A 52,415-nucleotide genomic window follows, 5' to 3' on the forward strand; every position below is an offset into this window, starting at 1 on the left:
CAGTTGGCGCCGGAGCGATGCCAGGCAAGCGTCGATCGTCCGTTCACCGGCCGACCGGACTGCGACGATGAAGGAATCTCGATCTGCGGACGGCCCCATGGGCAGCGGTATTCCTTCGTTTGGCATGCCTTCGAGTTCGCTCATCGCCAGACTCGGCGATGGAACCTCGCAAGATCGTAGCCGGCCCAGCTCTTCAGAACGAAAGCTCGTCGAACTTGTACCAACCGGAACCTTGCGCGTACGGGTGAATGCAGGGCAGGGTTACAGAAACCCGAGTCGGCGATGGACGCTCATAATGCCGCCTCACCTAATAGGTTGGTCTCTTGGCTCACGAGGGGCACCGGCACCGAGTTCCCCATTCCCTTCCTTTGACTCCCCCCTCCCCCCGGCATACCCTTCGCCCATGAAGATCCTGGTAGTCGGCAACGGAGGGCGGGAGCACGCCCTCCTCTGGAAGCTCTCGCGTGATGAGCCTTCGTCCGAGCTTTTCGCCACACGCCCGAATCCGGGAATGGCGAAGCTCGCGCGAGCGGTGGATCTCGCTCCAGCCGACATCGAGGGCCTCGCCTCATGGGCTGAAGGAAACGGAATCGGCCTCACCGTCGTGGGCCCCGAGGTTCCCCTCGCGAACGGCGTCGTAGATGTCTTCCGGAAACGATCGCTTCCGGTCTTCGGGCCCTCCGCCGCCGCCGCGCGCATCGAGTCCTCCAAGGCCTTTGCCAAGGAGCTCATGGCTCGGGCCAGCGTTCCGACCGCGGAGTATCGGACATTTACTCGGTGGACCGAGGCGGAGCCCTACGTTCGGAAGACTGGGGGACCGCTGGTAGTGAAAGCTTCGGGGCTCGCGGCCGGCAAGGGAGCCTTGGTCTGCCACTCCACGGACGATGCGTTGGACGCGGCCCGCGAGATGCTCGAAGAGAAGGCCTTCGGCGAGGCGGGGTCCGAGATCGTCGTCGAGGAATACATGGAAGGGGAAGAGCTCTCCGTTTTCGGGATCACGGACGGCCGGCACGTCACCCTCCTCCTCCCTTCACAGGATCACAAGCGGATCGGTGAAGGGGACACCGGCCCGAACACCGGTGGGATGGGTGCCTATGCACCGGTTCCTCTCATCGGACCCGAAGTCCTTGCCCAGATCGAAGAATCCATCTTTCACCCGGTCCTCGATGCGCTCGAGCGAGGGGCCATGCCCTTCCGTGGCCTGCTTTATGCTGGGCTCATGCGCACCGCCACGGGGCCTCGCGTCATCGAGTTCAACTGCCGTTTCGGCGATCCCGAGACACAGGCAGTCCTCCCTCTCATGCAGAGCTCCCTTCTCGACCTGATGGTCGCGGTCGCACGCGGCGGAAGCATTGCCGGCGCCACCTCCGAGTGGAAGGAGGGCGCCGCCCTGAACACGGTGCTTGCGTCCGGCGGCTATCCCGGACAGTACCAGAAGGGAAAGGAGATCTCTATCCCTGAGGATCTGGAGGTGTCGGAGGGTACCCTCCTCTTCCACGCGGGAACAGCGGAGGACAACGGGCGCCTTCTCACGGCCGGCGGGCGGGTATTCTCGGTCGTGGGCGTCGGCGGGGACCTCCAGGAGGCCCGAACCCGCAGCCTCGAAGGTGCCGAGCGGATCAGCTTCGAGGGGAAGACCTTTCGGCGAGACATCGGCTGGAGGGCCTTTTCTTCGGGCGCAGGCGCTTAGGCGTCTTCGGCCCCGCCCCCGGCGATCGGAGCCTCGGAAGCCCCCCCATGCCCGAACTCCCGGAAGCGGAAACCATCGCGCGCGGGCTGCGGGCCCCTCTCCGCGACCGGATCGTGTCGCGCATCAGAGTCGTGCATCCGGACCTTCTCGAGGACTCGCCGGGTCGCTTCCGCAGGGAACTGGAGGGACGAACGCTCGGCCCGATCGGCCGCCGCGGAAAGAACCTCGTGATCGGGGCTCGCAGGGGAACGGACGACCTTCACCGCGTGGTCGTGAACCTGGGGATGTCGGGGCAGCTCCTCCATCGGGAGAAGGACTCGTCGGCGCCGCCGCCGAGCCACCCAGGGGTGTGGTTCCACTTGGACGACGGATGCCAGCTGGTCTATCACGACCCGCGCCGATTCGGCCGCGTTCGCCTCCTCGACGGAGAGCACTATCATCGGTGGTCGCGGTCGCTCGGACCCGAGCCGCTCGGCGCCGCCTTTACTCCCGCACGCCTTCACAAGGATCTCGCTCGGTCCGCCGCGCCCCTTCGCTCCTGGCTTCTCGACCAAAGAAAGGTCGCCGGAGTCGGAAACATCTACGCGAATGAAGCGCTCTTTCTGGCGCGGCTCCATCCAGAAACCCGCGGACTTGACGTACCTGGACGCCGTGTGGCGGTCCTTCATTCCGCGATCCAGGACGTCCTGCGCGACGCGATTCGGGCGAGGGGGACGACCCTCCGCGACTACCGCACGGCCGAGGGATGGAAAGGGAGCTACGCGGCGCGACTTCGGGTATACGGCCGCGAAGGTCTTCCCTGTCACGACTGCGGAAGTGTGATCGTTCGCTCGGTGTTCGGCGGGCGCTCGGCCTTCCACTGTCCTCGTTGTCAGCGGCTCCCGGGAGGCACACCCGAAAGAAGCGGAAATGGCACGCCACCCGGGAACCGCGTGCCGCTGCCTAGTCGATGGGGATGTCGGTGAGATATTGCTGCCAGAGGTGCCCTGGAGTGCTTTCCACCTTCTCGATCACCTCTCGCATGGCGTCGAGCGCCTTCGCGTTGCCTCGGTCGTACACGTCGCCCTGGAGCAGTTGCAGGACCTGAAGTCGATACTCCTTCTTGTCGATGAACCAGGTGAACAGGTGGAGGAGCTTGTAGTAGAGACGGATGAACTCATACCATACCTCGACTCCGGCCCGCAGCTTGGTTTCGTATTCGAGGAATGCCGAGGCACTCAGGTCGCCCTTCTCCAGCGCTGCCGCTATCGCCTCTGACGCGAACTTGGCGCTGTAGGCGGCGACGCTGACACCCGAGGAGAAGATGGGGTCGACGAAGCGCGCCGCGTCCCCGACTAGGAGCCAGCCGTTGCCGGCGAATGACGACATCGAGTAGCTGTAGTCGCCCTCAGCCTTGAGGTCGTTGATCCTGCGGGCCACGGCCATGGCCTCTTGGAGATCGGGGTTGCTGGCGACCATCTCCTCGAAATGTTCCTCGGAACGGCCCCGAGATTTCTTGAAGACCGACTTCTCAGTCACCACACCCATCGAGGTGACGGTGTCGGTGATCGGGATCTGCCAGGCCCACCCTCGCTCGACAGGAAGGAAGTATATGTGGATGAAATCGGCCGTGGGACCGCTACCCCGACTCACGTCCTCGTACCATGCGTGCAGGGCGAACTGATCGAAGATGGGGTCGTTCTTCTTCAGCCGCAGCTGGCTTCCCAGGACAGTGCTCCGCCCGCTGGCGTCGACGACGATCTTGGCGGGGAGCGTCACCTCCTCCCCTTCGATGGAGACAGTGACCCCCGATGCAAATCCGTCTTCGAACTGCACTCCCTTGACCTGCGCGCCTTGAAGGACCCTCGACCCTAGTTCGCTGGCGTGGCGCAGGAGGAGCAGGTCGAACCTGCTGCGATCGACATGGTAGGTGTAGTCCTGATCGATCCCTGGTTGAGGAAACTCCTTGAACCAAATGGCGTATTCGCCTTTCGTAGTCGTCGGATGCCATGACGCCCCGTATTTCCTGGGAAACTTCTCCCGCTCCATCGTCTCGAGGAACCCGATCTCCTTGAACACCCTCGTGGTGGCGGTGACCATCGATTCGCCAACGTGGGCCCGAGGATGCATCTGTTTGTCGATGATCAAGTTGTCGATGCCGGCCATGGACAGGTACGAGCCGATGAAGGCTCCAGCCGGCCCACCACCAATGATGATTACGTCGGTCATCACGACTCCTCGGATACCCCTAACCCAGTTTGACCTTGCGCAGCATGGTACTCGCCGCGAGAAGCTCCCCAAGAGAGAGCGCGCTGATTCGCCCACGTGACCGCTCGTGCAGATAGAGCTTGATCAAGTCCTCCTTCGGCATGACGTCGGCACCTCCGCCGATCGCTTCCTCGTTCGGGCCGAGCCCAGACCAGTCCTGTGAATCCAATGACCTTGAGAGAAGGGAATCTTAGGCTCCTCGGGTCAGGGAGGCCAAGATAGGGCGGGGTTTCCGAGAGGTCCAACAACTTCCTGAACGGGGCTGGGCGGATGGGCGACGGTCGCCGTGCCCGTTTCCGGGCGTCTTGTCTCAACCCTCTCCGCCGGACCTCCAGGGCATTGCTGCACTCATTCATGCGGCGGTAAGTTCTCGGCCGCCGGCGTGCGGCCCGATCCCCGGTCGCTCCGTCGGTCAGGGAGGGGGTGCGTGACTTGGGCGCTCCCGCCGAAAGTTTGCGGGCGGTACGCTATTGGTACCGCGCATCAAGCATTGCACGCGAGCCTCACCCGAATCGTAACCTTCGTCGTGAGGGCGCCACTGATCGCGGGCATGGGTCTTGCCCAAAGCCATCCTGGTCAAACGTCTCATCCCGGAGAATTCTTACTTGGACTTCGATTTCGACGTAGCCATCGTCGGCGGCGGCCCTGCCGGCTCCACGACCGCGACCTACCTCGCACAGGCCGGAATCGATTGTGTCGTCCTCGAACGCGAGACCTTCCCCAGACCGCATGTCGGCGAGTCCTTGGTTCCTTCCACGACTAGAATCCTTCGGGAGATTGGATTCCTCGAGCAGATGGAGGCCAATGGCTTTCCGCGAAAATACGGTGCCGCGTGGACCACACCGCACGGACTGCGCGCATACGACCACGATTGGGAAGGCATCGCGCCATCGGACCAGGTGGATGTCCGATTCGATGAGGTTACACAGGAGGGCGTCGGCCAAAGCTATACTTACCATGTGGATCGAGGAAAATTCGACCACCTCTTACTTCAGCATGCCGCCAACGCAGGAGCCGAAGTGGGCGAAGGGGAGGCGGTTACGGCAATCGAATTTCTCGATGAGGGCGTCCGCGTTCGCTCGAATACTGGTCGTGGCCCGAAGCAGGTGACCGCCCGGATGGTGGTTGACGCCTCGGGCCGCCGCACCCTCTTGGGGAACCAGCTTCGGCTTCGAGTGCAGGATCCCGTATTTGACCAATACGCCCTCCACACCTGGTTCGAAGGGTACGATCGGGGAGGCGGCGAGAAAGCGGACTACATCTGGATCCACTTCCTCCCCGTCAGTAATTCGTGGATCTGGCAGATTCCGATCACCGACGCGATCACGAGCTTTGGTGTCGTCACTCAAAAGAGAAACTTCAAAGCGGCCAAAGACTCTCTCGACGAATTCTTCTGGAAATGTGTCGAGCAGCGTCCGGATCTACATGAGAAGCTTCGCGCATCTCACCAGCTCCGTCCCTTCAAGCCCGAAGGAGACTACAGCTATGCGATGAAGCGGATTGCCGGCGATCGCTTCGTGTTGGTCGGGGACGCGGCGCGGTTCGTCGATCCAATCTTTTCGAGCGGCGTAAGCATCGCCCTGAACAGCGCGCGAATGGCCAGCAGGGATATCCAGCGTGCCTTCCACGAGGGGAACTTCTCGGAAGGCGCATTCGAGACCTTCTCCGAAACCATGCGGAACGGCTGCAAGCACTGGTACGAGTTCATTCGGCTTTATTATCGGCTCAACGTCCTCTTCACCTACTTCGTCAGCCATCCAACTTACCGACTGGATGTACTCAGGCTCCTACAGGGCGATGTCTTTGGGCGGGAGGAACCACCGGTTCTGGCGAAGATGCGGGAGATCGCCGCGGAGGTAGAGCAGAACGAGCGGCATGTTTGGCATGACCTGCTGGGCGATCTGACGTCACATGCATTCGAGCCTCAGTTCTAGCGGGAACCGGACTGGACGCTCATGAAAGCGCCGGACCCGAGAATAGGAGATTGGAATCGCGATGCCCGCGGCTGCGATTGAAGAGTTCCTGAGGTCCCGACTCGGATCGAAGGGCCGGGAGATGGTCATCGAGCCCGATCAGTCCCTCTTCGAGCTCGGAGTGCTCGACTCCCTGGCCTTCTTCCAGTTGATCCAATTCGTCGAGGAGCAGTTCCACTTTTCGATCGAACCTTCCGAGGTCGTTCCGGAGAACTTCGAGACCCTCGAACGCATTACCGGATTCGTTCGCCGGAAGCGCGAGACCGGCTCATAGGGGCCGGGGCCGCGAGGGCAGTCACGGCTTCGCGCACTTCCGAAGATGCTTTACGGAGAAGCACATATGAGTTCGCTGGGCTGGAAGTTATGGCACGCGTCGCCGGCAACTCTGGTGGAAGGCATGCGCAGCCGCCTGAGGAAGGCGCCGCAGAACGTTGAGGCGACCCAGTGGTTCACAATCAACGCCGGTCCGGCTGCTGGCGCAGCGATATGCCTGAACACGCCTCTGGGTTCCGCGACGGAGGCCATCGTTGATGGCACGTACGACGGGTTCATGTACGATCGACTCCAGAAGCGATGTTCTATCGAGGGCGCAGTTGTATGGGACCTTGGCGCCCACATGGGCTATCACAGCCTCTGCTTTGCGGCCCTGGGAGCGCGAGCCGTGCTGGCTTTCGAGCCGAATCCGTCCAACTCGGCAAGGCTGATGGAAAACCTGAACGCCAACCCGAGCTTGGCCCGCACTGTGAATCACCTTCCGGTGGCCGTCGCGAATGTTGACGGCGAGTTGTCGATCGTTGAAAGTGGGGAGCTCCGGGGAGAGAGTAGTTGCAGTCACTTGGAAGCCGGGTTGGCCCCCCTAAATGAGGCGGCGTATGCCGGATTCGCCCGACGGATGGTCGAAACCGTCCGCGTCGACACCCTCATCGAAGAGAGGAAGCAGCCGATGCCGGATGTGGTCAAGATCGACGTGGAGGGAGCCGAAGGCATGGTACTGCGGGGAGGCGCGCGCTTCTTCGCGCACCATGCCCCGGTGCTTTTCATCGAAGTCCACCACATCGTCCTCATGATGGAGATCCAGAAATTGCTCGGCGGCTGGGGATACTCGACGGAAGTCATGGAGGAAGCTCGATCGACGCCGTCCCGGTGTCTTATTGTGGCAGTCCGTGACTGACCGAGTGGGGATCGAGTCCCCCGTCAGCCCGCGCCAAGCCCTCTCCCCCTAGTTTGGACGGGTTCCAGAAGGTCCCCCTAGCAGGCTGCTGAAAAAGTCCTGATATGACGGTGCCGGATCGAGGGTGTGGAAGGTAGATTTGGAGGTCCTTCCTCGTGCCCTTCCTCGTGGAGCGATTCGGATGCGCGGCAAGCCGGATTACCAGTCGCAGATCTACTACGCGATCGACATCGAGTCCTGGATACCGACGGATCACCCGCTGCGTGCCGTGAAGGCGCGGGCGGACGAGGTGCTGGGCTCGATGCGGCGGGATTTCGACAAGGCGTACGCACGGATGGGCCGGCCCTCGATCCCGCCGGAGATGCTGCTCAAGGCGCTCCTTCTGCAGGCGCTCTACTCGATCCGGTCGGAGCGGCAGCTGGTCGAACAGGTCCAGATGAACCTGCTCTACCGGTGGTTCATCGATCTGTCGCTGGACGGGACCGTATGGAACGCGACGACGTTCACGAAGAACCGGGAGCGCTTCGAGTCGCACGGACTGCTTCGAACCTTCTTCGACCGGGTCGTCGAGTGGGGGTATGCGAAGAACTGGGCCTCGGAGGACCACTTCACGGTAGACGGGACGCTGATCGAGAGCTACGCCTCGATGAAGAGCCTGCGACCCATCGGGTCCGGGGCGGAGCGGGTGAGCGACGACTCGGAGGATGACGATCCGGGGAACCCGACGGTCGACTTTCGCGGGGAGCGGCGCAGGAACGCGACGCACCGTTCGCTGACCGACCCCGAGGCGCGGCTGGCCCGCAAGGGGTCGGGACGGGAGGCGAGGCTGTCGCACTCGGCGCACGTCCTGATGGAGAACCGGTCCGGGCTCGTCGTGGACGTGAGCGTGAGCGAAGCGAACGGAAGGGCCGAACGCGTCGAGGCGCTCCGGATGGTGAAACGGAGTCGCCGTCGTCACGGGCTTCGGATGAAATCGCTCGCGGCCGACAAGGGATACGCGGCAGGCGCCTTCCTTCACGAGTTGGAGAGCGAGGAAGGCGTCGTTCCACTCATCCCGGTCCCGCAGGGACCCATCCGTGGAACGGGGCCGGAGGCCGAGGCTCGCCGCCGTGCCCGACGACGTCAGGGGACGCAGCGCTACCGGGTCGCGCAGCGGATCCGAAAGCGCGTCGAGGAAGTGATCGGTTGGAAGAAGTCCATCGGCGGGCTCCGACGAAGTCGCCACGTTGATCGCTGGAAGATCGAGCAACAGGCGCTCATCGTGAACGCGGCGTACAACCTCCTCCGGATGGTCCGGCTCGAGGTGTGCGCCCAGGCCTCATAAGGCCCTGTGCAGAGGCCGAAAGCCCCCTGCACGGAACGTTCGGAGGCCTCGATCGGCGGCCATCGAGGGGTTACTACTCGGAGCAGTAAACATCTTTCGCACTGGGAGCTGGTGATGTAGATTGCCGTCTATGGAACGAGCCGATACTCGCCGATTGAGCCCGGTCGCGCAGGAGGAGCTGCGGCGACGGGCCGTGGCGGCGGTGCTGGGTGGCGCGACGCGCACCGAGGTGGAGAGCCTGCTCGGGATTCCTCGGCAGACGGTCGGACAGTGGGTCAAGGCGTACGAGCGAGGCGGGGAAGCGGCGCTGGCCTCGAAGCGCCGGGGGCGACGCGAGGGCGAGGGTGCGAAGCTCGAGCCGTGGCAGGCGGCGCAGGTGGCGAGGACGCTTCGGGATCGGCGTCCTGAGCAGTTGAAGCTGCCCTTCTATCTGTGGACGCGCGAGGCGGTCGCTGAGCTGATCCGACGACGCTACGGAGTGCGCGTGTCGCGCTGGACGGCCGGGCGGTACCTCAAGCGCTGGGGCTTCACCCCGCAGAAGCCAGTGCGACGGGCCTGGGAGCGTAACGGTGCGGCCGTGAAGCGGTGGCTCGATGAGGAATACCCAAAACTGTGACGGGAGGCTAAGGCCGAAGGGGCCGCGATCTTCTGGGGCGACGAGATGGGACTGCGCTCCGACCATGCCGCGGGTCGCTCCTACAGCCCGAAGGGGCGCACCCCGGTGGTCCCCGGAACAGGGCAGCGCTTCGGGTGCAGCATGATCTCGGCGATCACCAATCAGGGCGCACTCTCCTTCATGGTCTTTCGTGAGCGCTTCACGGTCGGCGTGTTCCTTCGGTTTCTACGCCGCCTCCTTCGCCAGCAGCAGGGGCGCAAGATCTACCTGATCGTGGATGGCCATCCCGTGCATCGCGCCAAGCTGGTTCACGCCTGGCTTCAGAGGCATGCCTCCGAGATCCGCCTTGTGAGACTCCCCAGCTACAGCCCGGAGCTGAATCCCGACGAGATGCTCAACCAGGACGTCAAGAACAACGCGCTCGGCCGCCAGCGACCCCGAGACCTTCCCGATCTCATGAAGCGGGTCCGTTCCTACCTGCACGGCCGCCAACGTCAACCGCACATTGTTCGGCGTTACTTCTTCGAGCATCACGTTCGCTATGCCGCCGCGTAAGATGTTTCATGCTCCCGGTAGTAATCGGCTCATTCATGCCCTTCCCGATCCACCGAAGTGGTTCACGCGTCTATCGCTGACTGGTTTTTCAGCGGCCTGTTAGGAGCTTCGCAGCATGGACTTCTCATGGACCGACGAACAGCTCGCCCTCCGCCAGGAGGCGGTCGCGTTCGCGGAGTCACAGCTCAACGAGCCGGTGTGGGAACGACCTGGAAGCGATGAATCCCTGCGCAGCAGGTGGGAAAAGTGCGCTGCATTCGGAGTCCAAGGCTTGTCGCTTCCGAACCAGTACGGAGGGATGGAGCTGGACGCCCTCACCACCGCTCTGATCATGGAGGGGCTCGGCTATGGCTGTTCCGACAATGGACTGCTCTTCGCGATCAACGCTCAGATGTGGAGCGTCCAGATGCCGATCCTCACCTTCGGTACGCCCGAGCAGAAGTCCGAATGGCTTCCGCGATTCGCTCGCGGGGAGTCGATTGGCGCCCACGGCATGACCGAGCCGGGTTCCGGATCCGACGCGTTTAGCCTGACTACTCGAGCGCAGCGGCGTCAAGGAGGGTACCTCCTCAACGGGGCCAAGACCTTCGTGACGAACGCTCCGGTCGCCGATGTGGCCCTGGTTTTCGCAAAGGTGGATTCTGGCGCGGGAATGGCGGGGATCACGGCCTTCCTCGTGCCCACCGACGTGGAAGGGCTGACGGTAGGCCGGCCCATCGAGAAGATGGGACTCAACACGGCGCGCATGGGAGAGCTTGCCTTCGACGACTGCTTCGTCCCCGAGCGCCATCGCTTGGGCCCTGAGGGAAACGGGGCGGCGATCTTCCACAGCTCGATGGAATGGGAAAGGGCATGCCTGCTCGCATGTCAGGTCGGAAGGATGGAAAGACAGCTCGAGACCTGTATCTCCTATGCGCGCGACCGGGAGCAGTTCGGCCAGGCCATTGGGAAATTTCAATCGGTGTCGAACCGGATCGCAGACATGAAAGTTCGATTGGAGGCATCACGGCTCATGGTGTATCGGGTGGCCTGGATGAAGACGATGAATCGGTCCGCCGCCCTCGAATCAGCGATGGTGAAGCTCTTCCTCAGTGAGGCGTTCCTCCGCTCGAGTGAAGACGCGATTCGAATCCATGGTGGATACGGGTACACGACAGAGGGGGAAGTCGAGCAGGATGCGCGTGACGCATTCGGAGGAATCCTTTATTCCGGAACTTCAGATCTCCAGCGGGTGGTCATCAGCCGGCTCCTCGGGTTGTGAGGTGGAGGTGAGGCCTCGAACTCAACTCACTCGCTTTCGAAGGAGGAGTGGAGCATGACCCTCCTCCTTCAGGATCTCCTGGCTCGGAGCGCGGAGAAGTGGCCCGCCAAGGAGGTCGCTCGACTCTCGGATGAGACGCTTTCCTACGGTCGGCTCGATACACTGAGCACCTTACTCGCAGGGTCTCTTCGAGACGCAGGCTTACGCCGGGGAGATCGGGTGGGCGTGTGTCTCGGGAAGTCGTTGGGTTCTCTGGTATCCGTCTTCGCGGTCCTGAGAGCCGGCGGAGTTTGTGTTCCCTTCGACCCCAATGCACCGGTCGGACGCCACGCCCACATCGTACGGGACTGTGGCATCCGGATTCTCATCACCGAGGCTTCTCAGCTCCGGCATCTCTTGATTCCGGCTGTCAACGCACTTCCAGTGGAGTGCGTGCTGTTGACGGACGAACTCGATTTAGACCCGAATCTTCCCGCGTGGGACGTGCAGGTGATACCCTGGTCCGAGATCCTTCGATCGAATTCAGGAAAGTCGCGCGCGGCGCGCCCGCTCCCCTCGGATCCGGCGTACATCCTTTACACGTCCGGTTCGACGGGAATGCCAAAGGGGGTCACCCTCTCCCACCTGGCAATTTTTTCGTTCGTCGAATGGGCGGTATCCACCTTTCGATTGGGTTCGGAGGACCGGGTCACCAATCACGCGCCGCTTCACTTCGACCTGTCGACCTTCGACCTCTTCGCGACGGTTATGGCGGGTGGCACCGTCCTCCCGATTCCGGCGTCCTTCTCCAACTACCCTGTCCGTTTTGCCGAACTTCTGGAGGCCGAACGCATCACCGCCACCTATCTCGTGCCGTCGATGCTCAGGCTCCTCGTGAATTACGGCGACCTGGAGAGCTACGACCTGTCCTCCTTGCGACTGGTGCTCTTCGCGGGCGAAGTTCTCCCGATCAAGTACCTGCGAGCGTTGATCGATCGGCTGCCGAATGCGGAGTTCTTCAACCTCTACGGGCCGACGGAGACCAACGTCTGTACCTACCATCGAGTGACGCCCGCCGATGTCGCTCCTGAGGTGACCAAGCCTGTTCCCATCGGCCGGGCGTGCGAGAGCGTCGAGGTGTTCGCCGTGGGGGAAGATCACCGGATCGTGACGGCCCCAGGTCAGGAAGGGGAACTCTGGGTGCGTGGAGCGAACCTGGCCAGTGGGTATTGGGGGGATCGCGAGCGGACGTCGTCCAGGTTCATCCAAAACCCATTTCAGCCCACTTTCCTTGACACTGTGTATCGCACCGGGGACGTTGTGGCGCTCGCATCGGACGGTGTCAGTTGGGAGTTCGTGGGCCGGAAGGATCAGATGGTCAAGAGCCGGGGATACCGTATCGAACTCGGGGAAGTGGAATCCGTCCTGCTGCAGCATGAACTGGTAGTAGAGGCCGCTGTCGTGGCGGTGCCGGACGAACTGTTGGGCAACCGTCTCGCGGCCTTCGTGGTCGGTCGCTTCGAGAGTGCCGATCCGACAGGGGATCTCATGGCGCACTGTGGGAGGTTCTTGCCGCCGTACATGCTTCCCGAGACGTTGAGGCTCCTCGACGGGCTCCCCAAGACCTCCACCGGAAAGTTGGATCGAGTGGCTCTGAGTGAAGGAGCCGCGTTGGGGATCGTACCGCCGTGGAACCGGACTGGACGCTCATGAAAGCGCCGGACCCGAGAATAGGAGATTGGAATCGCGATGCCCGCGGCTGCGATTGAAGAGTTCCTGAGGTCCCGACTCGGATCGAAGGGCCGGGAGATGGTCATCGAGCCCGATCAGTCCCTCTTCGAGCTCGGAGTGCTCGACTCCCTGGCCTTCTTCCAGTTGATCCAATTCGTCGAGGAGCAGTTCCACTTTTCGATCGAACCTTCCCAGGTCGTTCCGGAGAACTTCGAGACCCTCGAACGCATTACCGGATTCGTCCGCCAGAAGCGCGGGACGGGCTCATAAACGCCGGGGCCGCGAGATGTCACGCGCACCGGAATGAACCCGAGATTCGCCCTTGCCGAAAGTAGAGATCGACGTGGTCCCGGTGGGAGAGTTGGTCACCTACGCCCAGACCGCTCTTCGACTGGCCCGCGGGGGCGGTCGCCTTCCGATTCCACCGCACCTCGCTGCGGCGCAATCACACAATCCATACGCCGATCCGGAGGATCCCGGACTTCTCGTGGCCCGCATCGGAGATCAGTGTGTGGGTCACATCGGGCTCATACCGGGCCGGGTCCAAATCGATGGCCGGAACTGGAAGGTGTATTGGGGTTCCGCGCTCTTCGTGGATGAAGCCCACCGCAAGTCCGGCGTCGGAACGTTCCTGATCAGCCGCCTGCTCTCTCTCGACATCGATTTCGTTGGCGCCGAGATGAGCCGCACGGCGGAGAGGATGTGGCGGCTGATCGGCCTGACGAAGGTGCTCGGCCCCCGGACGGTCTATTCCGTGCAACTCGATCGAGTGAGGAGCGCGGTTGGCGTCCGAGCATCCCTTCCGCAGTGGATGGAACCGGTCGGGGCCGTGATCGGCAAGGCGATGGAGGTATGTTACCCGTTTCTGAGGCGCCTGCTTTACCTCGCCCTGCTCCGTCCTTTCCGCCGATCACTTCGCGGCGTGACGGTCTCTCCGGTGGATCAGCTTCCGCCCGAGTTCGACGATATTGGAACCCCGAATGACAGTGAGAAGGACGATCATCCCGTGGAATTCCAACGAGGACTGGAGTGGATCAACTGGAAACTTGCCCATCCGTGGATCCTGCCCGAGGACCAGGTGTCGCCGGAATTGAGCGAGGTCTCCGACCAATACTATTTCGATCTGTCGAGGCCGCTCTTCGCTCTGCACGCCTTCACGTTCCGTGAGCAGGCCACCGGAACTTCCCGTGGGTACTTGTTGATTTCGGTCTCCGCTTCTCGAAGACATCGCCATACGCAGTTGAAGGTATTGGATGCCAGTCGGGACCTCAACGCGGAGCTCGCGCTCGCCATGGCCTTCCGCGTGGGATGGACCTACCAGGCCGACCTACTCGTCTTCTCCGAAAAACTTGGGCGGAGACTGGCGGAAACATGGATTGGACGCCGGCTTCTTCGCCGAGAGGTTCACGAGTACGCTTGCCGCCCGAGGAAGGGGAGCCAGTTCGAGCAAAATCTGCATCGTGTTACGGTCGACATCTGCGACGGCGACTACTCGTTCACCTGATTTTCACAAGGGGAAGGGTGTGGGAAGACTTACCGAAGCCGTTCTAGAGTCCGTCCCGCTCGCGCTCTACCAGAGGATCTTTCGTCGTCCCTGTATCGGCATCAATTACCACATGGTGTCCGACGGCTCGCTTTCCCATGTCGAACACGTTCTCAAATACAAGACGGCGGCCATGTTCGATGAGGATGTGGCCTACCTCCGAGAGAATTTCGAACTAATATCCTATCGAGATGTCGTTGCGAGATCGGGGGCGGCGGAGCGCCCTCGTCCACGAACGCCGATTACTCTCACCTTCGATGACGGATACTCGCAGTGTTACTCCGTGGCGCGGCCCATCCTTCTTCGCCACGGGGCACCCTGCACCTTCTTCATCATCACCGATTCCGTGGACAATGAATTTCTTCCGTACGCCAACAAGGCCTCCCTTTGCATCGCACGGGTCCGTGAGCTTCTCGACACAGGGGGAGAGGACCCCCTAAGCGTCGTGTCCCAGACCGTCGGCACGGATTTCGATACGGTAGAGGATTTCGCGCGCTGGATGCGCCCTCTCTATACATCCGACACCCCGAACATCGATCGGATCTGTGATGTCCTGAAGATCGACTCAGACGCTTTTCTGAATGACCATCGTCCGTTCATGACGAGTGCGGAGATCCGGCAACTGGTTGCGGACGGTTTCACGGTCGGCGCGCATACGCGAAGGCACCCCTACTTGAGCAACCTCGCGGACGAACGAACGATCGAAGACGAAATCGTTCAATCCTGTGAGTATGTCAGGGACCTCACCGGTCAGCCTTCCGTGCCATTCGCATTTCCCTTCTCTGCGGGCCAACTCGATCGAGCCTTTTTAGAGCGGATTCGAAGAGAAAACGACTGCGTCGGATACATGTTCGACATGCGGGGCCTGACGATCGACCGGCCCTTCATTGTCAATCGAATCGGGGGAGACTCCCTCGACGCCGTGTCGGTGGAAGAGTCGAACCTCCCCCACTTGATGCGTCGGGCGTACAAGGGGTACTTGCGACGGACCATCTGGCGCCAGAATCGATAAGGCACAGATGTGATGACCAACCTCCTTGCAGAATCCTTGCGTCCGCGCACCGCAGGTGCATCGGATTGCCCTCACTCCAGCCGCTTCAGAGACTCTCCGGGTCCTCCAGAGCGCCAGCCGACGAGAGTCGCCCCCCGCTTTGACTTCACTCGGAGCGGCCGGTACGATTCGCCCCATGAGGATCCTGACCGTTAGAAATGGGGCGGGCACGACGCTCTGCGACCACCGCACGGCGCAGGGATGGGAGGGAGAATACGCGGTGAAACTCCAGGTAGACGGGCGCAAAGGGCTCCGTCGCCCGCGGTGTCGGACTCCAGTGGAACGCATCGTCTTCGGCGGTCGATCCGCATTTTTCTGCCCCGAGTGCCAGCCCTGGGAGGAGCGCTGTCGAACCCGATCCGGATCCTGATCGTGGACGACGGGATCGGGTTCGGAGGGGCGATCGTGTCCACGGCCAACCTGATCCGTGCACTCGACCGGACCCGCTTCGAGCCGATCTTCGTCAGCGCTACGAACCACGCCCTCCTGGCGAGTGCTCTCAAGGAAGCGGCACCCGGAACCCACGTGGCGATCGCCCGCCGTATTCTCCATCACTACCGCCTGAGTGCGATCGCTGAACGGATCCGGCGACTTCCTTTCGCCCCCTTCCGGAAGTTCGTGGAAACCCTCTTCTACGGCCTGAGGCATCTCGTGAACCTGCCGTACACGCTGCGGCTGGCTTACCTCGGACTTCGGTACCGCGCCGACCTCGTGCAGTTGAACCTCGGGCTTGGCCAGGACGAGGCCGCCGTGGCTGCAATCCTTCTCCGAAATCCCCGCGTCGTTTTCCTGCGGGGTTACTGGGGAATGGGACGGATCCAGATGCACGTGTTCGCGCCGGGCATCCGCAAGTTCGTCGCCGTTTCCCGGTACATCGCCGACCGGGTGATCGAGGGCGGAGTCGAACCGGAGCGCGTCACGGTCGCGACGTCCCCTGTCATCCTCGAAGAAGTGAGCGAGGCGTCGCTCCGTGAGGTGCGGGACCGGCACGACCTCGCCCCGGGGCTGCCCCTCTTCGGAATCTTCGGACGTGTCGTGCCCTGGAAAGGGCAGCTCGAGTCTCTCAGGGCGGCGGCGCTCGTCCTCGAGCTGGTCCCGACGGCGAAGGCGCTGGTCGTGGGTGACGCCTCCGACGGGGACCAGGCATACATGAGCCACCTCGTTGCATTCGTGCAGGAACGCGGACTGGAAGGTCGGATCATCTTCACCGGATACCGGGATGATGTGGCCACGTATTACACGCTCCTCGACGTGTCGGTACATGCCTCGATCGAGCCGGAGCCCTCCGGGCGCGTCATCTTCGAGGCAATGAGTTATGGAACTCCGGTCGTCGCGTCACACCTCGGGGGCCCGAAGGAGTTCGTAGAGGAAGGCGTGGACGGATTCATCGTGGACCCCACCGATGCCGCGCGCGTGGCCGAACGGGTTGTGACACTCCTCCGAGACAACGCGATGCGAGACAGAATGGGCGCCCACGGAAAGGAGAAGATGCGCCGCCTGTACGGACCGGAGCCTTACGCGCGGCAGGTCGAGGCCGTGTACGACGAGGTGGTGGGTGCCTCGCCCCCGGAGGAAGCGCGGAAACCGTGAGACCCCGGATCGCCGCCGCCGCCGCACTCTTGCTGATGCCCACCCTCGCCGGTGCGCAGGCCCCCGATGCGCCGGCTCCCGATGCCGCCTCTGCCAGCTTCCCCTCCCCCGACGGCCGCAACCTCCCCGTCGTCGAGCACACGCTCGACAATGGGATGCGTTTCCTCCTCCTTCCCCGTGAGGGAGCGCCCACAGTCTCCTTCGTGGTGCACGTCCCCGTCGGGAGCGTGAACGAGTCTCTCGGCAACACCGGGATCGCGCACTTCCTCGAGCACCTCCTCTTCAAGGGGACGACGACGGTCGGCACGCGTGACCTCAACGCGGAGCTCGCCCTCTTCGAGCGGATGGACGCGGCGCACGATTCCCTCGTTCGAGCACGCGGTGAGATCCCGGCGCCGGACACCGCGGCAGCCTCCCGGCTCGAATCCCGGATCCGCGCGCTCGAGGATTCTGCCCGCGCCTACACCGTATCGAACGAGTTCGACGAAATCCTTTCGCGGGCCGGCGCCCGCGGGCTCAACGCGACCACGAGCTACGAGGCCACGCAGTACTTCGTGAACCTCCCGGCCAACCGAACCAAGCTCTGGTTCGTTCTCGAGGCCGACCGGATGCGAAATCCAGTCTTTCGCGAGTTCTACGCGGAACGCCAGGTGATCGCCGAGGAACGGCTGACGCGGACGGAAAACTCGCCGGCCGGGCTCCTCTACGAAGCGCATATCGGTGCCGCCTTTCGCGTCCACCCCTACGGCGTGCCCCCCATCGGGCACATGGACGACATCTTGAACGTCTCGCGAGGTCAGGTCGAAGAATATTATCGGCGGTATTACGGGCCGAATAACACGGTCGTCGCGATCGTGGGGGACTTCGACGCGGATTCGGCGATGGTCTGGGCGGACCAGTACTTCGGCCCCTTGGAACCGGGCGATCCTCCGATTCCCGTCCTCGTGCGCGAGCCGGAGCAGAGGGGAGAGCGTCGAGTGGAAGTCCTCTACGACGCGGAGCCGCAGATCCGGATCGCCTGGAAGATTCCCGACGCATTCCATCCGGACGCGCCCGCGCTCACGATGCTTGTGAACGTCCTCGTCGCCGGGCGGGACGCGCGCCTCTACCGGCGCCTCGTGCGGGACGATCGGATTGCCACCTCCGTCACGGCCGGGACCGGGCCCGCCGCGCGTTATCCGGGAATCTTCACGATCTCGGCCGTGCCCCGGGCGCCCCACACCGTCGAGGAGATCGAGGCCGTGATCTACGAGGAGCTCGAACGCCTGCGAGCGGAACCCCCGACTGAAGAGGAGGTCGAGCGGGTCCGGACGCGCCTCGAGGCCGACCAGGTTCGGCGCCTCGTCTCGAGTCAGGGATTGGCCTTCCAGCTGGCCGGATCGGAAGCGACCTGGGGAGATTGGCGGGAGACCTTCGTACTCCAGGAGCGGCTCGGCGAGGTCACGCCGGAGGACCTCGCGGGCGTTCTGGAGCGGTACTTGCGCCCCGAGACCCGCACGGTGGGGATCCTTCGACGAGCAGACGAGGACCCGGCGCCATGACGCTCCTCCTCCTCCTCGGGCTCGTGGGAGCCCCTCTCCCTCAGGCCGCGCCGGGACTCCCCGGCGGGGGTACCCCCGCCGGCGGCGCTCCCGCCGCACGGCCCGACACCCTCCCCCCCCCGGTCGGACGGGAGGCGGTGGAAGCCCTGATCTACCCGCCCCTCGTCTTCGATCCCCCGGAGGCCGACGAGCACGAGGTCCTCGGAGTCCCGGTTTATTACCTCCACGACCCGGCCCTCCCCCTCGTGGACTTCTTCGTCCAGCTCCGGGGCGGCCCGGGGCATTTCCCGCGCGCGGTGTTCGCACCCATTTCCGCCCTCCCTTCCCTCCTTCGCCTCGGCGGAACGCGGACGCTTCCCCCCGATTCCGTGGACTTGAAGATCGATCTCCTCGCCCTCCAGGTCTCGTTCTCGAGCGGGGGCGGGGGCTCCCTCGTGGGGCTCAACGCGCTCACCGACACCTTCGACGAAGGGATCGCGCTCCTCCGGGAGATGCTCCTCGCGCCGGGGCTCGACTCCGCCGCGCTCGAGGTGTGGCGAGGCCAGCAGCTCGAGGGGATCCGTCGGCGCGAAGACGACCCCCAGGGACTCGCCTATTCCGAGTTCAATCGACTCATGTTCGGGGACCATCCCACGGGGTGGGTGGCCACGGAGGAGGACTTCTCCGCCGACCGCCTCTCGAGGGAAAGCCTCCTCGCGGCGCACGAGACGCTGATCTGCCGGAACCGGATCATCCTGGGTCTCGCGGGAGACCTAAGCTGGGAAGACGCGGAGCTCCGGATTCTGGAGTTTCTGGAGCCGTGGCCGGAGTGCGCGGAAGAGCTCTCCGAACCGCCGGTGGCCGAGCTCCGCGACGAGCCGGGGGTTTTTCTCATCCGGAAGGAAGTGGAGCAGAGCACGGTGATCATGGCCCAGCCGGGAGGGCTCCTTCTCGACGACTCGCCGGAGTATTTCGCCTCTCGCATCGCGGATTTCATTCTCGGCTCCGGTGGATTCACCTCGCGGATGATGACGCGCGTGCGCACCGAGCAGGGGCTCGCCTACGGAGCCTCTTCCCTCTGGGGCGCGTCCCGCCGGAGCCAGGGGCTCCTCGGCGCGCTCACCTTCACCCGCCCCGAGCGCACGATCGAAGCGGCACGTCTCCTCCGGGACGTCATGGATGAGTTCAGGGGGACGCCACCGGAATCGGACGAGGTCGAGTCCGCGCTCGAGGAGATCGCGAACGGCTACGTCTTCGCCTTCGAGTCCGCAGCGCAGATCGTGGCGCGCCGCATGGGATACCGCGCCCAGGAGCTCCCGGACGGCTGGTTGGAGCGGTACCTGGAAGGGCTCCAGGAGGTGACGCCCTCGGCGATCGCCGAGGTGACGGGGCGTTACCTCGACCCCTCCCGGATGACCATCCTCATCCTGGGCGACCCCACGCGGTTCGATCCGGGACTCGAGGAGCTCGGTCCCGTGTACGAGCTCTCGCCGGACGGGAGCGTGACCCCCTGGGACGCGGGTTTCTAACCCCGCCGCCTTCCCACGTGGATCGCGGCGATCCCCCCCGTAAGGTACTCCCACTCGGGCGTCTCGAAGCCGGCGGCGGCGAGCTTTCTGGCGAGCGCTTCGGGCCCGGGGAATTCGCGGACCGACTCCGGAAGGTACTCGTACGCCCAGGGGTGCCCCGAGACGAGCTTCCCGAGAAAGGGAAGAATTCGTCGGAAGTAAAGTAGGTAGAGGGGCCGGAGGAGAGGATTCGGCGGCGTCGTGAACTCGAGCACCACGAGCCGTGCCCCCCGGCGGAGAACCCGGCCCAGCTCGCGAAATCCGGCGTCCACATCCGAGAGGTTTCGGACCCCGAAAGCCACCATCGCGCCATCGAAAGTCCCGTCCGGGAAGGGGAGCCCCAGGGTATCTGAGCATACGGGTAACACCCTGCTATTATTCAGCTTATCAACTCCCACCTTGAGCATTGGATGAGCGAAGTCGGACGCGATGACCGTGCCCTGAAAGCCGCCGCGGCCCGCGAGCTCCAGGCTCAGATCGAGGGTGCCCGCGCATGCGTCGAGGACTCGGGCTCGTGTCGGCGTCCCCCCGAGGACGAGCCGGTCCACCGCCTTCCGGCGCCACCTCTTGTCCACATTGAGGGAGAGGACGTGGTTCAGGAGATCGTAGCGACCCGCGATGGAGGAGAAGATGGCCCGGACCTGCCGGTCGCGATCTTCCCCCTCGCGGGGGCGCGCTTCGGATTCCGTCACGACATTTCCCGAGCCGGGTTAGCTTGAATCCACCAGAGAGGGTTGAAACCTGTACTGTGGCTTCACCGTAGGGAAGGCTCGCCGGGGCACCGCATGACCACAGGCAACTCGGGAGGCCGAGCGCCGTTGAAGGCCAACGAGCTGGACGACCGCGCGCTCGTCGCGGAGGCGTGCGCCGGGCGGGACCGCGCCTTCGAGGAGCTCCTCCACAGGTACGAGCGCCCCGTTTTCTCCCTGGTGGTCCGCATGGTCCGGGATCATGCCCTGGCCGAAGACCTCGCGCAGGAAGTCTTCATCAAGGCCTTCCAGGCGATTCGCAGCTACGATCCGGCCTACAAGTTCTCGAGCTGGATCTTCAAGATCGCGAACAACCTCACGATCGATCACCTCCGGCGCCGGCGCATCGAGACCGTGTCCATCCACGGATCCCCGCACGCGACCACCGTGGAGGACGAGATGGGGTCGCAGATCGTGCTCGAGTCCCAGGACGAAAACCCGGAGGAGTTCGTGGAGAGCCGCGAGCTGGGCGCACGGATCGAGGGGGCGATCGCGCGTCTTCGTCCGGAATACCGGACGGCGGTTCTCCTCCGTCACGTCGAAGGTTACAGCTACGAAGAGGTGGCGGACATCATGGAGGTGCCGCTCGGAACCGCAAAAACCTATATCCACCGAGGGCGGACCGAGCTTCGGACACACCTCGCAGAGGTGGCGACGTGAGGCCATTGAAACCGGTCTCCACCGGGGGCCGTAGGGATGGATGTCAAGAAACTCGGAGGTCTGTGTGAACGACAGGCTGGAACATATCGAAAGCGAAGTCCTCCAGGCCTACCTCGAAGGTGAGGTGCCGGAGGATCGAAGCGCGGAGGTGGACTCCCACCTCGCCGTGTGCGCGCGCTGTGCGGAAGAGCTCGATGGGTGGCGGGTCCTTTTCCGCGACCTCGGCACACTTCCGGCTCTCGGTCCGTCTTCGGCCTTCAGCGACCGGGTTATGGCTCGCCTCCGGCCCGCCGCCGTCGCGCCGGCCCCACGGCCACTCCGCGAGCGGATCCTCTCCCTTCTCCGGGGCGCCGGAAAAAAAGGCGCCCGCCACCCCGCCCCGCGCGCTCTTCAGGATTTCGCCGACGGAGTGCTCGCCGGACCGGAGCTCGCCGCCGCGACGGTTCACCTCGCCGCGTGCGCGGAGTGTGAGAAAGAGGTCGAGGCTTGGCACGGTCTCGTCGCGGCCCTGGCGGCGCTCCCGGTCCTCCGTCCTTCGGAGGGATTCGCCGCACGCGTCATGGGGAACGTCAGGGCGCGGCGGGCGACCGCCGCGCCGCCTGCGCCGCGGCCGACGGAGCGCCTCCTCGCCGCGGCCCGGTGGCTCGTGCCGACGACGCGGAAGGGGTGGATCGCCGCGTCGAGCGTCGTGGCCGCACCGGTCGCCGGCTTCCTCGCTCTCATGGGGATCGTCGCCGTCCACCCCCTCCTCACGCTCGGAGACCTCTTCGCCTTCTTCGGGTGGCAGGGCTCCGCGCTTGCGCGCAACGGGTTCGGTTGGATCGTGCAGGAGATCGTGGGTAGCGGATTGGTCCTTCAGGCCTATGAGGCACTTCAGGTTCTGGTCGCCGCTCCCGGAATGCTCGCGGGCGCCGCGGCGCTGACCTGGCTCGCGACCGTGACCGCCGGATGGGTCATGTACAGAAACGTTTTGGCTCCCTTTCTCCCGTCGAGGCACCGTGTTCGGACAGGCTGAGTCCCGAATCCTTCCACTCCTCCTCCTGGCCGCGACCGGATTTTCATTCGGCGCCACGCCCGGGGTTGCGCAGGAACGGCAGATCCTCGCGAATCAGGTGAGCGTCGCCGGAAACGCGGCGACCCTTCGACTCGAGTTTTCCGGAGGGGATGCGCTCTCCATCGAGCTGCGGGCGGGGAGACTTTATCTCGACGGGGCCGAGGCGGGGCAGTTCACACCCGCCGGCGCGCTCGAGTCCTCCTGGCGGGCGCTCCTTGGGCAGGCGATCGCGGCCGACGCCGCGGTCCTTCCGGGGCTCCTCCGCGGGTGGGCGCCTCCCCCCGGACTCGCCGCGGAATCGCTCGCGACGGCGAACGCCCTCACTGCGCGGATCGCACAGGCCCTCGAGGGAACCGCCGTGCAGGCGCTGCCGAATGGCGCGGTCCGGATTCATGTGGACGAGACGGTCACGATCCCGATGGGGGAAACGGTCGCGGGGTCTCTCCTTCTCGTGGAGAGCGATCTCGACCTCGACGGAAGGGTGGCCGGAGACGTGGTGCTCATCGGGGGCTCCCTCGACCTTGGGCCGGACGCCGTCGTCGAGGGAAACGTGCGGTGGTCGAGCGCCGACGTCGGCGGCAATCGGGGCGCGGTCCTGGGGCTGATCCAGGAAGTTCCCGGGCTCACCCCACCGGCCGGCTTCGAATCCACCGCGCAGGCCGCCGCGGACGAGGTACGGATCGAAGAGCGGATTCGGCGGCAGGTCGAGGCGGAGGTGCGCGAGAGTGTAGCCGTGGCCGAGGCGCGTCGGCAGAACCGACGCCCCGCATCCGCCCTCTCCCGCATCGGGAGCGGGATTGGCGGCGTCCTTCAGACGGGCGTCACCTTCGGGATCCTCCTCGCGGCCGGCCTCGGCGTGCTCTACTTCTTCCCACGGCGCCTCGAGGTCATCGCACGGACGGCGCGCGAGACCTCTTTGCGCTCGGCGATGGTGGGGCTCGCGGGCCTCGTTCTCGCGCTACCCACCTTCGTCGTCGGAATTGTTCTTCTCGCGATCTCGATCATTGGAATCCCGGTCATTCTCCTGTGGGTTCCGGTTTTCCCGATCGCCCTCGCCGGCGCGATGATCGTCGGATACCTGGCGGTGGCACGGAACCTGGGCGGATGGATCTTCGGAAGCGAGGATCGGTCGCTCGCGGGATTCAGCGGAACGAGCGCGGCCGCGAACATCGGCATCGGACTCGCGGCACTCCTCGCCTTCTTCGCCGTGGCGCACGTCTTCGAGATGGGCGGACCCTGGTTCTCCGTATTCAATGTCCTCCTCCACTCCGTCGGCTTCATCTTTTCGGCGCTCGCCATGTGCATCGGGCTGGGAGCGATCATCCTGTCCAAGGGTGGCCAGAGCTCGAGCTACGCGGGAGCGGCCTGGAAGCTCGACATGGACGATGGCGTCACGTCCACCGGAGGGCCGTGAAGTTGCGTAGCCCGGACCACGTCTCGATGGTGCCTACGGCGTCCCGGGCCGGCGCGTTCGCCCTCCTCGGCGCCATCGCCGGCACTTTTCTCGGGACTCCGGCGTCCGCGCAGGAATGGACATCGGCGCAGTTCTCCCGCCAGATCTCGAGCGAAGAGAGCGCGGAGGTCACGATTCGCTACAGCGCGGGACGGATCGCTCTCTCCGCGGGGAGCGCGAATCAGCTCTACGCGTTGCGCCTCCGGTACGACGCGAACTCGCAAGAACCGGTTCACGAATTCGAGAACGGGCGGCTCGAGCTGGGGGTCGAAGGAATCGGACGAACGGGCTTCTTCCGGTCGGGCGCCACCGATGGCGAGATGGAGCTCACTCTCACGAACCGAATCCCTCTCGACCTGACACTCGACCTCGGAGCCGTCCGCGCCGATCTGGACCTGGGAGGGCTCCGCCTCACCTCCCTTTCCATTCACACCGGTGCGTCGGACGGCGACCTGCGGGTATCTTCACCGAATTCGGAGGAGATGGAATCGGTCGAACTCAAGGTGGGTGCCGCCTCGTTTCGCGCACGCGACCTGGGCAACTTGAACGCCGCCGAGATCTCCCTGGAAGGCGGAGTCGGAGACTTTCGCCTCGACTTGAACGGGCTGCGGCGGGCGGAAACCCGCGTGGACGTCAAGATGGGATTGGGGAGCCTCGAGATCCGGATCCCGCGAGAGGCGGGAGTCCGGCTGGAGCGCGAATCCTTCCTCACCTCCCTCAACGCACCCGGACTGGATCGCCGAGACGGCGTTTATCTCTCTTCGAACTGGGATCAGGCCGCGATCCGCGTGGACATTTCGGTGAATGCGGCGCTCGGAAGCATCTCGATCGTCCGCTTCGACCCTTGAATCTTCCGGCTTCGGGAGACGTATTGTTGATTGGGGCCACGAAAGGACCCTCGCGACCCGGCGCTCCGGGTCCGCTACTGGAGAATTAAAATGATCGGAACGCTCCTGGCTTTCTTCGCGGTGGGGCTCGCGACGATCGTCGCGATCGGAATCGCGCTCGCCGCGATTGGACTCGTTTTCTCGGTCGCGTGGGGACTGGCGACCTTCATCCTCTTCAAGGTCGCGCCAATCGTCTTCATCGGCTGGGTCGTGCTGAAGCTCTTCGACCGGCGGAAGTCGCGAGGCGAGCTCTCCGCGGCGGACCGCGAGTGGCTGGAAAGCGGTCGGTAACCTTCCCTCAGCCGGTCATGCAGGTGCGACCCCGGGGCGGGATGTTCCGCCCCGGGGTCGTCTTATGCGCACCGGCGTCCCCACCCCCGCTTCCAGGAGCTCCGCCGCGGAGCTGTCGCGCGCGGCGACCTCGAGACACCCGTCGGAGTTGATGAGGGCGGCGAGCTCACGGGGCGCCACCTCGCCGTACGTCTTCGCAACGGGGATCGTCCTCCCCTTCACTTCTACTTCGTCGGCCTCGGCGAGCGTCCCCCCGGAGAGGTTCGTCAGGAGGTTTCCGAAGTGGTCGAGGGCGATCACGCGCCCGACGATCGCCTCTTCCTCCACTTGGACCTTGGGCTCCTCGATCCGGACCGGATCCTCGATCGGCGGTCCGAGCCGCGAGATCGGAATCCCTCGCGCGAGGTAGGCCGCGGCGGGAGCGAAGATATCCCTTCCGTGGAAGGTGTGGCCGGGCTCGGGGAGGATGTAATCGCGATTCACGATCTCCACGATCCTCGCCTGCTTGGCGGCGCCGAGGACATGGCTCAATACTCCGTTGTCCGGAGCGACGACGAGGCGGCGGTCCACCTCCGCCGCGAGGGCGCGCCGCTCCGTGCCGACGCCTGGGTCCACGACGACCAGGTGCACCGTCCCGCTCGGATACCGGTCCCAGTAGCGACCGAGCGCGAGGGAAGCGCTCGCCACGTCCCCCTGGGCGAGGTCGTGGCTCACATCGTCCACGATGACGCCGGGGTAGATCGAAGCCATGATCCCCTTCATCGCGCCGACGTATCCGTCGCGCCCGCCGAAGTCCGTGAGGAGAGTGATTCGCGCCATCGCGTTCAGGCGCTCGCGGTCCGGGGACGCCACGCCGTGGACTCCTCGAGGCGGTCGAGGATCGTGGCGTGGTCTTCGAGAGCGTCGAGTGTCAGATCTCCAACCTCCGCCAGCGAGATCCCGTGGAGGCGAAAGTCTTCGAGCGTCTCGGGAAAGTCGCGCGCGATCACGTGCAGCGGACGCGACGAAAGCTCCGCGCGCGAGGGACGGGGGAGAAAGGGCATCTTCACGGGAAGGTCGCTCTCAGCCCCCCTGGCCCGCCGGCGCGGCAACTTCCCTGAAGACCCGGCCGGCCAGCTCCAGGAGCGCCTTCCCCGCGGGAGAGCCGGGAGCGGAGAGGACCGTCGGCGTCCCCGCGTCTCCCGCGCGCCGCACGGCGGGGTCGAGGGGCACGGAGGCAAGGAAGGGTAGGCCCATCTCGCGGGCCAGCCGCTCGCCTCCGTCCGATCCGAAGACATCCACTTCTTGGTGGCAATGCGGACAGGCGAGGATCCCCATGTTTTCGACGATTCCCAGGACGCGTGTGTTCACCCGCTCGAACATCTTCACTCCTCGGCGCACATCCCCTACCGATACCGCTTGAGGCGTCGTCACCATGACGGCCCCGTCCAGATCTATCGTCTGCACGAGCGAGAGCTGGGCGTCCCCCGTTCCCGGCGGCATGTCCACGATCAAAAAGTCGAGCGGTCCCCATGAGACCTGCTCCAGAAACTGCTTCAGGATTCCGGAGATGAGCGGCCCCCGCATGATGGCGGGCTGCTCTTCCTCGAGAAGGAATCCAAGGCTCATGAGGCGAACCCCGTGGGCCTCGAGCGGTTCGATCATCTCCTTTCCCTTCTCTCCCATGACCTTGGGGCGCCGTGTCTCTCCGAACATCCGGGGAATGTTGGGTCCGTAAATGTCGGCGTCCAGGAGCCCCACGCGGAGCCCTTCCTTGGCGAGCGCCGCCGCGAGATTCGACGCGACCATGGACTTCCCGACGCCGCCCTTCCCGGAGGAGACGGCGACGATGTGGTCCACGTCGGAAAGGATTCCCGGCTTCGGCGTGGGCGCGGGAACCGACCCGGGCTTGAGACCGCCGTGACCGCGTGGCGGCGGACTCGCCGCGGCCGCGGGCGCCCCAGCGGTCCGCGGGAGTTGGAGATTCACCTTGACGCCGGAGACGCCCTCGACAGCTTCGACGGCGGCGCGCGCCTCTTTGACGAGCGAACCGGGGTCCTCCGTGCGGAGGAGGAAGGCGAAGCGGACCATTCCCCCATCGTCCACCACCAGGTCCTGAACGCGGCCGCCGCTGACCACGTCTTCACCGGTCGAGGGATGCCTCACCCGGCTCAACGCCTGAACCACCGAGTCCTTCAGGGTTTCCGCCGACATGGTCTTCGTTCGTAGCTCCGCTGTATGTCTCGCCCGATCCAGTCGGGTTCGGGGGCCGGCGCGTCTCCGCACGGCCCTGGAATTTCACGCCCCATACACGACGACGGCGCTTCCTCGGTCGAAGAAGCGCCGTCCCGCTCACCCCCGGGGCGGCCGCGCCGCCCCTGGCGAACGAATCAGATGGCGAGGACTTCCGTAATCTCCGGGACCGTGCTCCGAAGCCGCTTCTCGATTCCCTCCTTGAGGGTCAGCATCGAGATGGGGCAAGACTCGCATGCCCCCATGAGCCGGAGGTGGACGATGCCGTCGGTTTCGTCATAGCCGAGGAACTCGACGTCCCCTCCGTCCGCGTGGAGGGCGGGACGGATCTGATCCAGAACCTGCAGGATCTCGCGTTCCTTGGACATGGCTCACTCTCCTGAAAGAAGGCCGGTTCGGGGCCCCTTTGGGGTCCGATCCAGCTTCGGCGAAGCTACCTGGGCCGCGGCGAGCCGGTCAACCGGAGGCCCGCCCCGTTCGGGAGCGGACCCCGCCACGCGGGCCGATTTCCCGCGCGTAACGCCATGCCTACTGAGACCCCTCGCCTCCCCCCACGGTTCCGGTGGGTCGAACGAGGGTGCTCAGGGCGTGCAGGTCGCCGAGGATCGGGTCCCGGAAGAGGAGGCGGCGCCGGACGAGGCGATCGAGCCAGGAGCGGGCTTCTCCATCCGCCGCGATCTCGGCCACCTCGCGGGCGGGGACGCGGCGCCGCAGCTCGACGACCTCCCAGAGCGCCCGTTCCCCATCGGACCCGAAACCGATGAGCTCGAAGCGCGCGGGCGACGTCTCCGCGACGACGGCCAGCCGGTGGCGGTCCAGAACGGCCTCGATCGGCTCGCGGTGGCGACTCCGGACGCCGGCGAGGACAAAAAACACCTCCTGGTCGGCCTCCGGCTCGCGCAGGAGCAGCTTCGCCACGACCTCGTCCGCGCAGGAGTAGTCGAGAATGGAGACGGAAGAGAGGTCCACCAGGGAAAGCGTCGGGCGGGGGAGCTCGCCGAGTTGGCTTTCGATGGCCTGGCGCACGGCCCGCCCGGTCGGTCGCGTGACCAGATGCGAGTAGAGGCTGGCGACGCTCCGCCGGAGGATCGCCTGCACGTCCACGGAGCAGGCCGCGAGCCGGGGATCGGGGACGCCGGTCATGGCACTTCCGCCCGGGCCGGAAGAATGATGGTGATCTGCGCCCCCGGGAAAGGAGCGAGTCCGTCTTCGAGGGGAGGGAGATCCTCCCACTCGGGGACGTCGGCGATGCGGGCGGTACCGCTCCGGATCGCAATGACGCCATCCCAACGGCGGACCTGCTTCCGGATCTGCTGGATCCCCTGCCCGCGCCCCTGATCGGGGAAACGGGTGAGCCCGTGGATGAAGGCCGCCTCGAGGGCGGTCGCGTCTCCCCAACGATCGGCGAACCGCCCCGCGTGCTCCGCCGCGAGGGAGCCCCGAAAGCCCCGTCCCACGTCGCCGACCCCGATCACGAGGACCTGGCGTCCCAGGCGCTTCTTCCAGAGGTAGGTCTGCGCGCAGACCCACCCCGGGGCGTCCGCGTGCTCGAGGATGTTCTGGCACACTTCCGACAGGATGACCGAAAACTGGACAACTGCGGAAACCGGGTAAGAAAGGGTGCGCGAAAGGATCGTTCCGGCTCTCTCCTGGACGCGCTCGACGACCTCGTGCACGTCCTGGTTTTTGGTCACCTCGGTGATTTCGAGGAGGACGTCGGAAGATTTCCCGGTGCGCGAGGGAAGGGTCCATCCGCTCTCGAAAAGCTCGCGCGCCGCCTCCGCGAATCCCATGCGCGCGAGGTAGCTCGGCACGTCGCCGCCGTCGGGAAGCTGAAGGCCGGGGCGCGCTCCGCTTCGGTCGGCCGCGACCCGTCCGGCGCTCAGGAGACCGAGAATCCCCACCGGATCCACCCACCGTAGGTGCCGGGCGTCGAAGAGGACCTTTTCCGACCCCGCCGCATCCAAAGCCGCGATGAGCTGGTCCACGGTGTGGTAGTCCAGGGAAGGCGGAACTTCGAGGACTCTCATCGTCCCGCCTCTCCCACGTCCAACCGCCCCGCAAGGTAGGCACCGAGGCCACGAGCCCCGCGGTAGCGGAGGTTTCGCGCGGCAATCCGATTCGCGGTCCCCATCGCTTCTTCGAGAGAATCTCCCCCGAGGAGACGCGCGAAGAGGGTCGCGCCCCAGACGTCGCCGCACCCGGTCGGGTCCCCCGTCTCGAAGTCCTTCTCCCCTTCGATCTTCGCGCTTCGGGCCGGGCCGGGGACCGCGAGACTCCCCCGGGTCGCGGACCAGGTGAAGGGATCCGGTCGGAAGCCCGCCCCGGCGACGTAAGCGGCGCCCCTCGCCCCGAGCGTCACGGCCACCAGCTTGAGCTGGGGCCCCACGATCCCGGCGGCGAGGGCCCAGGGATCTCCCTGGGCGCGCCCGAGGAGCTCGAATTCGGTTTCGTTCATCTGCACCGCGTCCCAGCAGCGGAGCCACTCCGCCCATTGCGGAAGGGGACGTGGGATCCGATCACCTTGCCGCCCGATTCCGAGAAAAAGCGAATGGAGATCGGCATAGGTCGGTCCGCGAAATCGTTCCCGCAGCGTGACCGCCGTCTCGAGCTCCATCTCGAAGCCCGAGATGAAGTTTACATAAAGGGCGTCACATTGGGCCGCCCGAGGCCCGAGCTCGGTCCAAACCCAGGGGGGAACGCCCCCACTGAGACGCTCGGCCTCCCGAATCTGGCCCGAGTACCGGAGCTCGACCCGATTGTTGGGCTGGGGGACGACCTCCACTCCTGGCTCGGGGTGGACGCGGGGAATGGAGCGGAGGAAACGGAAGGCCTCCTCGGAGAGGTCGCGGCCGACCTTGAGGAGAGGGACGATCCGCCACTCCGCGGGAAGTGAAAGGGAGAGCGCCTCCAGAGCGTACCCGATTCCACCCCACTCCTCGATCGGCTCGTTCCGTCCGTCCCGCTGGTAGATCGTGTCCCACACGAGCGTCCCCACGACGCCGAGGAGACGTTCCGGAGCGGGCGCCGAGTCGGGGTCAGGCATCGAGAGAGAGTACCGCGAGGAAGGCCTCCTGCGGAATCTCGACGGAGCCCACCTGCTTCATTCTCCGCTTTCCTTCCTTCTGCTTCTCCAGAAGCTTCCGCTTCCGGGTGATGTCCCCACCATAACACTTCGCGGTGACGTCCTTTCGCACGGGACGGATGTTCTCCCGGGCCACGACCCGGGTCCCGATCGTGGCCTGGAGCGCCACCTGGTACTGCTGGCGCGGAATCAGCTCGCGCAGCTTCTTGACGAGCTCCCTCCCGTATTGTTCGGCCTTGTCACGGTGGATGATCACCGAAAAAGCGTCCACAGGATCACCGTTCACGAGGATGTCGAGGCGCACCAGCTCGTCCGGGCGGTACTCGAGGAACTCGTAGTCGAAGGCCGCATAACCGCGCGTCCCCCCCTTCAGCCGGTCGTAGAAGTCGAGGATGATCTCGGCGAGTGGGAGGTCGTAGTCCAATTCCACCCGCTCGCGGTCCAGATAGTGCATGCCTCGAAAAGTGCCGCGCCGTTCGTGGGCCAGCTTCTGGACGTTGCCGATGTATTCCGCGGGACAGAGGATGCGCGCGCGAACGATCGGCTCGGAGACGCTTTCGATGGCGCTCCGGTCGGGGAGCTTCGTCGGCGTCTCGACGTGGATCAGCTCCCCGTTCGTCAGCCGCACGTGGTACTCCACGTTCGGCACCGTCGTGATGAGCTGAACCCCGAACTCGCGATCGAGTCGTTCCTGGATGATCTCCATATGGAGGAGTCCGAGAAAGCCGCAGCGGAAGCCGAATCCGAGCGCGGCCGAGGTCTCCGGCTCGAAGTTGAGGGAGGCGTCGTTGAGCTTGAGGCGATCGAGGGCGTCGCGGAGCTCTTCGTAGTCGTCGGCGTCCGTGGGGTAGAGCCCGGCGAAAACCATGGGGCGCACTTCTTTGTAGCCGGGAAGGAGCTCGTCCGCGCGATGGCCGGCGTCCAGAATCGTGTCGCCGGGGCGGGTGTGCGACACCTCCTTGATGGCGGCGACGACGTAGCCTACGTCCCCGGGACCGAGCTCCGGGCGCGGGACGCGCTTGAGCTGTTGCACCCCGACCTCCGTCACCTGGTAGGTCTCGGAGTGAGAGCCGAAGGCGATCGTCATGCCGATGCGAAGGGTCCCGTCCACGACGCGGATCGCGGGGACGGCTCCAAGATACTGGTCGTAGTATGAATCGAAGATGAGGGCGCGAAGGGGTGCGTCCGGATCGCCTCGAGGTGGCGGGACCCGCTCTACGACCGCCTCGAGGATCGCCTCGATTCCCTTCCCCTCCTTCGCCGACGCGAGGAGGACGGACTCCGGATCCACCCCGAGGAGCTCGGCCACCTCGGCACGCCGGCGCTCCGGCTCGGCGCCCGGCAGGTCGATCTTGTTCAGGACCGGGATGATCTCGAGACCGGCGTCCAGCGCCAGGAAGAGGTTCGAGAGCGTCTGGGCCTGGATCCCCTGACTCGCGTCCACGACGAGGAGGGCGCCTTCACAGGCGGCGAGCGACCGAGAGACCTCGTAGGTGAAGTCCACATGCCCGGGAGTGTCTATCAGGTTGAGGTCGTATTCCTCCCCCCCCTTCCCCCGATAACGCATCCGCACCGCGTGGAGCTTGATGGTGATTCCCCGCTCCCGCTCGAGCTCGTTCGAATCGAGCACCTGGGCGCGCATGTCGCGCGAGTCGAGCGTTCCCGTGGCTTCGAGGAGCCGATCCGCGAGGGTGGATTTCCCGTGGTCGATGTGCGCGACGATGCAAAAGTTGCGGATGTTCGAAGTGCGCACGGATCGGAAGGCGATGAGGAGCCGGACGGAACGACCCGCAAGCTAACCCAGGCGCGCCTTAACGGGGAGGCGAATCCGGCGATCCCCTGGAGCGGCGCTCCAGAGTGGGGCGCCCCTGAGGCGTTTCGGGTCCGGTTCCGAGAGGATCTCCGGCGGCCGGAGACGCGCCCGGCAGGACGCTCGAAGGGGGCGAGAAGACGCCGAGAGGCGGCTGTGGCCCGGCGGAGGTCGTCCCGCGGGGGATGAGAAGGGCCGCAGCCGCGTCCGTGGGTCCGGTGCGCGCGTGAACGAGCGGCGCCCCCGACTCCCCGGGCACTCGCGCCTTGAAGGCGAACTGCGATTGTCCCGGATTCGGGGGGAGCGGATAAAGCGCGCGGCTCCCCTGGTAACGCGTGGCCGCGTAGAAATAGGGGTCGTTATAGATGATGACCCGGTAAGAAAGGCAGGCCTGTTGGTACGGGTTCCACCGCTCGAAGGGTTCGGCCGTGTGGCAGTTGTAACAGAGGAAGCGGGGGTAGGAGTACGCCTGCCCGACGTGGTAAGCCGCGAGGTCCACCGCCATGCTTCCCCGCGTGCGATCCGGTGCGAGCGCGGTCGTGACCCCGTCGAGAATCACGTACGGGTCCTCCCGGACGGGCGCTCCGACCCTTGCGAGGGTCGCCCATTCCTCCGTCCTCGCCGGGATGTCCACGCCGGCGAAATCGAGCGGGCTTTCGGAGGCGAGCGCGAAGAAATACCCGACCCCGGGAGCCTCCGCGACCTCCCAGTCGGTAGAATTCTGGAAGAGGAGCCGGTAGTCCTGGCCGGCCCTCACTTTGAGAGGCTCGTCCAGCCCGGCCGGGAAGAGGAGCCTGAGGACCCCATCCGTGTTCAGATGGAAGAGGGCGACGAAGGCATCCCGGGATGCCCGGTAGTAGACCCGAACCCGGTCCCCGCCCTGGAGGACCGGATCGGCCCCTCGATCCAGCCAGATCCGCGTCTCCATGGCGTCGCGCGCGCGCGCATCGGCGGGGCGCTGCACCATGCCTTCGGCCGGGCTCCCCAGAAGGAGGGCGGCCGTGACCGCGAAGGTGGCCGATCCGATCCGCATTACGTCGCCTGAATCCGTGTGAGACCGCTCCGAGTGCGCCGCGGGGACGTCCCGGGCGGGTGCGTCCGGGATACAGCTAGTCGGAATGCGGCCAAAACGTTCCATCCCTCCCGGCTCTCTGATAACTTTCGGGCACTGATGAATATCCCCTCCGTCGCCTCCGGCCGCGGTCGTCGCGGCGACCTGCTTTCCGCGGAAGAGCTGGCCGCCCTGGGCGGACTCGAGGTGCTGGTCGAGGCCGTCGTCGAAGGTTTCTTCATGGGGCTCCATCGCTCCCCGCACCGGGGCTTTTCCGCCGAATTCGCCGAGCTCCGCGGCTACCGCCCCGGGGACGACCTCCGTCACATTGACTGGCGCATGTACGCACGCTCGGACCGTTTCTACGTCAAGCAGTTCGAGGAGGAAACGAACCTACGCGCATACCTTCTCGTCGACGTCAGCACGTCCATGGGATGGAGCTCACGACCGGGCACCCTCCCCACCAAGCTCTGGTACGGCCGCACGCTCGCGGCCGCGCTCTCACTCCTCCTCATCCGCCAGGGGGACCGGGCCGGGCTCGCCCTCTTCGACGATCGGATCCGCGGTTGGCTTCCCGCGCGCGGAGGTAGACGCCAGTGGATCGAGCTCCTGCGGCGGCTCGAGGGCCTCGAGGCCTCGGGAAAGACGGACGCTTCGACGGCGCTCCGGGAAGTCGCGGTCCGGCTGCGCAGGCGCGGGCTGGTGGTCCTCATCTCGGACCTCCTGGTGGACCCGGAGCAGACCCTCACTGCCCTCCGCTACCTTCGCCACCATGACCACCAGGTGCTCGTCTTCCACCTCTTCGATCCCGGGGAACGAGAGCTTTCGGGGACCGGGGACGCTCGCTTCCGCGACCCGGAAAGCGGGGAGGACCTGGTCGTGGACGTGTCGGACGTGCGGCGCGAATACCGAGAGGCGGTGAATGGAGCGATCGAGGAGTGGCGGCGGCGGCTCCGAACTTCGGCCATCGAATACCAGGTGCTCGATACGTCCGGGCCGCTCGGGCCCGCCCTCCGCGCTTTTCTGAGAAAGCGCGAGGGACTCGGTTGACCGGACCATGACCCTCCTCGCGCCGCTCTTTCTCCTCGGGCTCGCCGCGCTCGCGGTGCCCATCCTCATTCACCTCCTCCGCCGCCGGGAGAGTCGCACACTCGACTTCCCCGCGCTCCGGTACCTCACCCGGACGACCAAGGAGCAGGCACGCATCATCCGACTCCGCCAGCTCCTCCTTCTCGCCCTCCGGATCGCGGCGCTCGCGCTGATCGTCCTCGCGGCGGCGCGCCTCGTCCTGCCTCTGGGCGGGAGGGACGACCCCCCCGCCGGGCTCGCCCTCGTCGTGGACAACGGGCTCAGTTCCGGAGCGGTCCTGGGTACGAGCCGGGTCCTCGACTCCCTCGTGGCACGCGCCCAGGAGGCGCTGGACCGGACCGGGGAGAGGGATCTGGTCTGGATCGTGGCGGCCGGAGAACCCTGGAGCGCCTCCCTCCCCCTCACGCCGGAGCAGGCGCGAATCCAACTGGCCGGCTTGACCCCCACGCACGTGACGGCGGACCTCGGTGCGGCGCTCGCGCGGGCCGCCGCCCTGATGGAGGCCGGGGCTCCGGAGCTTCGGGAGATCGTCCTCGTCTCCGACCTTCGCGCGGGGTCGCTCGATTCGGTCGAGGAGACGGGCGGGGTCCGCGGGCAAGCGGTCAGGATCGCGCCTCCTCCGGCAGGCCCGGCGGCGAACCGCGGAGTTGCGGAGCTCCTCGTCTCGGGCGGCCTCACACCCCGTGCGGGGGAGCCCGCCGAGCTCCTCGTCCGGGTTTCCGGGCCCGATCTGGATGGGACACTCGTCCGCGCGTATCTCGGGGAGCTCCTCGTGGCGACCGCGCGGACGGGCCCGGACGGCCTGGCGATCCTCCCCCTCCCGGTCCTCGAGGCGGGATGGGTTCGCGGGCGGGTCGAAATAGACCCCGACGACCTGCGGGGAGACGACGCCGCCTTTTTCGCCTTTCGCGCGGTTCCGTCTCCAATCGTCACGGCAGTGGGGACCCTCTCGCCCTTCCTCGAAGACGCCCTCGCCGTTCTGGAAGAGGCGGAGCGGATCCGGATGGGCGCCGGGGCGGGAACGGAGCTCTTCATCGCCGGGCCGGGGGGGACGGTCCCCCCTCCCTCGGAAGCCCCCGTCCTCCTCGTTCCTCCGGACGATCCCGCCCTCCTTCCCTCGCTCAACCTCCTCCTCGCCGCCCTCGCGCCGGGGTGGAGGGTCGAAGCGCGGGAGATGGGCGCCCACGGAGAGCGTGCGGTCACGGGCGGATCCTATCGCGCCCTCCTACCGCCTCTTCCGCCGGTCCACCTCGCCCACGAGATCGTCGCGCCCGACGAGGGGAACGCCGGAGAGCCGCTCCTCACCTTGTCCGACGGGACCCCCTGGCTCCTCCGGATCCCCGGGACAGGGCGGCCGATCCTCGTCCTCGCCTCGCCCCTGACCCTGGAGGCATCGGGACTTCCGGCTTCCTCCGCGATGGTCCCCCTCCTCGACTTCCTCACGACTTCGGCGGGCGACACCCCCGAACTCGCCGGGGTCCCGTCCGGCAAGGCGGTCACGGCACCAGACGGCGCCTCCGCGGTCCGCACGCCGGACGGAACGGTGCGGGCCCACCCCGGCGGCCCCCTCTTCGCGGAGACCGGGGCCGCGGGGATCTATGAGTTCATGACGACCGGCGACCGGGGGCCGACTTTCTTCGCCGTCAACGCGGTGACCCCGGGCGCAGGCCCATCTCTCGACCGGGAGGCGGCGGGCCGCCGCCTCGCCGTCGCTTGGGCAGGGACTTCGGGCGCCGAAGCGTGGCCGGACGCAGTCCTTTCCGGACGCCGAGGGCTCGAAGTCTGGCGGCCCCTCGCGCTGATTCTCCTCCTCGTCCTCGTCGCCGAGGGATGGCTCGCCGCTTACGGCGGACACGGCGCCAAAGAGCGGGCGCCGGCGGGAGCGCGGCCATGAGCAAGACTCGATGACACGCCGAACCCACGCCGTCCTCGACGCCCTCGAGTCCCTTCCCCTGGTCCGCGTACTAAACGCAAAACTCCCCCGGGGAGGAGAGCGGGTCACGATCGGCGGGAACGCGGGCTCCGCCGGCTCCGCGCTCGCCGCGGCGCTCCACGAATCCAATCCGGGTCGGATCTTCGTGCTCGTGGCGCCGGATCCCGACCACGCGGCGAGGATCGAAGCCGACCTCGAATCGCTTCTCGGAGAGGGCGCACCGCATCTCTTCCCCCAGACCGAGACGCGGTTCTACGCGGAAGAGGAGGCGGACCCAAGGATCGACGGCCTTCGGGTGGAGGCGGTCGAGGCGCTCCTCGGGGGATCGGGACGACTCTTCGTCACGACGCCGCGAGCGATTCAGGAGCGGATGGCGATGCCGGACCGAGTGGCGCGGCTTCGCCTGGCCCTCGCCGTCGGCGAAGAAATCGGCTTCGCCCTCCTCGTCGAGGAGCTGGAGGCCATGGGGTATCGCCGGGTTCCCCTCGTCGAAGAGGTGGGACAGATCGCGGTGCGGGGCGGGCTCCTCGACATCTTTTCGCTCGGGCTCTCCGATCCGGTGCGGATCGAGTTCTGGGGCGACGAGATTACCTCGATTCGCCTCTTCGAGGTGACCGATCAGCGCTCCACCGGGACGCTCTCCTCGGTCAACCTCCTTCCGGCGTCTTTCCGCCCCGCCGCGGCGTCGGCGGGCCCTTCCGTGCGGCGCTCCCTCCTGGAGGTCCTTCCCACCGACGCGATCCTCGTCGGGTTCGAGGGGGCGCATTGGGAGGAGGACTTCGGGCGAAGCTGGCACCAGGCGAGTGGCATCAAGGCGGACCGCGAGGCGGGGGGAGAGAAGCTTCGTCCGGTGGACGACATCCTCCTTCCGCCGCAGGACGCGTCGGAGATCGTCCGCCGCCTTCCCGCGCTCCGCGTGACGCGCGAGGGCGGGCATCCGCTCTCTCTCGAGGCCACGCCGCCCCCGGCGATCGAACGGAAGATGGACCGGCTCGCCGCTTTCCTCGACGAAGAAGCCTCCCGCGAGGCGCGGACGCTCATCCTCTGCGACAACGAAGGTCAGGCCGACCGGCTCGAGGAGATCCTCTTCGACAGGGGACGAGGGCTGCACGCGGTCCAGGTCGGACTCGGAGCACTCGAAGGAGGGTTCCGGATTCCCTCTTCCCCGCCCCTGAACGTCCTCACGGATCACGAGATCTTCCGCCGGAGCCGGCGGGTTCGATCGGGGCGGCGATTTCAGGGGGCGGTCGCTCTCGAGAGCCTCGCCCAGCTCACTCCCGGCGACTACCTCGTGCATATGGATCACGGGATCGGGCGCTTTCGCGGACTCGAAAAGATCGAGGTGGGAGGGGAAAACCTCGAGGTCCTCGTCATCGAATACGCGGACGAGGAGATCCTCCGCGTCCCCGTATACCGCCTGGACCTCATCGAGCGGTGGGTCGGAGACACGGATCAGGGCGAGCCGCCCGCAGTCCACCGGATCGGCGGGAAACGCTGGAAGGCGCTCAAGCGGAAGACCGAAGCCGCGATCGAGCGGATGACGCGGGAGCTCCTGGACCTCTATGCCGAACGCGAGCTCGCCGAAGGGTTCGCTTTTTCTGTAGATGCCCGCTGGCAAACCGAAATGGAGGCCGCGTTCCTATATGAGGACACCCCCGACCAGGCGCGGGCGACGCGCGACGTGAAGAAGGACATGGAGTCTCTCCGCCCGATGGATCGCCTGATCTGTGGTGACGTCGGCTTCGGAAAAACGGAAGTCGCGGTGCGGGCGGCTTTCAAGGCGGTCCAGGACGGCAAGCAGGTCGCGGTCCTCGCACCCACGACGATCCTCGTGGAGCAGCACGCACGGACCTTTGGCGAGCGGCTCGCGGACTTTCCGGTGAAAGTCGCCTCGCTTTCGCGCTTCCGGTCCGCGGCGGAGCAAACCGAGATCCTTCTCGCCGTCGAACGCGGCGAGGTGGACATCTTGATCGGGACGCACCGGCTCCTCTCCGCGGACGTACGCTTCAAGGAGCTGGGCCTCCTGATCGTGGACGAAGAGCAGCGCTTCGGGGTGAAGCACAAGGAGCGGCTCAAACAGCTCCGGACGGCCGTAGACGTCCTCACGCTCACCGCCACGCCGATTCCGCGAACGCTACAGCTGTCACTCTCCGGAGTCCGGAACCTCTCCCTCATCCAGACCCCCCCTCGGGACCGGCTCGCCGTCTTCACCCAGGCGATTCCCTGGAGCGACGCGCTCCTCCATGACATCCTGGGCCAGGAGCTCGACCGGGGCGGCCAGGTCTTTTTCCTCCACAACCGCCTCGACACGATCGACACGATCGCCGAGCGGATCCGGAGGATGCTGCCTTCGGCACGGATCGGGGTCGCACATGGACAGATGGGCGCCTCTCCGCTCGACCATGTGATGCGAGAGTTCGTCGTCGGGGAGCTCGACATTCTGGTCTGCTCCTCGATCATCGAAAATGGTCTCGACGTCCCGAACGCGAACACGCTCATCGTGGACCGGGCCGACCGCTTCGGCCTCGCCCAGCTCTACCAGATTCGCGGGCGCGTCGGGAGGTCCGACCGTCGCGCATACTGTTATCTCATCGTCCCCGATCAGATGACGGAGGATGCCCACCAGCGAATCCAGGTCCTGGAGCGCCACACGGAGCTCGGGAGCGGATACCAGGTGGCGCTCCGCGATCTGGAGATCCGTGGGGCGGGAAACCTGCTCGGGGCGGACCAGTCGGGCTTCGCTCATGCGGTCGGGCTCGACACCTACCTCCGGATGCTAGAGGACTCGGTGCGCCGCCTGAAGAGGGGCGCTGGTGGGGAGCGGGAATTCCCCGAACCGGAGGTTTCCCTCCCCGGTTCGGCGTATATTCCGGACCCGTATGTTTCGGATTCCGGCCAAAAACTGCATCTTTACCGGCGGCTTTCGAAGCTGGAGGACCGAGCGGAGGCGGAGGGGCTGCGGGAGGAGATGGTGGACCGTTACGGTCCGCTCCCGGAGGAAGTCGAGCGCCTTCTCGACGCGCATCGGCTGCGAATCCTCGGGCGGGAACTCGGGATAGAGAGGATCTTCGTGAAGGAGCGGGAGGGTCGCATCACCTTCCGCGCGGCGGCAAATCCGCGGATGGCCGCTCTGGAGGGGCCTTTCCGGGACCGGCAGGTGCAGGTCGAGGTGAGACGGATGATCCCCCTCTCCCTCACCCTGAGACAGGCCGGAACCGAGCCGCTCACCCGGACGCTGATCCGGGCGCTGGACGCACTCGTGGTGGACCGAGCACGGGCCGCCTGAACCCTGAAGAATGAGGCATTTCAAATGCGTGGGATGAACGCGATCCGTAAGACTGCCCTCCTCGCCATTCTCGCCGCCGCCGGGTGCGACGCGGGACTCGGGGGCGACGCAATCGCGCGGGCTGGAGACTTCCGCCTCCAAGTGGAGCCGGTCGCGCAGCTCCTCGCGCCCGCGGAGGGAATCCCGGTGGATTCAAGCGTGGTTCAGGCCGTGGCGGACTTCTGGATCGATTACACCCTCCTCGCGTGGATGCTCAACGAAGAGGGGGAGATGGACGCCGTGGATCTTTCCACGCTGATCGACCAGCAGCGATCCCGCATGGTCGTGGGGCGCCTGCGCGATACGGTCATTCAGGTGGACACCTCGATCACGGACGAAGAGCTCCGGGAGATCTTCGAGGAGACCCGCCCCGCGGATCAGGTCCGTGCCCGCCACGTCCTCCTCGGCTTCCCGGAAAACGCCACGCCCGCCCAGCAGGACTCGGTGCGAAACCTGGCGGGCCAGATCCGCGACCGGGCGCGGGCGGGCGAGAACTTCGCGACGCTGGCGGGAGAGTATTCGCAGGATCCCGGGTCCGGGGCGAATGGGGGCGACCTCGGATTTTTCCCCCGGGGGGCGATGGTTCCCCCATTCGACTCGGCGGCCTTCGCGCTGGGGATCGGGCAAGTCAGCGACGTCGTCGAGACCGACTTCGGGCTTCACGTGATCCGAGTCGAGGAGAGGAACAGCCCCGCGTACGACGAGCTCGGTTACGATTTCCGCCAGCAGGTTCATTCCGAATTGATCACGGAGGCCGAGACCCTGTTCCTGGACCAGGTCATGGCGTCAGCGAACGTCCAGATCCAGGAGGGCGCGGTGGCCCGCGTCCGGGAGCTCACAGCGAATCCGACCGTCGAGTTAAGCACGCAGGAGGCGGGGCGTGCGCTGGTCGTGCATGAGGGCGGAACGTACACGGCCGCGGATTACCGCGACTTCGTCCTCGCTCAGCCGATGGAGCTCCGGATGCAGGTGGAAATGGCCCTCGACGAACACCTCGAGGGATTCCTGGACGACCTCGTGCGGGACCGGCTCCTCGTCGCGGACGCGGCGCGCCGCGGGATCCAGGTCAATGCCCTGGAGCTCGCCCAGATCGAACTCGAGATCAAGAACCAATACGCGAGTTTTGGGGAGGCCCTCGCGCTCGGTTCGATCGAGCCGCAGGGATCCGAATCGGTTCGGGATGCCGTGTCACGCGAAGTCTGGAGCCTTCTCGAGGGCGTGGTGGCGGGGACGCGGGAGCTCCTCCCGCTCGGCGCCCTCTCCGTCCCGCTCCGGAACCACTACACCGCCGAGATCTCGCCCGAGGGCGTGGCGGCGGCGACTGCCCGGGTCGGTGAGATGCGCAGCGCGCCGCCGGAGGTTGTGGTGCCGGACATCGTGCCTCCGCCGGCTCAGTCCAGCCCCGGGACGGAGGCCCCGCCGGCCGAAACGACGCCGGGAGCCGGGACACCCCCCGCCGAGCCGGCACCGGGTGCCGGGGGCGATGCGCCGGGCGGCCAGGATTGATCGAGCGGAACGGGACGAGGGGCGACGTTGAGGATGCCCGGGGAACCCGTTGCCGGAGGACGGTTACGAGGGCATAACATGCGATTCGCACTCTCGTTTCTGACAGCGCTCCTTGTGGGTGTGTCCGTCGCGTCGGCGCAGGAGCCGGCCACAGGGGTGTCCCCGGGTCCCGACGAGTTGTTCGTGGACCGGGTCGTTGCCGTGGTGGGCGACTCGGCCATCTTCTATTACGACCTCCTCGAGGAGCTGTACACGCTGCAGGCCCAGGGCGTCGTCCTCCCCGAGGACGCGGACGAGCGGCTTGCACTCGAACGCGAAGTCCTGGACGCCCTCGTCGTTCGAACCCTGATCCTGCGCGCCGCCCAGCAGGACACACTCGCCACCGTGTCGGAGGACCGCATCGAGGCGGAATTCCAGCTCGCCTGGGAGCAGGAGGTGCAGAGCTTCGGAGGAGAGGCTCAGCTGCAATCGGCGCTTGCCACCACGGGGCGAACCGTCGCGCAGCATCGCGACGCGAGACGACGCGAGATCCAGGAAGGGCTCCTTCAGCAGCGCTACGTCCAGCTGCGCCGTCAGGAGATTCGCGTTCCCCCGGTGGAAGAAGCGGAGATCCGTGCCTACATCGAAGAGGAGGCGGACCGAATCGGGACGCGTCCCGCGACGGTCGAGCTTCGGCAGGTCGTCCTCCTGCCGGAACCGTCGGACTCGGCGCGCGCCGCTGCCCGCGAAGAGGCGGAGCGGATTCTCGCGCTCGTGCGCGGCGGCGAGGAGTTCACGGATCTCGCGCGGCGGTTCTCGGACGATGCCGGCACCGCACAGCGGGGCGGTGAGATCGGCTGGGTGCGCCAGGGGGAACGAATCCCCGAGCTCGAAGAGGCGATGTTCCGGATGCAGCGGGGAGGGGTCAGCGACGTCGTCGAGACGATATTCGGCGCCCACCTCCTTCGCGTGGAACGCGTCCGGGGGCCGGAGCGCCTCGTTTACCACATCCTCGTGGCGGCGGACCTCACCGAAGAAGACCTGTCCCGGGCCCGGATGCGCGCCGGTGAGATCCGAGATTCAGTGGCCGCCGGCGCTTCGATCCTCGACTTCGAGGGACGGGGAGACGAGGTCGGGATTCCGAACCAGATCGCGTTGGCCCTCGATCAACTTTCCACCCTTCCCGCCCCCTACGCCCTCCCACTCCGCAGCTCCAGCGCCGGCGACGTGGTCGGCCCGCTCGAATTCACCTGGCAGGGTCAACCGGTCGTCGTCGTGGCGGAGGTGACCGCGGTGCGCGAGGCCGGTGCCTTCACTTTCGAAGAGCTCCGGGGCCAGGTGCGAGACATCATCTCCCAACAACGCTTTCAGGAGCGGCTCGTCGAGCGGCTCATGGCCGAGACGCACGTAGAAACCCGCTGGTGAGTGGCGGCGCGCCGGGGATTCGCGTCGTCGCGACCCTTGGGGATCCGAGAGGAATCGGACCCGAGGTGATCGTGAAGGCGGCGCGCACGCTCCGCCGCGAACGACCCGACGCGGAAATTTTCCTCCTGGGTGACGCCGGAAGCCTGGACGCGCTCGGCGACGAATTCGACGCCCAGGCGGTCGGGGACTTCGACGGATCCCTCGACTCCGCGGGGACCATCTCTCTCGAGGCGATCCGGGAGGGCGTCGAAAGGATCCGGCGTCGCCAGGGCACGGTCCTCGTCACCGGTCCCGTGCACAAGCCGGCGCTCCGCGCGGCCGGCTCGCACTTCCCCGGACAAACCGAACTCCTCCAGGAGCTGGCGGGCGCAAGACGCGCCGGGATGCTAATGCACGCGGACACCTCGCGTGCCGGCGCCCCCCTCCGCATCCTCCTGGCGACGACCCACCTCCCCCTTCGTGACGTTCCGGAGCGCCTCACGCCCGCGCTCCTCGAAGACCAGATCTTCCTCCTTCACGAGAGCCTCCGGGACCGATGGCGGATTCCCGCGCCCCGCCTCGTCCTCTGCGCGCTCAATCCACATGCCTCGGACGGCGGCCTCTTCGGCGACGAGGAGGCGCGAATCCTGACCCCCGCCGTGGAGGCGGCGCGCGCGCGGGGTGTGGAAGTGACCGGACCCCTCCCCGCCGACACCGCTTTTCTCACCCTCCTCGACCGCACCGCCGACGGGGTCGTGGTCCCTTATCACGACGTGGGGATGGCGGTCTTCAAGACACTCGCCTTCGGGCATGGGGTGAACGTGACCCTCGGCCTCCCCTTCGTCCGCACCTCGCCGGACCACGGGACCGCCTTCGACCTCGTGGGAACGGGCCGGGCCGATCCTTCTTCCGCACTGGAAGCGTTTCGCCTCGCGGCTCGATTGGCGCCGGCCTCCGCGGGGGACGCGGAGGGGCCACTCTTTTGACACCGCCCCACCGCCAGAAATATCTTCTGAAGAACCGGGCTTCCGGTACGTTCGGTCCACTCCCCCGGCACGCGCCCCGGACGTGATCAACCTCTCCCACGTCACGAAGGAGTATCCCCCCCGGGGCCGCGCGCTCGACGACGTTTCCTTCCACATTCGCAAGGGCGAGTTCGCCTTCGTGACCGGACACTCCGGATCGGGGAAGTCCACGACGCTCCGGCTCGTGCATATGTCGGAGCGTCCATCCTCGGGAGAAGTGCGGGTCTGCGGGTATTCGTCCGAGGTGACCCCCCCTTCGGATGTCTGGAAGGTGAGACGGAAGGTGGGATTCGTCTTCCAGGATTTCCGGCTCCTCCCCGGCCGCACCGCCGCCGAGAACGTCGCCTTCGCCCTCGAGGTCACGGGAACCGCCCGGAAAGCGCTGGTGCCGCGGGCCAACCGGCTCCTCGCCAAGGTAGGCCTCTCGGCGAAGTCCGGGGCCGTGGTAAACGAGCTCTCGGGGGGGGAACAACAGCGGGTGGCGATCGCGCGGGCGCTCGTCAGCGAACCCCTCGTCCTCCTGGCCGACGAGCCCACAGGCAACCTGGACGAACGCTCCGCGCGCGGCATCCTCGAGCTTTTCCGCGAGCTGAACGCGCAGGGGATGGCGGTTCTCATGGCGACCCATGACCTGGAGATCGTGCGCAACTACCCGAGTTATCGCACGCTGGAGCTGAACGAGGGGCGCCTCGTTTACGACTCCGCGGCGGCACCGGCGGAACCCGCATGAGGTATTCGATTCGGGAGGCCTTCACCGCGATTCGACGGGCCCCCCTCCTCACCTTCCTGTCGGCGGCGATGGTGGGGCTCGCTCTCCTGGTCGCCGGGCTCTTCTCGATCGTCTCCTTCAACCTGCACGAGGCGCTGAATCGCGTGGAGGAGCGCGTCGAGATCGTCGCCTTCGTGCGCGATGACGCGCGGCAGGCGGAGCTGATCGCCGCGCAGGAGGCCATTCTCGGGATGGCGGAAGTCCGCGCCGTGCGTTTTGTCTCTAAAGAGGAGGCGCTCCGCCTGGCCGAGGAGCAGCTTCCCGAGTTCCAGGACATCTTCATGGGGCTCGAGGGAAACCCGCTTCCGGCTTCGATCGAGGTGGAGCTCCATCCCGGGAATCGGGATCCCGAGTCCGTCGCCCGGGTCGCGGGAGTCACCTCGCTGTATCCATTCGTGGAAGACGTCGTCTACGGCCAGGACTGGGTGGACCGGCTCTTCGTCCTCCGCCGGGTCGGGACGGTCACGACGACGATCCTGGGAATCGCCTTCGGCGCCGTCGCCGCGCTGATCATCGCCACCGCCGTGCGCATCGCGATCTTTGCGCGCCGCGAGGAAATCCAGATCATGCGACTCGTGGGAGCGACGAACGGATTCATCCGCCGCCCGTTTCTCCTCGAAGGCTTCATCACCGGTCTCGTGGGGGGGATCATCGCGCTTCTCCTGACGTACTCAGCCTATATGGCCGGGTCGCGCATGATCTTCCCGTTGGAATGGATCCCGGCGCGGTGGGTCGCGCTCGGAGTCCTCGCGGGTGGATTTTTCGGAGTCGCGGCGAGCGCGCTCGCGATCCGGCGATACCTCCAGGAGGTGTGAGGTGACGCTTCGGAGAACCCGATCGCTTGCGGTCCTCTTCGGGATCGTCGTCGCCCTTCCCCTCGCCGGCCAGCAGCCGGAAGAGCTCCGCCGGGAGATCCAGGAGAGCCAGCGGCGCCTCGAGCAGATTCGCGAGGAGCGGGCTCAGCTCCAGAGGGAGATGGACGCGCTCCGGTCCCGCGTCCAGAACGTCGCCGGCGCACTCCAGAACATCGAGCGCCAGCTCAGCGCCTCGCGTTCGGTCCTGGCGGAAATCGACTTTCAGACCGAAGCGGCGACAGCTCAGACCTATCGGACCACCGGCGATCTCTTGCTGACGCGCGAGCAGCTCCGGGAGCGCGAGGCGATCCTCCAGCGGCGGCTTCGTGACATCTACAAGCGAGGTCCCCTCCACACCGCCCGCGTCCTTCTCGGTGCCGATTCCTTCTCGGAGCTCCTGAACCGGTACCGCTACCTCCAGGTCATCGCGGCGTACGACCGCACCCTCGTCTCGACCACGCAGGCGCTGGAGGAAGAGCTGTCGGCGCAGAACCTGGATCTCCAGGAGAATCTCCGGGAGCTGGGCCGACTTCGGGAATCGAGGCTCGGCGAGGTGGCCGAGCTTCGTCAGATCGAGAACGAGCACCAGCAAACGCTCCAACAATTTCGCTCCGAAGAACGGCAAGCCATGAGCCGGATGGACCAGCTCGAGGCCGACGAGGTGCGCATGTCGAGCCTCGTCACCGAGCTCGAGCGGCGGCGTCTCGAGGAGGAGAGGCGAAGGGCCGTGGCCGGGCTTCCGGCGGGCGCCGTGGCGACGCTCACCACGGCGGACATCGGAACGCTTCCCTGGCCCGTGGAAGGAGCTGTCGCCTACCCCTTCGGTGTGGAGCGCCGCCCGAATGGCACCTCGCTCCGCTGGAACGGAATCGGAATCCGCGCCCCGGTCGGCACACCGGTGCGGGCGGTGCGGGGTGGCATCGTCGCACTGGCCGGCCCCTTCGAAGGGTACGGCCCCTCCGTCATCCTGAGTCACGGCGGTGGTTATTATTCGCTGTACCTCTATCTGGAGGAGATCGGCGTCGTCGAGGGCCGCGCGGTGGAGATGGGGCAGGTCGTCGGCACGGTGGGCGGCCAGAGCACCCCCGAGGGCGCCCGGCTGGAGTTCCAGATCCGCGCGCCCACGGCGGGCGGAGTGCCCGAGGCGATGGACCCGCTCGCCTGGCTTCGCCCGCGCGCGGGCGGCGAATGAAGCCGCTACATCCCCTGGAAGGGCACGAGGATCAGCGGAACGCCGTCGCTCGGGCTTTTTTTTCGGGCCGGCTCCCGCCCGCGCTCCTTCTCCACGGCCCCACGGGAGTCGGCAAGCAGCGCTTCGCTCTCTGGATCGGCCAGCTGATCCTCTGTGCGAATCCGACGGACGACGGCCCGTGCGGGGCTTGCAAGGACTGCCGGATGGCGCTGGGACTCCAGCACCCCGACCTGCACTGGTACTTCCCCTTCAAGAAGCCGGCGTCGAAAGGATCGAAGGAGAGGGACGAGGAGGCGCTCGAAGAGACGCGGATCGAGATTCTGGAGGCGAGACGCGAGGAGCCGCTTCACCCCACCTACTCGAATGAGCTCCGCGGGATCTACTTCGGGACGATCCGTGCCCTCCGCAGGGAAGCGTCGCGGCGTCCCGCCTTGGCGTCGCGGCGCCTCTTCATCGTCGGGGACGCGGAGGAGCTCGTCGCACAGGAGTCCGCGCAGGAAGCCGCCAACTCCCTCCTCAAGACACTGGAAGAGCCCCCGCCGGACAGCTGGATCGTCCTCACCTCGTCCGAGCCGGGCCGCCTCCTTCCGACGATACGGTCTCGCTCGACCGCGATCCACCTTCCTCCCCTCCCCCGCGACCGGGTCCGCACGTTCCTCGAGCGGGAGAGCGGAGCCTCGAAGGACGAGGTGGAAAAGGCGGCTTTGCTCTCCGGGGGCGCCATCGGCCAGGCGCTCGGGTACCTCCCTCACGAAGGCGAGGACGGCCCGCTCGAGAAGATCCGCAAGGACGCCTTTCGCCTCCTCCGGACCGCGGTCGCCCCGAGCCCGGCCGACCGGTACGCGCGTGCGTTGGCGGAGACGCCCTGGGGGGCGCGGGGGCTTCGCGACCTCCTCACGGCTCTGGAGGGTTGGATCCGCGACCTGGCGGCCGTCTCGGCCCTCCACGAGGTCACTCTCCTGAACGAGGACAACCGCGCCTGGCTCGAGCTGACCGTGCAGGAAACCGGAATTCACCCGGCGCGTGCGGCCCGCTCGATCGCCCGGGTCGAACGCACCCGGCGAGAGGCCGATGGAAATGTGAATCCCCAGCTCCTAGTGAGCCGGCTCCTCAGGGGGCTCCACGACGATCTCGTCCCCGCTCCGAGATCCCTTTCCCGCGCCATTTCGGCGGAGGCCCGATGACACCAGACCACGCACCCTCCGATTCCGCGACCCCGGAGGATGAGCTGACGCACCTCGGGCCGGATGGACGGCCCCGGATGGTGGACGTGTCGGAAAAGGCGCATACGACGCGCACCGCGATCGCGGAGGGGTCCATCCGAATGTCCCCCGCGACGCTGGAGAAGCTCGTGCGTGCCGGGCCGAAGGGCGAACCTCTCCGCGTGGCCGAGCTGGCGGGGATCCAGGCCGCGAAGCGCACCGCGGAATTGATTCCTCTCTGCCACCTCCTCGCCGGGGTCTCGGCCTCGGTCGAGATGACTCCTGACCCGGCCCTCCCGGGAGTCCGGGCGCGCGCCACGGCCCGTGTCCAGGGAAACACCGGCGTGGAGATGGAGGCGCTGACCGCGGTCACCGTCGCCCTTCTCACTCTCTACGACATGGGGAAAGCGGTGGACCGGGGGATGACGCTCGGCGAGATCCGGCTCGTGGAAAAGGCGGGGGGACGGAGCGGGCTCTGGCGGGCCAACGATGCGGAGGGCGGCTCGAAGGTGTAGCAGGACCTTCTGGAATGCCCGTCCCACCTTCGGATGAGTGGCCTGCAGGAGGATTGAATTTCCAATCCCTCTTGGCCTTCCGATCCATTCAGGCACTGATGCTTGTTCCCAAGCAGCTTGCCTGAATCATCGCATCCTCGCTCGCGAGATATCGTTTTTCGCATGGTGACCGAAGCCTCGATCCCCTGGAACCACACTCCCGTCGCCAAATTCGCCGAGAGTTCGCCGGTGAATCGCCTCACGGCAGGTGCCTACGCGGGGGCTTGAAAGCTCAACTCCGACCCCATCAGTACAACGTTCGCCAGCGGCGTCGTGATGGTTCCGGGGGTGTCGCCTGCGAAGCCGATCAGCTCACCCGCATCTCCCAACTCGAAGCGGAAGTATGTGTTGGGCGGACCATCCGGACTTTCGCCCGGCCGTCCAGCCCACTGGCCCAGTACCATCGAGTACGCCCCTCCACTCGGGAGGGCGTCCCGTCCCGTGTCGGGATCCGGCCTGGTGAGAATCGCCGATCCCCATTGTCCCTGCCGCCAGGTTCCGGTCGCCGCCCCGTCGGAGATGCTGCCCACGAACTCAGCGTTCTGAGAATTCACCGCGAAGCGGAGGGTTACTCCCTCGGACGTGATGTTCTGCATCGGGATCGTCGGCGCTCCCATTGCGACCGGACCCATGAATCCGAGGAATTCCCCGGACGAGGTGCGCTCGAACCGCCAACGGACGTCCTGACTGAGGGTCGGACCAACCACGATCGTTCCGGACCACTCGCCTGTGAGAGCGACGACGGCCTCCTCAGTGAGAGCCTGCTGCTGTGCGACGACTGTGTGTGCCGGGATCACAGCGAGAAGAAACGCAAGAACGGTAGGGACGATCGTGGTCTGCATGGACGCTCTTTCCTCTCCGAAGGCTTCGTGGCGTGGGAACCTTCACTCCTCCCATACGAGTGCCGCAAGATTTCCTTCACGGACCCTCTTCCATCTCATGCGTCCAGCTACAGCCCTACTGCTTCACAGCTCGGAGAATGGTTCGGGCGCAGATTGCTGCGATGCGTAGACTCGCCGTTGGTTGGTAGAGCAGGTGCCCTCAGGCGCTGAGGGGAGTTGACAGGACCGTATCCGCATTCCCATCATTGGCTGATGGGACTCACCGACTCACCCTCCGACCTTATTCCAGGCACGCTCGAGCTCCTGATCCTGAAGGCGCTCGTCAGTGGAGCCAAGCATGGCTATGGCATCGTCGAGCACGTGCGCCTGGCGTCGGACGACGTGTTGCGCATCGGCGAGAGCGCGCTGTATCCCGCCCTGCAGAGGCTGCTCCTCAATGACTGGGTCAAGGCTCAATGGGGCATGTCGGAGAACAATCGTCGCGCGCGCTACTACACGCTGACCACTCGCGGCCGCCGGAAACTCGCCGCCGAACGTGCGGAGTTCAACCGTTTGGTCGGCGCGATTCAGTTGGTTTTGGGGACGACATAGCCCGCTTCACGACGAGGTTCCCCGATGAAAACGATCTTCCGCCGGCTGCGATACCTCCTTGCCCGCTCGCCGGTGTCTTGGAGAGCGGAAGGTGGTATGAGAAGGTAGAAGGGACGCCCCAGGGGGCGGGCATCAGCCCGCTCCTGGCCAATGTCTTTTTGCACTTTGTCGTGGACCTGTGGGTCCAACGGAAACGGGAGCGAACCGCACGAGGCAGTGTTGTCATCGTGCGGTACGCCGACGACTTCGTGATGGGCTTCCAGTACGAATAGGACGCACGGCGGATGTTGGTAGACATTCGGGGGCGGGTGGCGCATTTCGGCCTCCAACTTCACGATGGGAAGACTCGGATGATCGAGTTTGGGCGACTTCCGGCCCTCGAACGGAAACGAAGAGGTGCCCGGCGACCCGATACGTTTGCATGCCTCGGGTTCACCCACTACTGCGGGTGGTCGCGGGATGGGCGTTTCGTGGTCAAACGCAAGACGCAGGGTAAACGACTGACGCGAAAGCTGAAGTCGCTGAGAGAAGAGGCGAGGCGCCGTATGCACGCCCCGGTCGCTGAACAGCATCGCTGGCTCTGCCAAGTGCTGACAGGCCACTACACGTACTATGGATTGCCAAGCAACTTCCGCTCGCTGAACGCCTTTCACGACGGATCTGTGAGGGCGAAAGCCGAATGGCTGAGCTACTCGACCTCACTCGGGATGTTCGAAGAACCTTCGCACCTGAGCGGGTCGTCGCTGAAGGCTGCGTAGATGGGCGGTAGCCGTGCGCTGGAGCTCTTCGCGTTGGCGAGCGGGGACACGGCGGGCTACCTGGGCCTTCAGGTCTCCGTTCAGGTACTCGTCCGGATTCAACTCCGGCGCATAGGGCGGCAGATAGAACAGGGCGATAGCGTCGGCATGCTTTCCCACCCAGTCTCGAACTTTGGCCGCCTTGCGCATGTTCAGATTGTCGAGAATCAGAAACACCTTTCGATCGGCGTCCCGGATCAAGCGACGCAGGAATCGGATCAGGGTTGGTGCATCGAGTTCCTTCTGCAGAACCATGAATCGGAGCGTCCCCTGATTCGTGACCGTGGACAGGTAGGCCACCGAGTTGCGTCGAGACAGGACCGGGAGAACGGGCGCCTTGCCCCGTGGTGCGAACCCTCGACCTCGAGCGTCGCTCGTGCTCAAGCTGGTTTCGTCCCCCCAATGAATCTCCGCGCCTTCCCGTCGGGCCTGGGCCCGGATCCTCGGATAGGTGTCCTTCAGCCACCGCTCGATCTCTTCGGGTCGCTGCTCATAGGCTCGCTTGAGCGGCTTCTGCGCCGTGAAACCCCACCGGTGCAGGTAGTGGCCCAGCGTTCGCACCGGCACCGTGAGGCCGTAACGCATCCGGATCAGCTCCCCAATCGCCGCTCGCGTCCAAAGCGCGAAGGGCAGACGGAGCTGGTCCCGGGTCTTGTCCGTGATCGCTCGCTGGATCGCCCGCTCCTGTACGGCCGTCAGCCTTCGCTACGTCCCCGTTCGGCGACCTCGCTTGCGAGGGGCGAGCGCCTCGATCCCCCCTTCCTCGAAGCGTGCGCACCACTTCGAGACCGTCATGTAGTGGACACCCAACAGCCGGCCAATCTCCGTGAAGCTCTGGCCCTCCTGTCTCAACCGAATCGCCGTTCGACGCTTCTCGGCCTGGGCATCAGGCGACAGGGTGCGGGCATCGATCAAGGTCATGCTTCAAGATACTACAACCCCGATAAACTATCACCTATTTAGTGGCCGAGGTAATAGCTCGTTCCGCCCCCGAATCACTTCCGTGCCCGGTAACGGACGCCTTCGAGGCCTTCGAAGTCGGAGTCCTGCGTCCATAGCTCAGCATCGTGCGCTCGCGCGGTCGCAAGGATGATACTGTCCGCGAGCGCCAGCTTGGTTTCGACACTGAGTTCCGCGGCTTCGAGAGCAAGGCGGTCGTCGAGATCAACGACGGTGCCACTCCGCAAAGCCGCGACCACGTTTAGAGCCTCTTCCTGGCCAACATGCCGTAGCATGTGACGGTAGACCTCGAAGAGGCTGAGCGAGGGCACGACAAGTGGTTCGGTGCTCTCGATCGGCTTGCGGAAGAAGGCGGCGTTGCTGCCCCCGGACAGGTATTCGATCCACCCGCTGGAGTCGACGACGTTCACAGACGGTCGGGCTCGCGCTCCAAGGGTGGGAGCTTCGGGTAACGGCCGCGGAACCTTTCGATCGGTTCAACCGGCACAAGTTCGATGCGCGAGCCAATGGCAAACGCCTCGACCTTCTGCCCTGGCCGGATCTTGAGCTTGTCGCGCACGTCCTTGGGAATGACGACCTGGTACTTCGGCGATACAGTAACAACGGTCACAAGTCACCTCCGGCATCGATGATCTATACGTATGACAATAACCCGATGGATCAGGACTCTCAAGGACCCGCGGAGGACGACCAGAAACGAGCTAACGTCCCGGCGCGTAAGCTGCGCGTCGATCTGCTGAAGAATTGAACCACATCCCTCCCCGCGCCAGCTTCATGCGCCTGTTAGATGGCCTCGACTCCCGTTGCGGCTCGCAGTAAGTTACATGTAACCACCCAACCGGAGCACGCATGATGTCTGGATCCGAGAAGCGTAAGGCAACGCGAGAGAAGGTGCGTGCGCATCGTGAAAGGTTGCGGCAACAAGGGCTGCGGCCCATTCAGATCTGGGTGCCCGACGTGCGATCGGCGACGTTTCGGGTGGAAGCTCACCGGCAATCCGCCTCGGTGGCGCAGGGTCGATTCGAGCAGGAGGACCAGGCGTTCATCGACGCAGTCTCCGCAGAGGATGATACATGACTCGCGGGGAAATCTGGACCGTCTCTGCCGGCACCGACTACGCCGGCAAACCTCGTCCCGCGGTCATCGTCCAGGACGACAGCTTCGACGCGACAGCTTCGGTCACCCTCTGCGCCTTCACGAGCGATCCCACCGAGGCGCCCCTCATTCGGATTCCGATTGAGCCTTCCGTGTCACTTCTCACGAGGATGACCCCAGGGTTCTCACGAGCATGACCCCACCCCC

The 52,415-nt window shown here is 65.8% G+C and carries 49 protein-coding genes and 3 pseudogenes (1 of these 52 only partly in view); 36 read left to right on the forward strand and 16 right to left on the reverse strand.

The window, feature by feature from the left end; genetic code table 11:
- Positions 1-99: the 5' end (the start) of a hypothetical protein gene (locus WEG36_06280; protein ID MEX1257206.1), read on the reverse strand. The gene continues 846 nt to the left of window position 1, outside the view; the window shows 99 of its 945 coding nt (coding positions 1-99); it begins with the start codon at positions 97-99; its stop codon lies beyond the left edge, outside the window.
- A gap of 304 nt (positions 100-403) precedes the next feature.
- Between WEG36_06280 and purD the strand changes: the two genes are divergently transcribed.
- The gene (gene purD / locus WEG36_06285; protein MEX1257207.1) at positions 404-1,690 is read left to right on the forward strand and encodes a phosphoribosylamine--glycine ligase; all 1,287 of its coding nucleotides are present in this window, start codon (positions 404-406) and stop codon (positions 1,688-1,690) included.
- A 47-nt stretch (positions 1,691-1,737) separates the two neighbouring features.
- Positions 1,738-2,655: a bifunctional DNA-formamidopyrimidine glycosylase/DNA-(apurinic or apyrimidinic site) lyase gene (gene mutM, locus WEG36_06290; GenBank protein MEX1257208.1), complete on the forward strand. Its 918-nt coding sequence runs from the start codon at positions 1,738-1,740 to the stop codon at positions 2,653-2,655.
- On the opposite strand, the gene WEG36_06295 is transcribed toward mutM, so the two are convergent.
- Complete coding sequence (locus WEG36_06295) at positions 2,633-3,898, reverse strand: NAD(P)/FAD-dependent oxidoreductase (protein MEX1257209.1); 1,266 nt, start codon at positions 3,896-3,898, stop codon at positions 2,633-2,635. The genes mutM and WEG36_06295 overlap by 23 nt on opposite strands.
- Before the next feature lie 644 nt (positions 3,899-4,542).
- Here WEG36_06295 and WEG36_06300 point away from each other — a divergent pair.
- The 14 genes and pseudogenes from WEG36_06300 to WEG36_06365 all read left to right on the forward strand — a co-directional run bounded on the left by WEG36_06300 (position 4,543) and on the right by WEG36_06365 (position 19,780).
- Positions 4,543-5,871 (forward strand): NAD(P)/FAD-dependent oxidoreductase, encoded by a 1,329-nt coding sequence (locus tag WEG36_06300; GenBank protein MEX1257210.1) that lies wholly within the window; start codon positions 4,543-4,545, stop codon positions 5,869-5,871.
- A gap of 61 nt (positions 5,872-5,932) precedes the next feature.
- Positions 5,933-6,184 carry an acyl carrier protein gene (locus WEG36_06305; GenBank protein MEX1257211.1) on the forward strand — a complete coding sequence of 84 codons (252 nt, stop codon included), beginning with the start codon at positions 5,933-5,935 and terminating at the stop codon, positions 6,182-6,184.
- A 66-nt stretch (positions 6,185-6,250) separates the two neighbouring features.
- Entirely contained in the window at positions 6,251-7,081 is an 831-nt protein-coding gene (locus tag WEG36_06310) for an FkbM family methyltransferase (GenBank protein MEX1257212.1), read from the forward strand.
- Positions 7,082-7,262: 181 nt separating this feature from the next.
- Positions 7,263-8,405, forward strand: a complete 1,143-nt coding sequence (locus WEG36_06315; GenBank protein MEX1257213.1) for an IS5 family transposase — start codon at positions 7,263-7,265, stop codon at positions 8,403-8,405.
- 130 nt (positions 8,406-8,535) lie between these two features.
- Positions 8,536-9,021, forward strand: a complete 486-nt coding sequence (locus tag WEG36_06320; protein ID MEX1257214.1) for a winged helix-turn-helix domain-containing protein — start codon at positions 8,536-8,538, stop codon at positions 9,019-9,021.
- An 18-nt stretch (positions 9,022-9,039) separates the two neighbouring features.
- Positions 9,040-9,576 (forward strand): annotated as a pseudogene (locus WEG36_06325) (IS630 family transposase).
- Positions 9,577-9,691: 115 nt separating this feature from the next.
- Positions 9,692-10,837: an acyl-CoA dehydrogenase family protein gene (locus WEG36_06330; protein ID MEX1257215.1), complete on the forward strand. Its 1,146-nt coding sequence runs from the start codon at positions 9,692-9,694 to the stop codon at positions 10,835-10,837.
- 54 nt (positions 10,838-10,891) lie between these two features.
- Positions 10,892-12,529: an amino acid adenylation domain-containing protein gene (locus WEG36_06335; protein MEX1257216.1), complete on the forward strand. Its 1,638-nt coding sequence runs from the start codon at positions 10,892-10,894 to the stop codon at positions 12,527-12,529.
- A 36-nt stretch (positions 12,530-12,565) separates the two neighbouring features.
- Positions 12,566-12,817 carry an acyl carrier protein gene (locus WEG36_06340; protein MEX1257217.1) on the forward strand — a complete coding sequence of 84 codons (252 nt, stop codon included), beginning with the start codon at positions 12,566-12,568 and terminating at the stop codon, positions 12,815-12,817.
- 52 nt (positions 12,818-12,869) lie between these two features.
- Positions 12,870-14,051 (forward strand): GNAT family N-acetyltransferase, encoded by a 1,182-nt coding sequence (locus tag WEG36_06345; protein ID MEX1257218.1) that lies wholly within the window; start codon positions 12,870-12,872, stop codon positions 14,049-14,051.
- Positions 14,052-14,070: 19 nt separating this feature from the next.
- Positions 14,071-15,102, forward strand: a complete 1,032-nt coding sequence (locus WEG36_06350) for a polysaccharide deacetylase family protein (GenBank protein MEX1257219.1) — start codon at positions 14,071-14,073, stop codon at positions 15,100-15,102.
- Between the two features lie 363 nt (positions 15,103-15,465).
- On the forward strand, positions 15,466-16,731 hold the full coding sequence (locus WEG36_06355) for a glycosyltransferase family 4 protein (protein ID MEX1257220.1): 1,266 nt from the start codon (positions 15,466-15,468) through the stop codon (positions 16,729-16,731).
- Entirely contained in the window at positions 16,728-18,272 is a 1,545-nt protein-coding gene (locus WEG36_06360; protein MEX1257221.1) for a pitrilysin family protein, read from the forward strand. Before WEG36_06355 ends, WEG36_06360 begins: the two co-directional genes overlap by 4 nt.
- On the forward strand, positions 18,269-19,780 hold the full coding sequence (locus WEG36_06365; GenBank protein ID MEX1257222.1) for a pitrilysin family protein: 1,512 nt from the start codon (positions 18,269-18,271) through the stop codon (positions 19,778-19,780). The genes WEG36_06360 and WEG36_06365 overlap by 4 nt, the downstream gene beginning before the upstream one ends.
- Here the strand turns inward: WEG36_06365 and WEG36_06370 are convergent.
- Positions 19,777-20,511 carry a ubiquinone/menaquinone biosynthesis methyltransferase gene (locus WEG36_06370; GenBank protein MEX1257223.1) on the reverse strand — a complete coding sequence of 245 codons (735 nt, stop codon included), beginning with the start codon at positions 20,509-20,511 and terminating at the stop codon, positions 19,777-19,779. The two genes, WEG36_06365 and WEG36_06370, sit on opposite strands and share 4 nt — an antisense overlap.
- A 93-nt stretch (positions 20,512-20,604) precedes the next feature.
- On the opposite strand from WEG36_06370, the gene WEG36_06375 reads away from it, so the two are divergent.
- The 5 genes from WEG36_06375 (at position 20,605) to WEG36_06395 (ending at position 24,913) form a co-directional block, all read left to right on the forward strand.
- Positions 20,605-21,228 (forward strand): sigma-70 family RNA polymerase sigma factor, encoded by a 624-nt coding sequence (locus tag WEG36_06375; protein ID MEX1257224.1) that lies wholly within the window; start codon positions 20,605-20,607, stop codon positions 21,226-21,228.
- Between the two features lie 64 nt (positions 21,229-21,292).
- Entirely contained in the window at positions 21,293-22,243 is a 951-nt protein-coding gene (locus WEG36_06380) for a zf-HC2 domain-containing protein (GenBank protein MEX1257225.1), read from the forward strand.
- The gene (locus WEG36_06385; GenBank protein MEX1257226.1) at positions 22,227-23,696 is read left to right on the forward strand and encodes a polymer-forming cytoskeletal protein; all 1,470 of its coding nucleotides are present in this window, start codon (positions 22,227-22,229) and stop codon (positions 23,694-23,696) included. The genes WEG36_06380 and WEG36_06385 overlap by 17 nt, the downstream gene beginning before the upstream one ends.
- Positions 23,693-24,583: a LiaF domain-containing protein gene (locus tag WEG36_06390; protein MEX1257227.1), complete on the forward strand. Its 891-nt coding sequence runs from the start codon at positions 23,693-23,695 to the stop codon at positions 24,581-24,583. The genes WEG36_06385 and WEG36_06390 overlap by 4 nt, the downstream gene beginning before the upstream one ends.
- 90 nt (positions 24,584-24,673) lie before the next feature.
- Entirely contained in the window at positions 24,674-24,913 is a 240-nt protein-coding gene (locus WEG36_06395) for a hypothetical protein (protein MEX1257228.1), read from the forward strand.
- Between the two features lie 15 nt (positions 24,914-24,928).
- Here WEG36_06395 and WEG36_06400 read toward each other — a convergent pair whose 3' ends face one another.
- From WEG36_06400 to WEG36_06440, 9 genes are all read right to left on the reverse strand, one after another.
- The gene (locus tag WEG36_06400; protein ID MEX1257229.1) at positions 24,929-25,765 is read right to left on the reverse strand and encodes an SAM-dependent chlorinase/fluorinase; all 837 of its coding nucleotides are present in this window, start codon (positions 25,763-25,765) and stop codon (positions 24,929-24,931) included.
- Positions 25,738-25,962 carry a hypothetical protein gene (locus tag WEG36_06405; GenBank protein MEX1257230.1) on the reverse strand — a complete coding sequence of 75 codons (225 nt, stop codon included), beginning with the start codon at positions 25,960-25,962 and terminating at the stop codon, positions 25,738-25,740. Before WEG36_06405 ends, WEG36_06400 begins: the two co-directional genes overlap by 28 nt.
- A gap of 13 nt (positions 25,963-25,975) precedes the next feature.
- Complete coding sequence (locus WEG36_06410; protein MEX1257231.1) at positions 25,976-27,106, reverse strand: P-loop NTPase; 1,131 nt, start codon at positions 27,104-27,106, stop codon at positions 25,976-25,978.
- 176 nt (positions 27,107-27,282) lie between these two features.
- A complete protein-coding gene (locus WEG36_06415; GenBank protein MEX1257232.1) occupies positions 27,283-27,513 on the reverse strand; it encodes a NifU family protein in 231 nt (76 codons plus the stop codon).
- Positions 27,514-27,673: 160 nt separating this feature from the next.
- Positions 27,674-28,288 carry a hypothetical protein gene (locus WEG36_06420; GenBank protein ID MEX1257233.1) on the reverse strand — a complete coding sequence of 205 codons (615 nt, stop codon included), beginning with the start codon at positions 28,286-28,288 and terminating at the stop codon, positions 27,674-27,676.
- Entirely contained in the window at positions 28,285-29,175 is an 891-nt protein-coding gene (locus WEG36_06425; protein ID MEX1257234.1) for a hypothetical protein, read from the reverse strand. Before WEG36_06425 ends, WEG36_06420 begins: the two co-directional genes overlap by 4 nt.
- Entirely contained in the window at positions 29,172-30,191 is a 1,020-nt protein-coding gene (locus WEG36_06430) for a carbohydrate kinase family protein (GenBank protein ID MEX1257235.1), read from the reverse strand. The genes WEG36_06425 and WEG36_06430 overlap by 4 nt, the downstream gene beginning before the upstream one ends.
- On the reverse strand, positions 30,184-31,983 hold the full coding sequence (gene lepA / locus WEG36_06435) for a translation elongation factor 4 (GenBank protein MEX1257236.1): 1,800 nt from the start codon (positions 31,981-31,983) through the stop codon (positions 30,184-30,186). Before lepA ends, WEG36_06430 begins: the two co-directional genes overlap by 8 nt.
- A gap of 58 nt (positions 31,984-32,041) precedes the next feature.
- Entirely contained in the window at positions 32,042-33,073 is a 1,032-nt protein-coding gene (locus tag WEG36_06440; GenBank protein MEX1257237.1) for a DUF4384 domain-containing protein, read from the reverse strand.
- A 138-nt stretch (positions 33,074-33,211) separates the two neighbouring features.
- Between WEG36_06440 and WEG36_06445 the strand changes: the two genes are divergently transcribed.
- The 11 genes from WEG36_06445 (at position 33,212) to moaC (ending at position 47,884) form a co-directional block, all read left to right on the forward strand.
- On the forward strand, positions 33,212-34,141 hold the full coding sequence (locus WEG36_06445) for a DUF58 domain-containing protein (GenBank protein ID MEX1257238.1): 930 nt from the start codon (positions 33,212-33,214) through the stop codon (positions 34,139-34,141).
- A gap of 7 nt (positions 34,142-34,148) precedes the next feature.
- Positions 34,149-36,074 carry a BatA domain-containing protein gene (locus WEG36_06450; protein MEX1257239.1) on the forward strand — a complete coding sequence of 642 codons (1,926 nt, stop codon included), beginning with the start codon at positions 34,149-34,151 and terminating at the stop codon, positions 36,072-36,074.
- Positions 36,075-36,084: 10 nt separating this feature from the next.
- Entirely contained in the window at positions 36,085-39,399 is a 3,315-nt protein-coding gene (mfd, locus tag WEG36_06455; GenBank protein MEX1257240.1) for a transcription-repair coupling factor, read from the forward strand.
- A gap of 24 nt (positions 39,400-39,423) precedes the next feature.
- The gene (locus WEG36_06460; protein ID MEX1257241.1) at positions 39,424-40,944 is read left to right on the forward strand and encodes a peptidylprolyl isomerase; all 1,521 of its coding nucleotides are present in this window, start codon (positions 39,424-39,426) and stop codon (positions 40,942-40,944) included.
- Positions 40,945-41,022: 78 nt separating this feature from the next.
- The gene (locus tag WEG36_06465; GenBank protein ID MEX1257242.1) at positions 41,023-42,348 is read left to right on the forward strand and encodes a peptidylprolyl isomerase; all 1,326 of its coding nucleotides are present in this window, start codon (positions 41,023-41,025) and stop codon (positions 42,346-42,348) included.
- Positions 42,345-43,313, forward strand: a complete 969-nt coding sequence (gene pdxA / locus WEG36_06470; GenBank protein ID MEX1257243.1) for a 4-hydroxythreonine-4-phosphate dehydrogenase PdxA — start codon at positions 42,345-42,347, stop codon at positions 43,311-43,313. Before WEG36_06465 ends, pdxA begins: the two co-directional genes overlap by 4 nt.
- 82 nt (positions 43,314-43,395) lie before the next feature.
- A complete protein-coding gene (locus WEG36_06475; protein ID MEX1257244.1) occupies positions 43,396-44,082 on the forward strand; it encodes an ATP-binding cassette domain-containing protein in 687 nt (228 codons plus the stop codon).
- Positions 44,079-44,936: a permease-like cell division protein FtsX gene (locus tag WEG36_06480; GenBank protein ID MEX1257245.1), complete on the forward strand. Its 858-nt coding sequence runs from the start codon at positions 44,079-44,081 to the stop codon at positions 44,934-44,936. The genes WEG36_06475 and WEG36_06480 overlap by 4 nt, the downstream gene beginning before the upstream one ends.
- Before the next feature lies 1 nt (position 44,937).
- Positions 44,938-46,167: a peptidoglycan DD-metalloendopeptidase family protein gene (locus WEG36_06485; GenBank protein MEX1257246.1), complete on the forward strand. Its 1,230-nt coding sequence runs from the start codon at positions 44,938-44,940 to the stop codon at positions 46,165-46,167.
- On the forward strand, positions 46,164-47,351 hold the full coding sequence (locus tag WEG36_06490) for a hypothetical protein (GenBank protein MEX1257247.1): 1,188 nt from the start codon (positions 46,164-46,166) through the stop codon (positions 47,349-47,351). Before WEG36_06485 ends, WEG36_06490 begins: the two co-directional genes overlap by 4 nt.
- The gene (gene moaC, locus WEG36_06495) at positions 47,348-47,884 is read left to right on the forward strand and encodes a cyclic pyranopterin monophosphate synthase MoaC (protein MEX1257248.1); all 537 of its coding nucleotides are present in this window, start codon (positions 47,348-47,350) and stop codon (positions 47,882-47,884) included. Before WEG36_06490 ends, moaC begins: the two co-directional genes overlap by 4 nt.
- A gap of 251 nt (positions 47,885-48,135) precedes the next feature.
- Here the strand turns inward: moaC and WEG36_06500 are convergent, their stop codons facing one another.
- Positions 48,136-48,765 (reverse strand): hypothetical protein, encoded by a 630-nt coding sequence (locus tag WEG36_06500; protein ID MEX1257249.1) that lies wholly within the window; start codon positions 48,763-48,765, stop codon positions 48,136-48,138.
- A gap of 216 nt (positions 48,766-48,981) precedes the next feature.
- On the opposite strand from WEG36_06500, the gene WEG36_06505 reads away from it, so the two are divergent.
- Positions 48,982-49,356: a PadR family transcriptional regulator gene (locus tag WEG36_06505; GenBank protein ID MEX1257250.1), complete on the forward strand. Its 375-nt coding sequence runs from the start codon at positions 48,982-48,984 to the stop codon at positions 49,354-49,356.
- Between the two features lie 77 nt (positions 49,357-49,433).
- Entirely contained in the window at positions 49,434-49,628 is a 195-nt protein-coding gene (locus WEG36_06510) for a reverse transcriptase domain-containing protein (protein ID MEX1257251.1), read from the forward strand.
- Between the two features lie 426 nt (positions 49,629-50,054).
- Here WEG36_06510 and WEG36_06515 read toward each other — a convergent pair.
- From WEG36_06515 to WEG36_06525, 3 genes and pseudogenes are all read right to left on the reverse strand, one after another.
- Positions 50,055-51,074: pseudogene (locus WEG36_06515) on the reverse strand (IS630 family transposase).
- 74 nt (positions 51,075-51,148) lie between these two features.
- On the reverse strand, positions 51,149-51,523 hold the full coding sequence (locus WEG36_06520; GenBank protein MEX1257252.1) for a type II toxin-antitoxin system VapC family toxin: 375 nt from the start codon (positions 51,521-51,523) through the stop codon (positions 51,149-51,151).
- Positions 51,520-51,723 carry an AbrB/MazE/SpoVT family DNA-binding domain-containing protein gene (locus WEG36_06525; GenBank protein MEX1257253.1) on the reverse strand — a complete coding sequence of 68 codons (204 nt, stop codon included), beginning with the start codon at positions 51,721-51,723 and terminating at the stop codon, positions 51,520-51,522. The genes WEG36_06520 and WEG36_06525 overlap by 4 nt, the downstream gene beginning before the upstream one ends.
- A 242-nt stretch (positions 51,724-51,965) precedes the next feature.
- Between WEG36_06525 and WEG36_06530 the strand changes: the two genes are divergently transcribed.
- Both WEG36_06530 and WEG36_06535 read left to right on the forward strand, forming a co-directional pair.
- Positions 51,966-52,190, forward strand: a complete 225-nt coding sequence (locus tag WEG36_06530; GenBank protein ID MEX1257254.1) for an antitoxin MazE family protein — start codon at positions 51,966-51,968, stop codon at positions 52,188-52,190.
- A pseudogene (locus WEG36_06535) lies at positions 52,187-52,360 on the forward strand (type II toxin-antitoxin system PemK/MazF family toxin). The gene WEG36_06530 and the pseudogene WEG36_06535 overlap by 4 nt, the downstream one beginning before the upstream one ends.
- Positions 52,361-52,415: the final 55 nt, after the last annotated feature.

It is taken from the genome of Gemmatimonadota bacterium, from assembly GCA_040882465.1.
In the GTDB taxonomy this organism is placed as follows: Bacteria; Gemmatimonadota; Gemmatimonadetes; order Longimicrobiales; family Gaopeijiaceae; genus JBBEBG01.

What these genes read in the sequence shown, in the direction of transcription:
- WEG36_06315 (MEX1257213.1), top strand. Translation starts at nt 7,263, where the DNA reads ATGCGCGGCAAGCCGGATTACCAGTCGCAGATCTACTACGCGATCGAC.
- WEG36_06450 (MEX1257239.1), top strand. Translation starts at nt 34,149, where the DNA reads ATGACCCTCCTCGCGCCGCTCTTTCTCCTCGGGCTCGCCGCGCTCGCG.
- WEG36_06340 (MEX1257217.1), top strand. Translation starts at nt 12,566, where the DNA reads ATGCCCGCGGCTGCGATTGAAGAGTTCCTGAGGTCCCGACTCGGATCG.
- mfd (MEX1257240.1), top strand. Translation starts at nt 36,085, where the DNA reads ATGACACGCCGAACCCACGCCGTCCTCGACGCCCTCGAGTCCCTTCCC.
- WEG36_06335 (MEX1257216.1), top strand. Translation starts at nt 10,892, where the DNA reads ATGACCCTCCTCCTTCAGGATCTCCTGGCTCGGAGCGCGGAGAAGTGG.
- WEG36_06320 (MEX1257214.1), top strand. Translation starts at nt 8,536, where the DNA reads ATGGAACGAGCCGATACTCGCCGATTGAGCCCGGTCGCGCAGGAGGAG.
- mutM (MEX1257208.1), top strand. Translation starts at nt 1,738, where the DNA reads ATGCCCGAACTCCCGGAAGCGGAAACCATCGCGCGCGGGCTGCGGGCC.
- WEG36_06465 (MEX1257242.1), top strand. Translation starts at nt 41,023, where the DNA reads ATGCGATTCGCACTCTCGTTTCTGACAGCGCTCCTTGTGGGTGTGTCC.
- WEG36_06460 (MEX1257241.1), top strand. Translation starts at nt 39,424, where the DNA reads ATGCGTGGGATGAACGCGATCCGTAAGACTGCCCTCCTCGCCATTCTC.
- WEG36_06425 (MEX1257234.1), bottom strand. Translation starts at nt 29,175, where the DNA reads ATGAGAGTCCTCGAAGTTCCGCCTTCCCTGGACTACCACACCGTGGAC.
- WEG36_06445 (MEX1257238.1), top strand. Translation starts at nt 33,212, where the DNA reads ATGAATATCCCCTCCGTCGCCTCCGGCCGCGGTCGTCGCGGCGACCTG.
- WEG36_06310 (MEX1257212.1), top strand. Translation starts at nt 6,251, where the DNA reads ATGAGTTCGCTGGGCTGGAAGTTATGGCACGCGTCGCCGGCAACTCTG.
- WEG36_06365 (MEX1257222.1), top strand. Translation starts at nt 18,269, where the DNA reads ATGACGCTCCTCCTCCTCCTCGGGCTCGTGGGAGCCCCTCTCCCTCAG.
- WEG36_06415 (MEX1257232.1), bottom strand. Translation starts at nt 27,513, where the DNA reads ATGTCCAAGGAACGCGAGATCCTGCAGGTTCTGGATCAGATCCGTCCC.
- WEG36_06330 (MEX1257215.1), top strand. Translation starts at nt 9,692, where the DNA reads ATGGACTTCTCATGGACCGACGAACAGCTCGCCCTCCGCCAGGAGGCG.
- purD (MEX1257207.1), top strand. Translation starts at nt 404, where the DNA reads ATGAAGATCCTGGTAGTCGGCAACGGAGGGCGGGAGCACGCCCTCCTC.
- WEG36_06420 (MEX1257233.1), bottom strand. Translation starts at nt 28,288, where the DNA reads ATGACCGGCGTCCCCGATCCCCGGCTCGCGGCCTGCTCCGTGGACGTG.
- WEG36_06295 (MEX1257209.1), bottom strand. Translation starts at nt 3,898, where the DNA reads ATGACCGACGTAATCATCATTGGTGGTGGGCCGGCTGGAGCCTTCATC.
- WEG36_06440 (MEX1257237.1), bottom strand. Translation starts at nt 33,073, where the DNA reads ATGCGGATCGGATCGGCCACCTTCGCGGTCACGGCCGCCCTCCTTCTG.
- WEG36_06430 (MEX1257235.1), bottom strand. Translation starts at nt 30,191, where the DNA reads ATGCCTGACCCCGACTCGGCGCCCGCTCCGGAACGTCTCCTCGGCGTC.
- WEG36_06375 (MEX1257224.1), top strand. Translation starts at nt 20,605, where the DNA reads ATGACCACAGGCAACTCGGGAGGCCGAGCGCCGTTGAAGGCCAACGAG.
- WEG36_06395 (MEX1257228.1), top strand. Translation starts at nt 24,674, where the DNA reads ATGATCGGAACGCTCCTGGCTTTCTTCGCGGTGGGGCTCGCGACGATC.
- WEG36_06530 (MEX1257254.1), top strand. Translation starts at nt 51,966, where the DNA reads ATGTCTGGATCCGAGAAGCGTAAGGCAACGCGAGAGAAGGTGCGTGCG.
- moaC (MEX1257248.1), top strand. Translation starts at nt 47,348, where the DNA reads ATGACACCAGACCACGCACCCTCCGATTCCGCGACCCCGGAGGATGAG.
- WEG36_06480 (MEX1257245.1), top strand. Translation starts at nt 44,079, where the DNA reads ATGAGGTATTCGATTCGGGAGGCCTTCACCGCGATTCGACGGGCCCCC.
- WEG36_06305 (MEX1257211.1), top strand. Translation starts at nt 5,933, where the DNA reads ATGCCCGCGGCTGCGATTGAAGAGTTCCTGAGGTCCCGACTCGGATCG.
- WEG36_06490 (MEX1257247.1), top strand. Translation starts at nt 46,164, where the DNA reads ATGAAGCCGCTACATCCCCTGGAAGGGCACGAGGATCAGCGGAACGCC.
- WEG36_06500 (MEX1257249.1), bottom strand. Translation starts at nt 48,765, where the DNA reads ATGCAGACCACGATCGTCCCTACCGTTCTTGCGTTTCTTCTCGCTGTG.
- WEG36_06410 (MEX1257231.1), bottom strand. Translation starts at nt 27,106, where the DNA reads ATGTCGGCGGAAACCCTGAAGGACTCGGTGGTTCAGGCGTTGAGCCGG.